Genomic DNA, 56,262 nt, shown 5'->3' with positions numbered 1-56,262 from the left:
GATGCGGCAATCGCTTTCATTGATCTCGATGTTGATCGAGTCGTCGACCACGGGATAAACCCAGATCGACGAGAAGGAGGTGTGGCGACGTGCATTGCTGTCATAGGGCGAGATGCGCACGAGGCGGTGAACGCCCGACTCGGTCTTCAGCCAACCATAAGCGTTGTGACCCTTCACCAGCAGCGTCGCGGACTTGATGCCCGCTTCTTCGCCGTCGTGGACTTCGAGAAGCTCGACCTTGAACTTCGAACGCTCGGCCCAGCGCGTGTACATGCGCAGAAGCATGTTGGCCCAGTCCTGGCTTTCCGTGCCGCCTGCGCCGGAGTGAACTTCCAGATAGCTGTCGTTGCTGTCGGCTTCGCCCGAAAGCATCGCTTCGACCTGACGCCGGGCAGCCTCGGCCTTCAATCCCTTGAGGGCATCTTCGGCGTCCTTGACGACGCTTTCGTCACCCTCTTCCTCGCCCATTTCGATGAGCTCGATATTGTCGGTCAGCTCCTGCTCGAGCTGCTTCACGCCATTGATGCCGTCGTCCAGCTGCTGGCGTTCGCGCATCAGCTTCTGTGCTTCCTGCGCATCGTTCCAGAGGGTCGGATCCTCTGCCTTGTTGTTCAACCAGTCCAGTCGCCTTACCGCCTGGTCCCAGTCAAAGATGCCTCCTCAGCAGGGTGATAGCCTGCTTGGTTTCATCGACCACGTTCTGGATTTCCGCTCGCATTTTCCTGCTTCTTTGCGTTGCTACGAAGATTGCCCGTCAGATAATTGTGGCGGCTGCGGATGTAAAGAGCCGCAGCCGCCACAAGAGTTCGGGGAAGACTTAGTAAAGGCCGCCGGCGCCGGACTGAACTGCCTGATTGGCCTGGGGAGAGGTCCGCAGAATCTCCTCAGGTGCCATAGCGTTGTCCATCCCGATGACCGACAGACTGTCGGCAGGACCGGTGCCGGGCTTGAAGGCTTCGATAATCGTGTTCGGATCACCCTGCGCGGCTGCCATACCGGTCTTGCGGTCGATCGGGATGAGGTTCATCCCGGCAGGAATAACGAATTTCGACTCGGGCATGTCCTTGACGGCCGTCTGCATGAATTCATTGAAGATCGGCGCCGACAGCGAGCCGCCGGTGCCGCCACGGCCAAGGGTCGAGGGCGAGTCGAACCCGATGTAGAGACCGGCGACGAGGTCCGGCGTGAACCCGACGAACCACGCATCCTTCTCGTCGTTGGTCGTCCCGGTCTTGCCCGCGACATCACGACCGCCGAGATCAATCTTGCCGGCTGCAGTGCCACGCTGGATGACGCCCTGCAGCATCGAGGTGATCTGGTACGAGGTCATCGGATCGAGAACGGTTTCGCGATTGTCGACGACGTTCGGTTCGTCCTGGTTTTGCCAGTCGCTGGCGTTGCAGCCCTCGCAAACGCGCTCTTCGTGCTTAAAGATCGTGCGTCCGTAGCGGTCCTGGATGCGGTCAACCAGTGTCGGCTTGATCTGCTTGCCGCCATTGGCGATGACGGAATAGGCCGACACCATGCGCAACACCGTCGTCTCGCCGGAACCCAAGGACATGGCGAGAACCGGCATCATGTGATCGTAGATGCCAAAGCGCTCGGCATATTCAGCAACGACATTCATGCCGAGGTCGTTGGCGAGGCGAACGGTCATGCGGTTGCGCGAGTGCTCGATAGCGAAGCGAAGCGTGTTGGCGCCACCACCCTCGCCTTCGTAGTTATCTGGCGCCCAAACCTGGCCATTGCCCGTCTGGATCGAGAGCGGATCGTCGCTAACGACCGAGGCCGGTGTGTAGCCGTTGTCCATGGCCGCCGCGTATACGAACGGCTTGAAGGACGATCCCGGCTGGCGCATCGCCTGGGTGGCACGGTTGAATTCCGATTGCGCATAGGAGAAGCCGCCGACCATGGCAAGCACGCGACCCGTTTTCGGATCCATCGCCACCAGGCCGCCCTCGACCTTTGGCGGCTGGCGAAGCCGGTAAGAATTGGAGCCCTCAGCACCCAGCCGCTCTACATAGACGACGTCACCGGCGGAGAGGACCCCTTCGGGCGACTTCGCCGTCTTCCGGCCAGTAGCGGAGCGATATGCCCACTGCAGGTTCTTGGCCTCGATGATCCCGCGCTCGCGCTCGGACGGAATCTTGCCCGCGCCGTCCTTGGGCGGCTGCAGGCCGATGTCGACGCTGTCGTCCGAGACAGCCAGCACAACAGCCAATTGCCATTCGGGGACATCCGTCAGTGCCGGAATATCGGCAAGCGCCTTGCCCCAATCGGCCGCAGTGTCGATCTGCTTGATCGGACCATGGAAGCCACGGCGCTCGTCATAATTCGTCAGACCATCCTGAAGGGCTTTGCGGGCGAAGACCTGTAGCTCGGGATCAAACGACGTGCGGACTGACAGACCGCCTTCGTACAGCATCTTCTCGCCGTACTGCTCGATCAGCTGGCGACGGACTGCCTCGGCAAAATAGCCGGATGCGAAGAGCGAGGGACCGCTGCTGCGACCGGTCACGCCAAGGGGCTGCTTCTTGGCTTCGGCGCCATCGGACTGGCTGACATAGCCATTCTCGACCATGCGATCGATGACCCAGTTGCGGCGGGTGACCGCTGCTTCGGGATGACGGAAGGGATGATAATTGGCCGGCCCCTTTGGCAGCGACGCAAGATAGGCCGCATCAGCGATCGTCAGTTCGTTCACCGACTTATTGAAATAGGTGAGCGACGCGCTGGCGATGCCGTAGGAGTTCAGACCGAAGAAGATCTCGTTCAGGTACAGCTCGAGGATCTTGTCCTTGCTGTAGGCCTGCTCGATACGGAAGGAGAGGATCGCTTCCTTCGCCTTGCGCTCCATCGTCTGCTCGCTGGAAAGCAGAAAGTTCTTGGCGACCTGTTGGGTGATGGTCGAGCCGCCCTGGGTCGGGCCGCCGGTCAGATAGGCGACCACTGCGCGAGCGAAGCCAGTCACGTCGATGCCGGGATGCTGATAGAAATTCTTGTCTTCAGCAGACAGGAAGGCAGCCTTGACGCGATCCGGGACTGCCTGGATCGGCAGGAACAGTCTGCGCTCCTTGGCATACTCCGCCATCAGCGCGCCGTTGCCTGCATGGACGCGGGTCGTTACCGGTGGCTCGTAGCTACTCAGCACTGCGTAGTCCGGAAGATCCTTCGTGACGGTTGCCAAATAAACGGCAACAATAGCCGCTACGCCCAGGAACAGGACGCAAGCCACTCCGAAGAAATATCCAAGAAGTCTAATCATATTTAAGCTACCGGTATCTCAATCATCGATCGGCGCGAGCGTAACAATCGCAGGGATCGGGCATCTTGCACGTTGGGCGACTTACTCCATGAGCGTTTTCGCCACAAGCCAATTCAGTTTCATCGATGGAAACACAAGGCTGAGTAACGGCGTGAATGTGAGTAAAATAGGGCCTTGAAGCGCTATTCCCACATTGAAATCGCGTTACCCCAGCAAGTGTCACATCTGCGCCACGGCCGCAATCAGCCACCATTTGCAACCATCGCCGTGCGGTAGTGTTTGACTGCCTCCGTCAGCAGATCTGCCATCCTTCCCCGCCATGCATCATCAAGCAGGAGCTTTTCGTCGTCCTTGTTCGAAAGGAAGCCCAATTCCAACAGGATAGACGGGACATCCGGCGCCTGCAGAACGCGGAAACCGGCATGGCGATGAGGATTGTTGATTGTCCCCACCTGATCCTTGAACGACGTGAGTACACTCTCCGCCAAGGAAATCGAAAAAGCCTGCGTTTCGCGGCGCGTCAGATCCAGCAGAATATCCGCGACCTCAGGAGGTTCGGCCACGGTCTCCTTGCCGGCAATCTGGTCTGAAAGATTTTCGCGGTCGGCGAGATCGGCTGCGAGCTTGTCCGAGGCCTTGTCGGAAATCGTGTAGACCGTCGCGCCGCGAATGTCCTTCTGCTTCAAGGTATCAGCGTGCATCGAAATGAATAGCCCTGCGTGGTTTTGGCGGGCAATCTCCACGCGCTCGGATAGCGACAGGAACGAGTCGTCACTTCTGGTCAGAAACGCCTTGATGCCAGTCTCCCGATTCAGTCTATCGGCCAGTGCCTTGGCAAAAGCGAGCGTTACGTCCTTCTCTTGCGTCTTGGTATCGACGCCAATTGCGCCGGTATCGATCCCTCCGTGGCCGGCATCGACAGCGATAATGAAATCGCCGTTGACCGGCTTCTCAGGCGCCGGAATTGCCCCGGTGGTCGGCTGGGGTGAAGGATCGCTCCATGATTGAGCCTTGACGAGGTCGGCGAACTTATCCTTGTCGGTCATCGCGGCGTCGAGGACTAGGCGATGACCCTTGCCGTCGTCATCCGCCTGAACCTTGGCCACTTCCAGCTTCACCGGTTTTTTGGCGGTCAGCACGATGCGGGCGCTGTCCTCATCCATCTTTCCGTAACGGATGTCCTTGAAAAGGCCCCTCGCCTCGAGATCGCCCGCCGGGAAGCCGAAAGCTGTCGCCGGAAGATCGATCACCACGCGTTCGGGATTGGCGATGTAATGAATCGAAAAATCCGGGGCGCGATCGAAGTCGATAACGATGCGAGTCCGGGCGTCATCGCCGATGATGCGGGCGCCATAGGCGAGCAGCGGATCGACCTTTGTCATCTCGTTTGCTCGTGCCGGTGGAGGAAACGCAAAGGCCATTGCGGCCGCAGCAACGGCCACCGCGCCGGCAAAACTCGTTTTCCGCCATCCGGATATCACCGACGCGGGTCGTACCCTCTTAAACAATCGACCGCCACACCTTAAATATCATTCCGATCAAGTTCTCCCGGTAAACGCGAATTCGCCGGTACCGGCGCCGTTCGCGGCCATGGAGCCGAATCGGCGCCCTTAATCCCCGATTTTGTATGCCTTCCAAAATCCATCAATATTATGGCACATTTGGCTTTTCCCTTGCTATTGTGACAGAGAAAACATACAAGGATTTTTAGGGTAGAAGTGCTGACGGGATAGAGTCGCCTGCACGGCAGCCAAACCGCAAGGGAACTGGCGCCACAACCGGCAATCGTCCGCCGTCTTATGTGTTTCCACTCGAAATTGGATCCTGAATTTTCCTGCGTATGCGGGAACTTCATCGGTGGGATAGCCACCAACCGCTCTTTACAGAGAGAGCAAACTCATCGGACCTGAACAAGGTCTTAGTTTTGTTGATCTCGCTTGGTCTTTGATGGTGTCGCAGCAGGTTTTATCTGAAGTCTACAGGCCCCGGGAGAACGTCTCCCCCGCTGCTGTCTGGCTGCTGCTTTCCACACCGCACCAATCGCGACTTTCATTATCCGGCGCCGCATTGACGAGCCGCACCCCTCCTGTCTCATCGACCCGAGGGGATGCCGACGTTCGACCGCGCCGAGGAGCACACCTTACATGGCAGACAAGATGCTTATCGACGCGTCTCACGAGGAAGAGACGCGCGTTGTTGTCGTTCGCGGAAACCGCATAGAAGAATTTGACTTCGAGTCACAGCACAAGAAGCAGATCCGCGGCAACATCTATCTCGCAAAGGTAACGAGGGTCGAACCCTCGTTGCAGGCAGCCTTCGTTGATTACGGCGGCAACCGGCACGGCTTCCTGGCCTTTGCCGAAATCCACCCCGACTACTACCAAATCCCGCTTGCCGATCGTCAGGCCCTGCTTCGCGCCGAAGCCGAAGAGCATCGCCGCGACGACGACGTAGAACACGTCGAGACGGCGCCGGTCGATCTCTCCACTCAGGAACAGCCTGACGTTGGCGTCGCAGCGGCGGTCGCCGAAGCGCCGGCAGCCGAAGCAGCTCCTGAAGTAGACCCTGCCGCAGCAACCGAGACGGTCGAGGCCGTTGCGGAAGTTGCCGAGGAAGCGCCAGCCAAGAAGGCAAAGCCCCGCCGCAGCCGCAAGAAGGCAGCGCCTGCTGTTGAAGCGCCTGCAAGCGACGAGCCTGCCAGCGAAGCGGCCGCCGACAACGACGACGAAGGCTCCTCTGGTAGCCAGATGGCCGCGATGGTCGAAACCGACTCGATCTCCGAAGAGGTCGACGCCCGCCGTCGCAGCGACGATGACGATGACGACGATCACGACCATGAAGAGGAAGTGATCGAATCCGTCGGCGCCGAAGACGCGATGGAAGAAGTTCCCGATCGCGTCCAGCGCAAGCCGCGCAAGCAGTATCGCATCCAGGAAGTCATCAAGCGCCGCCAAATCCTGCTAGTACAGGTGGCAAAGGAAGAGCGTGGCAACAAGGGTGCCGCCCTGACGACCTATCTTTCGCTGGCCGGCCGTTACTCCGTCCTCATGCCGAATACGGCGCGTGGCGGCGGCATCTCCCGCAAGATCACCAATCCGCAGGATCGCAAGCGCCTGAAGGAAATCGCTCGGATGCTCGAAGTGCCGCAGGGCATGGGCGTCATCCTGCGCACCGCAGGTGCAAACCGCACCAAGGTCGAGGTCAAGCGCGACTTCGAATATCTGATGCGTCTGTGGGAAAACGTCCGCACGCTGACGCTGCAGTCGACCGCTCCCTGCCTCGTCTACGAGGAAGGATCGCTCATCAAGCGTTCGATCCGCGATCTCTACAACAAGGATATCAGCGAGATCATCGTTGCCGGCGAAGAAGGTTATCGTGAAGCGAAAGACTTCATGAAGATGCTGATGCCGAGCCACGCCAAGGTGGTTCAGCCGTACCGCGACATCCATCCGATCTTCTCGCGCTCCGGCATCGAGGCGCAGCTCGATCGCATGCTGCAGCCACAGGTGACGCTGAAGTCGGGCGGCTATCTGATCATGAACCAGACAGAAGCGCTGGTTTCGATCGACGTCAACTCCGGCCGTTCGACGCGCGAGCACTCGATCGAAGATACCGCGCTGCAGACGAACCTCGAAGCGGCGGAAGAAATCGCCCGTCAACTTCGCCTGCGCGACCTTGCCGGTCTGATCGTCATCGACTTCATCGACATGGAAGAAAAGCGCAACAACCGCGCCGTCGAGAAGAAGCTGAAGGAATGCCTGAAGAACGATCGCGCCCGCATTCAGGTCGGTCGCATCTCTCACTTCGGCCTTCTGGAAATGTCGCGCCAGCGCATCCGCGCTTCCGTTCTCGAATCAACGACGCAGGTCTGCTCGCATTGCGGCGGTACCGGCCACGTGCGTTCGCAGTCTTCCGTTGCCCTGCATGTCCTGCGCGGTATCGAGGAATACCTGCTGAAGAACACCACGCATGACATCACGGTTCGCACGACGCCTGATATCGCGCTCTATTTGCTCAACCATAAGCGCCAGACGATCGTTGACTACGAAGCCCGCTTCGGTGTCGCGATCATCGTCGATGCAGACGGCTCGGTTGGGTCGCAGCACTTTGCAATCGACCGTGGCGAGCCGGTCGAGAACCCGGTCAAGATCGAGAGCCTGTTCAACTTTGCCGCCATCCCCGATGACGAGGACGACGATATAGTTGTCGAAGTCGACGAGGAGGAAGAAGAAGAACTGGAAGCAAAGCCGGCTGCTGCGGAACGTCCGGCACAGCGCACCGAAGGCGATGGCGAAGGCCGCAAGCGCAAGCGTCGGCGTCGGCGTCGGGGCCGCAACGGCAATGGCGAAGCGGTAGCCGCTGACAACACGTCGGCCGACGCTGAGGAAGAAGGCGACCTGACCGACGGTGATGACGAGGATGAAGGCGACGAGAGCATTGCTGCCACCTCTGAGGCGCGTGAAGAAGGTGATGAGACCCAGCGCCGCAAGCGCCGTCGTCGTGGCAAGCGCGGCGGTCGCCGCAACCGCGAGGAAGGCGGCGAGCAGGCGGGCTCTGAGGCCGAGCTGGCAAGTGATGATGCTGGAGAGGGCGAGACAGAAGTGACCGCTGCCGAAGTCATCGAGGTTACCGCCGAAGAAGCCGTCGAGGCTCAGCCGGCGATGGCCGCCGTCGAGACGGGCGCGTCGGTTACCGAGGACGTGAAGCCGAAGCGCGCACGTCGAAGCCGCAAGGCATCGCCGGTCGAAGAGCCTGTTGTGGAAGTTGCAGAGGAGACGACACCGGCTGTCGAGGCTGATGTTGAAGTCGAGGCCGCGGCCGCAGACCTCGCAACGCCGGCCGCAGAGGAAGCAAAGCCTGTCCGCGCCAACAGAGAGTCGAACATCTCCTCGTCCGAACCGACGGTTAAGTCGACCCGCGGCGATGCTGCGGAGGGCGAAGGCGACAAGCCGAAGAAAGCTGGCTGGTGGCAGCGCCGCGGTTTTTTCTAAGATGGATATTCGGTGATAAGTAATACAGTCCGGCTGCGGCGACGCAGCCGGATTTTTTATGTCAACCGCGCGCTCGATGCATTGCTTGCGTTATCGCGAGGAGCATCGCGAGATGCGACATGGCCTTTTGACGGCACAGTTGCGCCCAAGTGTCCGTTCTTTTTGTCGGCAACTGCTGCTTTCGTCCGCATGCGGAGCGGCTTCCCATCCACATGATCTATGTCGAATGAATTCGTCTTCTTGACCAGATCGCTTAGCTTCCGGAAGCCATATGTCCGCGGATCGAAGTCCGACGCCAGATTTGCGAGTTGCGCTCCGACTGCACTGAGCGATACCCATCCATCTTCACTCTCCATCTGCGCAATGACCTTCTTGATAACGGGCGTCGCTGCACTCGGCTGGCGGAGCGAGGGCGCTTGCGTCGCCTCAGTGCCGTTTGATGATGCCGTGGGCACTAGGTTCTCAGTATAGATAAATCTACGGCAAGCCTGACGGAAACTCTCAGGGGCCTTCTGCGCACCAAACCCGAAAACATCGAGGCCTTGCTCACGGATCCGCAAGGCTAATCGGGTGAAATCGCTGTCCGAGGAAACAAGACAAAACCCATCGAAGCGGCCGGTATGCAGGAGATCCATGGCGTCAATGACAAGCGCAATATCGGAAGCGTTCTTGCCCGTGGTGTATGCGAATTGCTGTTGAGGGATTATCGCGTGTCGCACCAGCACGTCGTTCCACGCTTTTGAGCAGGAACTGGCGAAGTCGCCATAGATGCGGCGCACGCTTGCCTCGCCAAGCTTAGCGATCGCTTCGAACAAGCCGGCGGCGATTTTTGCAGAAGTGTTATCAGCATCAATAAGCACGGCAAGTCGCGGCGTACGGCGCTCGGGCATTCATAGCTCCAGTCTCTCGTGATAGACCGGCGCCCAGCATCAACCAGCCAACTACTGCCCGCAACTATTAGTAATAAAGTTAGTAAATGACACGTCGACCGCCTGTCTCTTCCTCACGAGGCAGGCGGCACGTCCATCCCGCTTCCAGCGTTAGGGTGAGGTCGTCGCAGATCCTGGCAGCGCGTTTCACTCGCGCTCGGAAATCATGGTCTCTCGCGGATACTCTCCGCAGAAACCCCGCCAGTTGGCGATCGTGAAACCAAAAACCACAAGCGCTCCTGCTTGATGCAGCAGCCCCCAATGAAGCGGGACCTCCAGCAACAAGGTAGCGATTCCAATCGCCGCCTGTATCGTCACCAGTGCAAACAGGACGACGGCGCGCCGAGCATGGGTCGTGGACGGCGCAGCGGTCAGAGCAATGATCATGTTGACAAGCGTCAGCGCGAAAAGGGTATAGGCCCCCAGTCGATGAACGAACTGCACCGTCTTTGGGTTCTCGAAGAAATTGATCCAGGCCGGTTGCTGTATCAACAGGTCGGAGGGCACGAGGGCACCATCCATCAACGGCCAAGTATTGTAGGTAAAGCCGGCATCGAGGCCCGCTACGAGTGCGCCGAGGTAGATCTGGAATAGCGCAAACGCCGCAATTGCGCCCGCCCAGACATACGAGCTCCGCGTAGGCGCCGGGTCGTCGGAGTGCGGTGCGAGACCCCGCATGATCCACATGCAGGAGGCGAAGATCAGACAGGCCATCACAAGGTGCGTGGCCAGCCTGTATTGGCTGACGTCGGTTCGGACCGAAAGCCCCGACGATACCATCCACCAGCCGATCGCGCCCTGCAGACCGCCCAGCATCAGGATCCCGAAAAGAGGCCAGCGCAGCCGTCTCTCCACCCTACCCGTGATCCAGAAATACAATAACGGCAGTGCGAAGATGACACCAATGCCGCGCGCGAGCAGCCGGTGTGCCCACTCCCACCAAAAGATGCCCTTGAATTCGTCAACGGTCATGCCGCTGTTCATCTGCTGATACTCGGGAATGCGCTGGTAGAGCTTGAATTCCTCTTCCCATTCGGCGGCGTTCAGAGGCGGAATGACGCCGTGGATGGGCTTCCACTCGGTGATCGACAGGCCCGAATTCGTTAGCCTAGTGGCACCCCCGACGATTACCAGACAGAACAATGCCAGGAGCACGAAGCCCAGCCAGATGCGGACAGCGCGGCGATTGCCGTCCTGCCGGCGGATCTCGCGCAGGATCTGCTGTTCAGTGCTCAAGTTCGCGATGGCCATGGCTGCTCCTTACTTCCGGCAGTTGATTTGCCTGAGCAGCTCATGCAAAACAAGCCCTGAACCTTTGCGGCATGCCGTCGCGGCAATCCGAACACCACTGCGAAAGATATTTGATGCCAGTCCGCCTCCGCAAATTCATCGGTACGATCCTGATTGTCGTGCTCGTACTCGCCTATGCGGTGCTCGCAAACACGATTGCCGTTGCAACGCTCGGCAACGCGCCATGGTGGGGGCAACTCCTCTACTTTTTCCTGACCGGCCTGTTATGGGTGCTCCCCGCCATGGTCATCATCAAATGGATGGCCGGACCGAAGCAGCAGTGAGCCGTTAACGCCGGGATAACCCTGATCGATGGAAAGGACGGTGCCACGTCTCTCATAAACGAATTGGATGCCCCGCCGCCCTATTCTCCGCTCCGGCAAGTCAGACCGGAGAGAGACCGTGCAGGCGCAAACGCTTCCTGTTCCAGATAGACCGCATCATTCAGCAGAGTCCGACGGTTGCGAACTCGAAATCACCGTCTTGGACAGTCTGGCACCACTGGAAGTGCGTTGGCGGGAGCTTGATCGCGACAATCTGAATTCGCTGCATCAGGGCATCGACTGGTGCATGTCCTGGGCCAAAGCCCATGTGAACCCGTTGTCAATTGTCTGGGGCAGGCTTGGCGCGGAAACAGCATTCATTCTGCCAGTGGAAATCAACAGGTTTCATGGGTTCCGCACCGCGAGATTCATCGCTGCCGATCACAGCAATATCAACACTGGTCTCTTCACAACGCGCTTCATCGAACTGGCCAAGGATCTCGAGCCGGAAAAGTTCGCAGGGCTGCTGCGTCGGGCGCTGATTGGGCGTGCCGACCTTCTCTTGCTGCAGAACATCCCGTTGGAATGGCGGGGCCGCCGTAATCCCTTGGCGTTGTTGCCGATGGTGCAAAACCAGAACCATGCCTACCAGCTTCCCCTTTTCGAGAACATGGAAGCAACAGTCCAACAGTTGAATGCGAAGGGACGGCGCAAGAAGTTCCGAACCCAACTGAGACGCCTGGAGGCGCTCGGCGGATTCGACTATGTCGCCGGCGGCACGGCGGATGAACAACATAAGTTGCTCGATCGTTTCTTCACACAGAAGAGCGAGCGGTTTCAGGCACTCGGCCTGCCGGACGTGTTTGCAGATCAGGCAACGAAAACCTTCCTGCATGGCGCAATCGACATCCGCGAACGCGAGAACTCCATGGTGGGATTGGAGATGCACGCGATCCGCTTGAAGGGCGAGCATGATGGCCATATCGCCGCGATCGCCGGTATTTCGCGCAAGGGAGACCACGTCATCTGCCAGCTCAGCGCGATCGATGAGAGTGTGGCGGCAGAGGCAAGCCCCGGCGAGTTCCTATTCTGGCAGATGATCGCCGGTCAGCACGGCAAGGGTGTCAGCCTGTTCGACTTCGGCCTTGGCGACCAGGGCTACAAGCGCTCCTGGGCGCCTGTGGAGACCGAGCACTATGACCTCGTTCTGCCGCTTTCCCTAAGGGGTAGTGTCGGTGGTGTGGTGCATCGCGCGATCACGAGAGGCAAAGCCTTCATCAAGTCTCGCGCGAAGATTTACCGCGTTGCGCAACGCATACGCCGGGCAATCCGTGTTTGATCAGGCGGCACGCTGCGACAGCGCACTTTCGATAGGCTCGCTGCCATCGGACATCAGCACCACACGTTCGTAGCCTGCCGCTTCGAACTCGGTCATGGCCGTGACGAACTCCTGTTCGACGATCTCGGGCATCGACAGGATGATTTCGACGTCCTTGCTTTGCGTCAGGCGCGAAACGCCGGCGACATCAGCGGCGCCGCATTCCACGATCACCAAATCGTAGGCCGAGACCAGAGCGTCCAGCAGAAGCGAGAGACGAGCGGCGCCGCGCATTGCCCGATGCGGATCGCTAATCCCCTGCGGAATGAAGTGTGCGTCCGAGCGACTATCGCCGTGGATTGTGTCCCCAAAGGCCGCATCCCCGCATAGCAAGTCGGTTATGCCAAGCATGCTGCGATCTTCGGCCATTAGGTCGGTCGGCAGGCCAGAGCCTGTCATGTCGACCAGAATGACACGCGAGCCATCCTCCGCCAACTTGCGGGCAAGTGATACGGTCGCCGCGGATCCGTCGTCACCGGTCGGTGAAATGGCAATTGCCAGAGGCGCCCTGCTGCCGCGAAGGTAGTCGGACACGGATGCGATCGAGAACTCGCTCGCCTCGACAACCGGTTCATCCTCTTGCGTTTCGGCCGGCGGCTCATCGTCTGCGGGCGTTGCCAGCAGGCTCGGCGTAGCGATCCGCTTCGGGAGAACACTCGTCGCTGTCGGTTCGTCGGCTTCCTCGCGCGCGTCCTCCTCAGGAGACCCTACCGGACGGAGTGCCCGTCCGCTGAAGAGTTCGGCGAGCATGACCGTGATCGAGGTCATGATAAGAGTTGCCAAGGCAGCGACAATGACGATCGGCACAAGTTTGGGGAAATAAGGGTCGACAGGTTGGATGGCCTTCGACACAACGCGAGCGTCGGCCGGGCTCGAATTCTTGTCGGCACGCGAAGCCGCCTCGCGATAGCGAGACAGGTAGGTCTCCAAAAGCTGGCGCTGAGCCGCGGCTTCCCGCGTCAAGGCGTTCAGACCGACTTCGTCTTCGCCGGCCTGCGCGCTGTTGGCCTTGAGCTTGTCGGCCTGCTGTTCCAGTTCCTTTTGGCGGACAGCGGAGACCTTCGCTTCGTTCTCAATACTCGCCAGGATTTTCTGCGTCTCCTGCCGGATCTGCGCCTTGATATCCGAAAGCTGGGCGCGAAGGCTCTTCAGACGCGGGTGGTTGTTGAGCAACGATGTCTGCAGGTCTGAGATCTGGGACTGCAGTCCTGACTCCGTGCTCTTCAACCGCTGCATGGACTGAGACGACATGATGTCCTGCAACGTATCGGATGCCTCGCCGGCCGAGAGAGCATTGCGCACCGACTGGGCGCGCGCCTCGGCATTGGCACGATCTCCGCGGACGCGAGTCAGCTCCGCCGAAATATCGTTCAATTGTTGCGTTGGAAAATTCGCCCCACCGTTGGTCGGCAACAGGCCGTGCTCGGCACGATATTCGGCGACCTTTTGCTCGGCGTCATTTACCTTCTGGCGGAGGTTTTGGATCTCTGGTTCCAGCCAGCGTGTCGCCTCGGAGTTCGAGGCTAGTTTCGCGCCGCTCTGGGTAGCAAGATAGACCGCCGCCATCGCGTTCGGGATCACTGCCGCAAGCTTCGGATCCTTCGAGGTGAAGGTGATGCCGATTACACGCGACCCCGGAACCTGATAGACCTGCAGCCTCTCCGTGAACGCGTCGATCACGCGCTCTTCGGGGGGATTTTCATAGGGATTTTTCTTGAGGTGGAGAGCCACCAGAATATCTGTCAGCGCCGAGCCGTTCGCGGCCGCATCGAATTCCGGCAGATCATATAGCTTCTGGCTATTGATAACCTGCTTGATGAGGTCCGCCGACTGGAGTAGCTGCACCTGGCTCGCAATGTTGAGTTCGTCCAGCAATGGACCGGCGTTGGCATCGGCTGCTTGGGCATTGGCGAAGGCCGGTGCGCGCGGCTCGATCAGGATGCGCGTTTCGCTTCGGTACTTCGGCGAGATCATCTTTGCGCCCGTGAAGGCGACCCCTGCCCCCAACGCGGTGATTGCCAGAACCTTCAGCCGGCGTGCCCAAACGGCGCGGACTAATTGCCCGAGATCGATGTCCACATCCTGATTACCCGATACGCCGGACATGCTTGTACTCCAAGAACAAACGTGGCCGCGAGGGTAAATGACTATAGTAACCCAACGGTTAATGCTTGCTCCCGCATTCCGGCGACACGTCGCACTCGTCGATGCTAAAAAAGATCGCCGGTTTTTACCGACCATTAACCCTAACGGATTGATAACGGCTGAGACCGAATTCGTTTTTCTACGAGCAGACGCGATGCCTTTCGCACAGCCCAAGTTCCTGATGGCTCTGAGCCTCGCCGCCATGACCGCGGTCCTGAGCGGCTGCAACAGCTACAAGCCGGCGCCTCAGGCTTTCAACCAGGCGACGATCCAGCCCTATTCGCTGGACAGCGGCGACCGGCTGCGCATTACCGTGTTCGATCAACCGAGCATGACCAACACCTACACGATCGACCAGGCTGGTTACATCGCCTTCCCGCTTGTTGGCCAGGTTCCGGCCCGCGGGCGGACGCTGCAGCAGCTTTCGGGCCAGATTGCCCAGAAACTCCGGCAAGGCTACCTGCGTGATCCCGATGTCACGATCGATGTCGACCGCTACCGCTCGATCTTCGTTATGGGGGAAGTCGGCCAGTCCGGCCAATATGCCTACGTCCCCGGGATGACGGTGCAGAACGCCGTCGCCGTTGCCGGCGGCTTCAGCTCGCGTGCCAATCAAGGCGCCGTCGACGTGACCCGCAAGATTAACGGGCAGGTACTCACCGGTCGCGTCAACATCTCGTCGGCGATCATCGCCGGTGACACGATCTACGTTCGTGAACGACTGTTCTGATCCTCAATGACCGAACAGCGCCCTCTCCGCATCCTCCATTGCTTCAGGTCACCGGTCGGCGGAATTTTCCGGCATGTCCGCGACCTCGTACTGGAGCACAGCAAAGCGGGACACGAGGTTGGAATCCTTTGCGACAGCTCGACGGGCGGCGAGCACGAAGATCGCCTGTTCGATGACATTCGTCCCTTTCTTTCGATGGGATTGACGCGCATGCCCATGCGGCGGCACGTCAGCTTCTCCGACATCGGGGTGATCTGGGATACGTACAAGAACATCAAAAGTTTGCGGCCGGATGTGCTGCACGGTCACGGCGCCAAAGGCGGTGTGCTCGCGCGGCTTGCCGGCTCAGCCCTGCGGGTGAACAGGTATCGCGTAGCCCGCCTCTATACTGCGCATGGCGGGAGCCTGCATTATTCCCGCAGATCGTTCGTCGGGCAATTCGTGCTCCGCATGGAGCGCTTGCAGGAGTATTTCACCGACGCCCTCGTCTTCATCTGCGAATACGAGCGTGATTCCTACACGAAGAAGGTCGGGCGACCGCGAACAGAAACCCGACTGATCTACAATGGGATCGCCGAGCGGGACTTCGAACTCATCCCGACCCGTTCGGATGCTGTCCACTACATCTATGTCGGCATGCTTCGGGACCTTAAGGGTCCCGATCTCTTTGTGGAAGCCTTCGCGAAAGCCGAGCGCATCCTCGGTCGTCCGCTGTCGGCCGTAATGATCGGCGACGGACCGGATCGCGACAGGTACCGCGATATGATGATCGAGCGTGGCTTGGGCAAGCGGATCAGCATGCTGCCGGCAATGCGCGTTCAACAGGCTTTCGCCATGTCCCAAAATCTCGTTGTTCCGTCTCGGGCGGAAGCCATGCCCTACATCGTCCTCGAGGGCTTGGGTGCCGGCAAGACGATCATTGCCACGCGCGTCGGCGGTATTCCTGAGGCTTTGGGAAGAGACAGCCTCGCCCTCGTCAACCCCGAGGATGCCGACGACCTTGCACGCGTCATGGCTGATGCAATTCGCATCCCCGGCTGGCACGATGCGGCCATGCCCTCGACGGAACGAGTCAAATCGGTCTTTTCGGCCTCCGTTATGGCCAACGATGTCCTGAAACTGTACCACGACCTCCTCGATTCCGAATCCAAGCAAGCTGTTGCGGTTGCTTCGTAAAAGTTTCTTAGGGGCTTTCTGCTAATGCCGTTTTGATAACCAGCGGCGGTAGCCTCATGAACAAGGCAGAGAAGAGCGATCAGTTTGATCTGGAGGCGCTGCGCAAGCAGGTTTCTGACATCAATCGGCGCGGCGAAGACGCGGATGAGAAGGTTCGGCCGGAGCCGATCAATACCTATGCGCGTCAGATCGCCGAGCAATTCAGCGCCGGAAACCGCTCGCCGGCCATCATCATCGGTCAGTTCCGACTGTTCGAATTTGTGTCGCAGTTTCTGATCGGCTTGCTTGTCTATCTTCTCTGGCCCGGGAGCGGCGCGGAGACCCTTTCAGCGCGAGCCACCGCCGCCGCTGCTATTGCGGCTTTACTTGTCTTTGGACTCCAGACGGCCGATACCTATTCCATCCCGGCGCTACGCACCCGTATGCGACTGCTCCCCCGCGTCTTTGGTGTGTGGACGTTGGTCTTCATGATCGGCACGGCGGCCAGTGTGCTCTTTGGAAATGTCGGATGGCCACAGGTGCAGGCTTACATCGCCTGGTTCATTGCCGGTGCAATCTTCCTGCTTGCCGCTCGCTTCCTGATTGCCTACGGCATCCGCAACTGGTCGCGCAACGGCGTCATGGAGCGCCGGGCGGTGATCGTCGGTGGCGGAGAACCGGCAAAAGAGTTGATCCGCGTCCTCGAACAGCAAGCCGACAACGACATCCGAATCTGCGGCATCTTCGACGACCGCGGTGAGAAACGGTCACCGATCATGGTCGCCGGCTATCCGAAGCTTGGAACGGTCGCGGAACTCGTCGAGTTCGTCCGCATCACTCGCATCGACATGCTGATCATTTCCCTTCCGCTGAGCGCGGAGGCCCGTATCCTGCAACTGTTGAAAAAGCTCTGGGTGCTACCCGTCGATATCCGGCTGGCCGCCCACGCCAATCGACTGCGTTTCCGTCCCCGCGCCTATTCACGCATCGGCTCCGTCCCGATGCTCGACATCTTCAACAAACCGATCCGCGACTGGGACTCGGTCGCCAAGCGCTGTTTCGACATTTTCTTTGCACTGCTCGCGTTGGCGTTTCTCTGGCCAATCATGCTGGCAACCGCAATTGCCATCAAGCTGACGTCCAAGGGGCCTGTCTTTTTCAGACAGAAGCGCCACGGCTTCAACAACGAGATCATCAACGTCTTCAAATTCCGGTCGATGTACGCCGACAAGGGCGATCCCACCGGCCGCGCCGCCGTCACCAAAGGCGATCCGCGCGTCACGCCAGTCGGACGCTTCATCCGCAAGAGTTCGATCGACGAGCTGCCCCAGCTTTTCAATGTGCTGACGGGCGATCTGTCGCTTGTCGGGCCGCGTCCGCATGCCGTGCTTGCCCAGGCGAAGGATCGTCCTTTCGGTGAGGTCGTGGAGGGCTACTTCGCCCGCCATCGCGTGAAGCCAGGCGTCACCGGCTGGGCGCAGATCAATGGCTGGCGGGGAGAGGTCGACCATGACGACAAGATCAAGTTCCGCACGGCCTATGACCTCTACTACATCGAGAACTGGTCGCTGTGGTTCGACCTGAAGATCCTCCTTCTCACGCCTTTCCGGCTGTTCAACACGGAAAACGCCTATTGAGCGCGGTCGAGGCGACACATTCGCGCGTTGCTCAGCCACAGCGGGCGACCCTGCGCCTCATTGGTTCCGCAATGGTCGCCTTCGGGGTCTTTCTCTCAGGTTTCGTTATCAACGAGCCGGCGCCTTACGAACTTTGGATGGCTGCGCTTCTCGGCATATGGTTCATCCTTGGTCTCAGAATTTCGCGATTCACAGCGCCGCTTCTGGCTCTGCTACTTGCTTTCAACGTCGGTGGCATGCTGTCGTTGACGCAGATGAAGGATCTGGGGACCGGACCGATGTATGTCGCGGTCTCGAGTTTCCTCGCACTGACGGCTATCTTTTATGCGGCAATTGTCGAGGAAAGCCATCGGCGTCTGCCGCTGATCTTCAATGCCTGGGCATTCGCCGCCGTTTTCACGTCACTCCTTGGAATTCTCGGCTACTTTCACGCCTTTCCAGGGGCGGAGGTTTTCACGCTCTACGATCGCGCCAAGGGCGCCTTCCAGGATCCGAACGTCTTTGGTCCGTTCTTGGTCCCACCGTCGCTCTATCTCGTCCACGGCATTCTTGCTGGCAAGTTGAGAACGGCACCGATCAAGGCCTTCGCGCTGCTGATCCTTGCGCTTGGTGTGTTTCTGTCTTTCTCGCGCGCGGCTTGGGGCCTCTTCCTTCTCGGCATTGTCATTCTAGTCTTCTGTATGCTGCTCAAGGAGCGCAGCGGAGCGTTCCGCCTGCGCATCCTGATCCTGTCTCTCGCTGCAATCATGTTGCTGGTAGCGTCGCTGGTCGTTGCTTTGCAGTTCCCGAAGGTCAATGCGCTCTTCTCGTCGCGAGCCCAGCTGGTACAGCAATATGATGGTGAGCACCTCGGCCGCTTCGATCGTCACCGCATCGGCTTTACGATGATGATGGAGCGTCCCCTCGGCATCGGGCCGCTGGTCTTCGGTACGATGTTTCCGGAGGACGAACATAACATCTGGCTGAAGTCGCTAACGAGCTATGGCTGGCTCGGATTTGTCAGCTATGTCGCCATGCTCTGCTGCACGATCTATCTCGGATTCAAAAACCTTCTCAGGGATCGTCCCTGGCAGCCGTATTTGATGATCGCCTGGATCGGGGTGCTTGGCCATGCCGCGATCGGTAACGTCATCGACATTGACCACTGGCGGCATGTCTACCTGCTTTTCGGCATCGTGTGGGGTTGCGCGGCGCTGGAGGAGCGCCATAAGCGCAATCCTGCGGGTGCGCGCCGCATATCGGGCTTGCGAACAAGCGACGGCGCGCTAGTCTCTCATCTATGATAACAGCGACTCAAATGCGCGGCGCCCGCGCCATGACCGGAATGAGCATCGAGGAACTGGCAGCCGCATCCGGTCTGCCTGTTGCTACAGTCGAAACGATGGAGCGCGACGAGCAGGGCGGCGAGCCGCATGCGCTGCTCGCGATCAAGCAAGCGCTGGAGGCAGCAGGCATCATCTTCATTGCCAGTGGCAATCATGACGAAGGTGGACCGGGCGTCAGGCTGAGAGCGCGAACCGGAGTCGATGAGGGTATCCGCCCGGAAAACCTCAACGCTGCAAACGACGACTAGCTCGTCGGTAGTTCAAAGCTCCAAATTACAAATAGGCCTTGGCGAGCGCCGCAAGCTTGCGTTGATCCTTGACCCCCTGCCGGTAGAGTTGGATCAGAAGCGCACCGATGGCCTCGGCAGCCGAGGTATTTCGCTCGAGCCTCCGGTCTTTGCAGACATCGTCAAGCACCCCGGACAGAAGATCGAGATCGTCCGAGAAAAGCGGCAGGTCACGTGGAAGAACTGGGGATTTAAGCATGAAGCCACGGGTCCCGTCAGGGGCTGTCGATACCAGGAACGTTGTCGTCGGGCGCCCATCCATAGCCGACGATGCGGTCACTATGCGCGCCGACCGGCGATTTATCAACCGAACATTTCGGCTTGAAACATATATGTGATGACGCGAACCAACGCGCTTGTCCCAAAAGCTGCAGCCTCAGTTTTTCAGCCGCTCTGAGGCAAGCTCTGACTGGATCGAGCCCTCAATGATGACCCTGGCGGTGACTTTGAAGACATAGGCTTCGGCCAAATCGCTCAGTGCCAGCGCAACTTCGTGCTCTGGCCAGCCCGAGGATGTAGCCTTCTCGACAAGTGTCGCAAAGGGCTCAGACAGGGTTTCCCTGCATGTTTCGCTCGTCTCGCGGTTGGCCATCCGTCACCCACCAATGTTTTTGCCGGATGTATATTATCGAAAACTAATATTTTTTCGAGCTACCAAGACAAATTTCTGACAGCAATAGGTCTGGCAAAGATTGGTAGGCAGTCAGAAGAGCACGGTTGTGCCGCTCGACGCATCATTCTTCTACAAGACTAGTCATGAGTTGGAGAGATACCTTCCGGCTTCTGGGGGTGCCGAAGGTTAGTGTAAATGGTCGGGGCGACTGGACTCGAACCAGCGACCCCTTGACCCCCAGTCAAGTGCGCTACCGGGCTGCGCTACGCCCCGACCTGCCGAAACGGCCTGATCCTGTTAGTCTTTTGGGATTTCTGGTGCAAGGGAAAAATCGATCGTCAGGAAATATTACGGGAAGAGCGGTGTGGAAAAAAGGCGGGCATGCTTGACGCCATTCGTTTCTGATCGCTGTGAAATCGATTTGGGCGGGCCGGAGGTTTGATGCGGCGTCCGATGAAAACAAACAAACTAGCGGAGAGCGTTGTTGCTCGCTCTCCGCTTTCCGTCCTTCGATCATGCGAACCGGATGCCCCAGCCCTCCAGTTCTCCAGCAGCAGAAAAACTGACGCCAGTGGGGAGAAATATAGATTCTAATAAGCGGACGAACATCGGACCTTCGTCTCACGATGTTTCAGACCTCAGGTACCGTAGAGGTGGCTTGGGATTCGAGCAGCAATCCCGCGATCGAGGCGGTTCCTTCGTAGATGAATGGCTTTCGGGATGAGGACTTCGCTGAGGGAACCACGAATTCCGATGACGCAACAGCGTCTGGAATTCCAGCTGAGACACAATCTCTATACATCGAAATCATGGCTTGCCTTAGCAATTACTTAATAGAATCCTCCATGAGCGAAACCACTAAATTTCCGCGATTCACTTGGGGGACGACATGAGGAAGATCGTGATGGCTGGGGTACTGCTGCTTAGTTCTTGCGCGGCGGTCACTCCGCGCGACCAACCAATCCCCTACACGCTCTCAGAGGGTGAGACGGCCGCCGTTCAGGACGGAACTCGAAAGTTTCTTAAAGATCCCACCACTGCGACGTTCGCCAGCATAATGGCAACGCAGACACAGCCGGGGGTCGTCTCCGTTTGCGGTGTAGTAAACTCCAAAAACAAGGCTGGCGCCTTTACCGGCGGGGAGCCCTTCGCTGGCGTTTTGAGAAACACCAGCCCGGCGGGGAGAGCCGGCTTCTCGTTTACTCTCACCGCCCAAGGCAACGCAAAGACAAACTTCAACGATTTGTGCCGACAGAACGGCGTCATCATCTGAAGCTCATCCTTCGAATACCTCCGACGGCATTCGATCTCGGCCAGCTGCCTGCATATGTCCGATCGAATTCCATTGCGTGACCTAATTCGTTGTTGCGGGTTGCCAGGATCGCTCTCGTTGTGTCTCCTTTGCAGCGGCTCGCCAAAGGCGAGTCGTTGCCACCAGGAGAAATCCGACCATGAAAATGCTACAGGCATTAGCAGTTGCGCTTCTAAGTTTGGCATGCCTAGGTGCGGCGCAGCCGCCGTCTGCTACAGGCGATTTCGGTGCTCAGACACTGGCTTTGATCAATTCCTACAGGACGAGCCGTGGCCTATCTCCCTTGGCTGCGAATGGCACGTTGAAAGCCTTGGCGCGGCAGCACAGCCAGTATCAGGCAACGCGGCGACACATCAGCCACGACGGCTTTCGACAGCGATCGGCGCAAGCCAGGGCCGCTGGGCTCAGCATCGTATGTTCAGAGAACGTCGGTCATGGATATCTGACCCCGCAGCAGCTGTTTTCCGGATGGAGGCGTTCGCCGGGCCACAACACAAACCTGCTTCGACCCAACCTGCGATATGCGGGGGTGTCGGTTGTCGCAGGCTACTCGACCTTCTTCGCTTGCCAGTAGCGTTACATCGACCTTGACCGGTCCACGAAGGCGAGAAGCTGCAAGTGTGAGCAGTCGGTCGAAAAGGCTTGCTCGAATAAGCAGGCCCGAATAAGAGACCTGCAAAACGCGAGACTCTGGACGAAAACATGCAGATTGAGATCCCCTGCCCGAAGTGCAGGAACACCCGAATGAAATTCGAACGACCCGAGCCGGTCGACACCGACGTCCTTGTCTGCTTCACTTGCGGGCACGAACTCGGGACACTGGGTTCGGTGAAGGCAAAGATGCTTGCCGCCTACGAGCGCATGGTAAAGCAGGCGCCGCAGCGCAAGCAGTAGCAGCGTCTATTCGAGCAGTGCAACGCGGCCGTCGGGACCGACGTCCACACGCCAGCCGCGGTAGTCCGGGATTGAAAAGTGTGGGGTTGCAAACGGCGTCGTGTGCGTTTCGGTAATGACAGTCACGTCGGCTCCGGCTGCTTCGCCGGCGAGAATTCCGGCAACGGCATCTTCGAACACCAGGCACTTTGTCGGATCAACGCCGAGGCGCTTGGCGCCCAGCAAATAGCATTCGGGGCTCGGCTTTCCGGCTGCCACTTCTTCCCCGCTCACCATTACCACCGGCGTCGGAATGCCAGCCGCCGTCATGCGGCGCTTCGCGAGTTCGATCGGCGCTGAGGTTACGATCGCCCACTTCGACGGCGGAATGCTGTTCAGGAAATCGACGGCACCTGGGATCGCGACGATGCCTCCGACATCGTCCATTTCCTCTTTCAGCAATTGGCTTGCCTCATATTCCGGATCGACGCCTGGTAGCGCCAACTGGCGGATGACGTCGGATGCCCGAATGCCGTGGATCGTCTTGAGAAAAACCTCCGGCTCGAAGCCGTGCCGCACGGCCCACTCACTCCAGACACGTTCGACTACGGCAATAGAGTTCAGGAGGGTGCCATCCATATCGAACAGGAAGGCGTCATAGTACTTGCCGGGAACTGAATGAGACGCGGTCACGAGAGATTTTCCTTGAGGCTGACTGAATATCGAACGAGGCGCTGCGGTTCCGATACGGGACTGCTCGCGAAAGAATGGGCTGCGAACCCATGTAGGGTGGCTGACGCGTAGCGGCGAATCGATCAGCGAACCTGATCCAACAGGCGCTTGCATTCTAGAAGATCGTAGAGTGCCTCCTGCAGCAAAGCACGGTCCTCCTTGCCGACGCTCGACTTGCCGATCGAAACTTCGGGCGAATCCTCATCGCCAGCGCCGAAATTGAAGAAGCGACGTGTGATCGGCGGCTTCGCGCGACCGACAACCTGATCCTCATCCGACATTCCAACCCGTGGCTCGCCAGAATCGCCACCGTCCTGCTGACCGCCTGTCAGCGCCTGAACGCTTGCAAGGTCTCCATGGCCGATCGCAATGACGAACTTGTTGCCATTGGTCTTCAGAAGCTTCTGCACGCCCTTGATGGTGTAGCCATGATCATAGAGCAAGTGGCGGATGCCCTTCAGGAGATCGATATCCTCGGGCCTGTAGTAGCGTCGACCGCCACCACGCTTCATTGGCTTGATCTGCGGAAACCGCGTTTCCCAGAAGCGCAGGACATGCTGTGGAAGGTCTAGGTCGTCCGCCACCTCGCTGATGGTGCGGAAAGCATCGGGGCTCTTATCCAACATCCTTACTCCCTACGCGGTCTTGGGGCGCCGCGCGTCCGTTCGGCTGATAAGCGCAGCTGATGTCTCACGAACGTCAGAACCGAGCCGCGACTCATCATATTTCAACGGTTTGACGCCACGAATTCAAGTCACGTCTTGAATACCGCACAGATCGTTCAGGAAATATTGGAACTCGTCGCCGCTTAACGAGAGGAGTGCCCCCGTGCTGCGCTCGATCAAGAAGCCGGATTGGCAGCTTTCTGCTTGGTCTTGCGCAGCGTATGCGCCTTCAGAATCCGCGTCTTCAAGACATTGGACGCCTTGAAGGTCATGACGCGGCGGGGAGAGATCGGTACTTCCTCGCCGGTCTTCGGATTACGGCCGATGCGCTCGTTCTTGTCGCGCACCTGGAAAGTTGCAAAGGACGAGAGCTTGACGGTTTCGCCGCGGACGATCGCGTTACAAATCTCGTCAATGACAGTTTCCACGAGCTCAGCAGATTCGGTTCTCGAAAGACCGACCTTACGAAAAACTGATTCCGCCAGGTCTGCTCGCGTCACTGTCTTTCCGGTCATGGTTTCCCCGCCCATTTGCCAATTATATTATGAAAGCGAACAAAGAGTATTTGTCTTGCGCCTCACGGTCAAGCTCTTGTTCGTCGGTAGTTTTTTGGATTTTTGGCTTACCAGCGCAGGAGTGCTGCGCCCCAGGTGAAGCCGCCGCCCATCGCTTCCAGCATGACCAGATCGCCTTCCTTGATCCGGCCATCCCCAGCAGCCGTTGCCAGCGCGAGCGGAATTGACGCGGCAGAGGTGTTGCCGTGAAGATCAACCGTAATGACTACCTTCTCGGGGGCGATATGCAACTTCTTGGCGGAGCCGTCGATAATACGGCGGTTGGCCTGGTGCGGCACCAGCCAGTCGAGATCGTCGGCAGTCGTGCCCGTAGCCTCAAACGCGGCCTCAATGACGTCTGTGATCATGCCGACCGCATACTTGAAGACCTCCCGGCCCTCCATGCGAAGCTTGCCGACCGTGCCCGTCGTCGAAGGGCCGCCATCCACGTAGAGTTTCTCCTTGTGGGAGCCATCGGAACGCAGGTGCGCCGTCAGCACGCCGCGATCGGCTGTAGTTCCCTCGCCTTCCGCCGCCTCGAGGACGATCGCGCCAGCGCCGTCGCCGAACAGGACGCAGGTGGTTCGGTCGTTCCAGTCGAGAATGCGCGAGAAGGTCTCGGCACCGATCACCAACACGCGCTTGGCAAGGCCACCGCGGATGTAGGCATCAGCCGTCGTCACGGCATAGACGAAGCCCGTGCAAACGGCCTGCACGTCGAACGCAAAGCCATGGTGCATGCCCAGCCGGTTCTGAATGTTGACGGCGGTCGCCGGGAACGTGTTGTCTGGCGTCGAGGTGGCACAGATGATGACATCGATGTCGGCTGGTGTCAGACCGGCTCTATCGAGCGCCGCGCGCGCAGCAGCTTCGCCGAGCGACGATGTTGTTTCGCCCTCACCGGCTATGTAACGCTGGCGGATGCCCGTGCGCTGGACAATCCATTCGTCTGATGTGTCCACGACATCTTCCATGTCGCGATTGGTCATAACGCGTTTCGGAAGTGCGGCTCCGAACCCGCGAACAACTGAACGGATCATAATGCTTAAACCCCGTCGCTCATGCGGCTTCCGGCCCGATCGGGGGCAGCCGCTTGGCATGATACTTTTGAAGATCGTTTTCTATTTTCTGATTGAGGCCATTCTTGGCCATGTCGTAGCCGACTTCGATGGCGGCTGCGATGCCTTCGGCGTTGGCGCCGCCGTGACTCTTGATGACCACGCCGTTGAGGCCCAGGAAGACGCCGCCATTCACGCGACTCGGATCCATCTTCTCGCGAAGCATATCGAAGGCGCCTTTGGCGAAGAAGTAGCCGATCTTGGCGAGCAGCGTGCGCGACATGGCAGAGCGCAGATATTCAGCGATTTGTCGTGCCGTTCCCTCGGCCGCCTTCAACGCGATGTTGCCCGAAAAGCCTTCGGTCACGACGACGTCGACGGTTCCCTTGCCAAGGTCGTTTCCTTCGACAAAGCCATAATACTCGAGCGAGTCGATGTTCGCCTCGCGCAGCAAGCGCCCGGCTTCCTTGACTTCTTCCTGCCCCTTGATCTCTTCGACGCCGACATTCAGCAAGCCGACCGTCGGGCGTTCGATCTCGAACAACGCACGGGCCATTGCCCCACCCATCAGGGCGAAATCCATCAATTGCTGCGAATCCGCGCCGATGGTCGCGCCGACGTCGAGAACGATGCTCTCTCCCTTCAGCGTCGGCCAGATGGCGGCGATCGCCGGGCGCTCGATATTGGCCATCGTACGCAGACAGAACTTGGCCATTGCCATGAGGGCGCCGGTATTGCCGGCCGAGACGGCAACGTCCGCTTCCTTCGTCTTCACCGCTTCGATCGTCCGCCACATGGTGGAGACATAGCGACCGCGGCGAAGCGCCTGGCTCGGCTTCTCATCCATGCGGACTGCCAGCTCGCAGTCGTGGAAAACGGTCGTTTCCTTGAGCTTCGGAAACCTGTCGAGAACCGGCTCGCACTGTTCCTTCAAACCATACATCACGAATGAAATATCGGGATGTCTTTCCAGTGCCTTAGCGGCGCCGGGGATGACAACCTGGGGACCAAAGTCGCCACCCATGAGGTCGATAGAAATTCTGATCACGCGTCCCTGATCCTTATTTTTCGCCTCCGGCGGGCGAAATTTCGGCCAAAATACCGGTTTTCCCGTCGCTTACAACTGAATTGTGTCAAATAGCCAACGGGGTTCAGTCCTTTTTCCAATCCTTGAGCACGGCGAAAGCAGAGGGCTTTTTGTCGTTTTCGCCGGTGTCTTCGATGTGACCCGAGAACTCAACGCCGGGTTTGCGCGGATAAGGATTAATCGCAAGGGCGGCGAATTCCGTCACCACCTCACCTGCATCGATTGTATCGCCGGTAAAGCTCTCGGGAAGGTCCGGACCATCGGGGTCAAGCACCATCTCACCGGCATCATTGGCCGGGCGACGCGCAAGCTTCGAATTCTCGGGCACGAAGATCTGCTCGAACGTCTCGTCGATTGCGGATGGCACAGGATCAAGGGTGACGACGCAGGATTGGACAATGTTCGCCTGAACCCTGCCCTTGATGCGGATTCCGTCGCGCTTCCACCGCGCGATCTGGAGCTCGGCCTTGAAACTGTCGACTGAAAGCACATTCCAGCTCTTGGCAATATCCTCCAATTCCCGCTTGTCCGCTTCCAGGCGCACCTCGACGGGATTGGTTGATATGTGGCCGACATTTACCAGGTAGGAGAACGGCACATCATCTCTTTTGCTTCTCATCATCTCCTCCTTCACGCAACCTTCGGAAGCGTCGCCGAACCTGTCGCAATGACATCCTCCGACTGGGACAAAAGATAGTCCTCGGCGGCAAACATCCAATCTGCGAGGCCGCGCATATCAACCGCCTCCTTGGCCTTGGGATGGATGTTCCGAACAAGCGCCGTCGCAAGTCCTTCGGCATCTCTGCTGTCCATCGCCTGGGCGTAGGACTCCAGCCGGCCATAGAACATACCGGCCAGTTTCTTCATGCGCTTGGGAACGCTGTTGTCACCAATTCCCAACTCTCGGATGGAGTAATCGATATCTTGGAAGAAGGCGTCGACGATTTCCTGGGCAATCTCCTGACCGCTGGTTCCGGACGCTCGTGTGCGCCGGAAGAAGAGGATCATCACCGCCGAGAGCATTTCGAAACGCCCCATGACCGTATCCGGGACATTCAGGCGCTCGTAGAGTTCCGGCATGCGGGCGGCGGATGTCAGTGCCTGATATTGCCGATCTACGATTGCCTGGTTGCTGTTTTTCTTGCCAAAGAGCCCGAAGATCATCGTTTTTTCCGGAAAGGCCTCATTCTGGACGCCAAGCGGCGTCCGGCCTTGTTGCATGATTTTGAAAGCTGGTTTACCGAAGCAGGCGCGAATTGCAATGCCGAAGGTGGCCACTTTCGGGACAGCACCCCATCTGTCCGCACGAGCCAACGGGATGTCTCACCCCGGAATGGCCACAATGGTTTTGCATCAGCGATCTGAGGCCTGTGGCTGCCATTCATAATTTTAGGAGTAGATGTCGTTGACGAAACGGTATTTCAAGTCTGACAAAAAATTCCTCAGCAGTGCCGCCATTGCCATCATGATTGCCTCCACCGGACTTTCAGGCTGCCAGACAGGAACTGTCCTCAATGGCGGATATGTGGCCGACGAACAGTCGTTGAATCTTGTCCCGGAAGGATCGAGCCGCGAGCAGGTTCTCCTGTCCCTGGGTACACCATCGACAACAGCAACGTTCGATGGCGAAGTTTTCTACTACATCTCGCAGCGCCGCGAACGTTCCATGGCGTTCCAAAAGCTGAAGGTCGTCGACCAGAGCGTTCTGGCGATCTATTTCGACAAGGACGGCATCGTTACGCGTCGCGCGAACTACACGCTCAAGGATGGCAAGGTCTTTGATACGATCACGCGTGTCACCCCGACTGGCGGCAAGGACTTCACCTTCCTGCAGCAGCTTTTGTCCGGCGGCAGTGCCGCGAACGCTGCCAAGGGCCTCTTCGGTGGCGGCACGTCGCAGCCGGCTTCGCCTCAGAACCCGGCCAGCTTGCGCTAGAGCGAGCGAATGCTCAAAGAAAAACCCGCCGGATCGCTCCGGCGGGTTTTTTAGTGATCTCGGTTAGCCTCAGGCCAGAACGGCAAGAAGGAGCAGCGCGACGATGTTGGTGATCTTGATCGCCGGGTTGACGGCCGGACCGGCCGTGTCCTTGTAGGGGTCACCGACCGTGTCGCCGGTCACAGAGGCCTTGTGGGCATCGGAGCCTTTCATGTGACGCACCCCGTCCTTGTCGACGAAGCCGTCCTCGAAGCTCTTCTTGGCGTTGTCCCATGCGCCGCCGCCTGAGGTCATCGAGATCGCAACGAACAAGCCGTTGATGATCACGCCAAGCAACGAAGCACCCAGCGCCGCAAAGGCCGAAGCCTTCGAACCGGAAATGAGCAGCACGCCGAAATAGACGACGATCGGCGCCAGTACCGGCAGCAGCGACGGGATAATCATTTCACGGATCGCCGCCTTGGTCAGTAGATCAACGGCACGGCCGTAATCCGGCTTCTCCGTTCCTTGCATGATGCCGGGCTTCTGCTTGAACTGGAGGCGAACCTCCTCGACGATAGCGCCGGCCGCGCGACCGACGGCTGTCATTGCGATGCCGCCGAAGAGGTAGGGAATGAGGCCGCCGAAGATCAATCCGGCGACGACATAAGGATTGGAAAGGTCGAATGAGATATCGCCGATGCCTGCAAAATATGGATACTTGTCGCCATTGGCGGCAAAGTACTTGAGGTCGTAGGAATAGGCGGCAAACAGAACCAGGGCGCCGAGACCCGCCGAGCCGATCGCATACCCCTTGGTGACAGCCTTCGTCGTGTTGCCGACAGCGTCGAGCGCGTCGGTCGACTTGCGCACCTCAGGCGGCAGATGGGACATTTCCGCAATGCCACCCGCGTTGTCCGTCACCGGACCGAAGGCATCGAGGGCGACGATCATGCCGGCAATGCCGAGCATGGCGGTAACAGCAATGCCAGTGCCGAAAAGTCCGCCGAGCTGATAGGTCGCCAGGATGCCGCCAACGATGACGATCGCCGGTAGAGCCGTCGATTCAAGCGAAACGGCAAGCCCCTGGATGACGTTGGTGCCGTGGCCGGTCACCGACGCCTGAGCGATGGAATTGACCGGGCGCTTGTTGGTGCCGGTGTAGTATTCGGTGATGACTACGATTAGCGCCGTCACAATCAGACCGACCAGACCGCAGACAAAGAGGTGCGTGCCGGTGATTTCCGCACCGTTGACGGTGCCAACGGGACCCCAGCCAATCGTCAGCGACGTCGCGGCGCCAAGACCGATGATCGACAGCAGACCTGTTACGATGAGGCCCTTGTAGAGAGCACCCATGATAGAGCCGTTGCTGCCGAGCTTGACGAAGAAGGTGCCGACGATCGAGGTGATGATACAAGCGCCGCAGATCGCGAGCGGATACAGCATCGCCGATTGCAGGAGGGGCGCTCCGGCAAAGAAGATCGCGGCGAGAACCATGGTCGCGACGACGGATACGGCATAGGTTTCGAAAAGGTCGGCCGCCATGCCGGCGCAATCGCCGACGTTGTCGCCGACGTTGTCAGCAATCGTTGCGGGATTGCGCGGATCATCTTCCGGAATACCTGCTTCGACCTTGCCGACGAGGTCGCCGCCGACGTCAGCGCCCTTGGTGAAGATACCGCCGCCGAGACGGGCGAAGATCGAAATCAGCGACGCGCCGAAGCCAAGCGCGACAAGGGAATCGATCACTTCGCGGGAGCTGCCATCGTGTCCAAGCACGACGGTCAGCACATAGTAGTAGATCGACACGCCAAGAAGCGCCAGACCAGCCACCAGAAGCCCGGTGATAGCGCCCGACTTGAAAGCAATCTCAAGTCCGGCAGACAGGCTCTGGGATGCTGCCTGCGCGGTGCGGACGTTGGCGCGAACCGAGACGTGCATGCCGATGAAACCAGCGGCGCCGGACAGAACCGCGCCGATGAGGAAACCAATTGCAGCCGTGCCGGAGAGCAGCAGCCAGGCTGCAATGAAAACGACGATGCCGACGATTGCGATAGTCTTGTATTGGCGCGTCAAATAAGCCTGCGCGCCTTCACGAATATAGCCTGCAATTTCCTGCATGCGCTTGTTACCCTGATCGGCGGCGAGCACCGACCGGGTTGCCCAGATGGCATAGACCACCGAGAGCAGACCGCACGCTATTACCCCTAAAAGAATGCTCATTTCGCTCTTTCCTCCAAAAGAGCCGGAGCTCACTCCCTCTCCGGCTGCGAATACGCCGACTCGATTTCCTCCCACAGAAATGCTGCAACGCCGCGCGGAGATTGCGTGGAGGAAAACGGCGCGTCAAGCCCCGCAAACGCCAAAAGCCCTTGCAGCACAATGGGAACCGGGAGTTTTTGGAGGTCGGGGCAACAGCCCCGCCAGAACGCTATTTCTTGGCTTCGCCGCGAACCTGTTTGGCGATCCGGTCAAGCACAGCGTTGACCAATTTTGGCTCGTCGTCGCTGAAGAAGGCCTGGGCGATCTCGACGTATTCCGTCACGATGACTGCGACCGGAACGTCCTTGCGATCCAGGATCTCGAACACGCCGGCACGCAGGATCGCGCGGACGGTGCTATCGAGACGCGACAGCGCCCAGTCGTCCTGCAGCGCGGACGCGATCAGCGGGTCCAGACGACGCTGCTCTCGCACGACGCCTGAGACGATGGAGCGGAACCAGGAGGGGTCGGCCTTCAGGTAGGTCTCGCCGTCGAGTTCCTGGCCGAGGCGATGCGCCTCGTATTCGGCCACGATCTCCAGCACGCCGGTGCCGCCAATATCCATCTGGTAGAGCGCCTGAACGGCAGCAAGGCGCGCAGCACCTCGCTGGTTCGCAGTCTTGACGGGACGCTCCGAGTTTTCGTTGTTCATTCGTTATGCACCCAATTTCTTCTTCAGCTCGATCATCGTGAGAGCTGCACGGGCGGCAAATCCGCCCTTGTCCTTGTCCGAACGGCGGGCACGAGCCCAAGCCTGATCGTCATTCTCAACAGTCAGAATACCGTTGCCTATGGCAAGGGATTCGCTCACGGCCAGATCCATCAGGGCGCGAGAAGATTCGTTCGACACGATGTCGAAATGATAGGTCTCGCCGCGGATGACCATGCCAAGAGCGACATATCCATCGTACTGCGTGCCTTCATTATCTGCTCCGTCGAGCGCCATGGCAATTGCCGCTGGAATCTCGAGAGCACCCGGGACGGTAACCACCTCATAGGTTGCCCCGGCCTCTTTCAAGGCGAAAGTCGCGCCTTCGAGCAGCGCATCGGCCATGTCGTCGTAGAAGCGTGCTTCAACGATCAAAATGTGGGGAGCGGTTTCTCGCGCCATGCTTCACCTTCGGAGCTAGAGGACTTCACTGTTTGGCAGGCCGCGGTCAAAACACGCCGCGACCGGAATGGCAAGCAAATTCGGATCACGGGTCCGATGCGAAATCCGGAATCGCGACAAGCACATGATGGACACTGCACACATCGGCCCGAGGCCACCGTTGTGCGGCGCCTCGAAAGTGGCGAATGAAGGGCAACCCGCATGAACAATTTGTAACCAAATTCCAGATAGTTATTGGTTGAAGGCGGACAATCCAGCTACCAATTTCAGCTGTGTAACGCTGACGATCCATTGCCGACGGCCGATCGTCAGAGCAGATGAAAGGATAGTTCCATGAATCGCGTTGCCGCCATCGCCTCCGCAGTCGTTACTCTTGCCTTCGCAGACGCCAGCCGTGCGGAAAGTCTCGACATGAACGCCCCATCAGGCATCGAGCGCACCCTCCGAACCTTCAGCGGCGCAAATCTCGACGTTCGGCAGGTTTACGATCACGGCGGATCAGGAAATATCGGTGACCCGAAATCCTTTGCCACACGCAGCGTCAATGACCTCCAAATGATCCGCGCCGCCATTGCTGTTAACAAGCCGCTCCTGCATCAACTCAACGCCAAAGGCGTGCTGCTCGGAAACATCGTCAACGTTGATCAGGCTGTAGATGGGGGTCTCACCGTCTACTATCGATAAACGCGAGGGCGGCGGCACAAGCTGTCGCCCGGCATGATGCTTTGCGGTTGTATTTTCTCGCAGGATGGTGCCTTTTCTCTGGAAACAGGAGGGAGACAATGTCCAGCGTATCGAGGCCCGTGATCAACATCGCCGATTTGAAGCTTGAGCACTGGAAGCAAGGAGACTTGTACGAGGGCACGGACGCCTCGTTCGGCTCGCTTCTCGGTCTCGCCGGCCTCGGCATCAGCTACAACGAGGTGCCGCCCGGCAAATCCAGCTGTCCGTTCCACAATCATCATGTAGAGGACGAGCTGTTCTTCGTTATCGAGGGCACCGGCGAGTATCGCTTCGGCCCCAATCGCTACGCTATCCGGAAGGGCGACACGCTCGGCGCTCCGTCCGGAGGACAAGAGACCGCGCATCAGATCATCAACACTGGTTCGACGCCTCTCATTTACCTCGGTATCTCGACCAAGGCGAAGACCGAGATCGTCGAGTATCCCGATTCAGGAAAATTTCTCGCCAAGACCAATCGCGACGAAGCGAACCGTTTTCGTTTCATGGGCAGAGGCAGCGGTAATCTGAACTATTGGGACGGCGAACCCGGCGCATGACGTCCATTCGAGAGAGCGTCTTCATGATGACCAGCATTCCGACCATCGAGACGAAGCGGCTGCTGCTGCGGGCACATACCGTCGACGATTTTGAGGCCTACCAGACGATGTGGAGCGACGAGGCCGTCGTCCGCTTTATCGGAGGCGTGCCGTCTACCCGTGAGCAAGCCTGGGCCCGGCTGCTGCGCGTTGCAGGCATGTGGCATCACATGGGCTTTGGATTTCTTGCGATCGAGGAAAAGCGGACCCGGCGTTTTGTCGGTGAAGCGGGCTTCCTCGACATGAAGCGGGACATGCAGCCGGTTTCCACCGAAGGCACGTTGGAAACTGGCTGGGGGCTTATGCCATTCGCGCAAGGCCGGGGCTACGCCAGCGAGGCGCTGACCGCCCTGATCGCCTGGGCAGAAGAACGGTTTCCCTCCAAGCCGATGACATGCATCATCGATCCGGGGAACGAGCCCTCGCTGCGCCTCGCGCGAAAGCTCGGCTTTCGCGAGGTCCAACGATGCAACTACAATGGAGAAGTCATTCTGCTTTCGCGGTCGGGAACTCGGCCAGCCTAGCAGCATAGCGGGCCATGGTGTCGACTTCGAAATTGACGAAGTCGCCGGCCTTGCGCTCACCCCATGTCGTGACCTCAAGCGTGTGACGGATCAGCAGAACATCGAAATCGGTACCGTCGACCGCGTTGACGGTGAGCGACGTGCCATCCAGGGCGATCGAGCCCTTGGGCGCAACGAACTTGGCAAGATGCTGCGGCGCGCGCAGACGAAAACGTGTGGCATCGCCCTCTTCGGTGACGGAGAGGATCTCTGCCTTGCCGTCAACGTGACCGGAAACGATGTGGCCACCGAGTTCGTCGCCGATCTTCAGCGAGCGCTCGAGGTTGATATGGCTGCCTTCCTTCCACGTCCCGATGGTCGTCAGGCGCAGGGCCTCTTCCCAGGCTTCGACCTCGAACCAGCGGCCGTTGCTACCATCACCAGGCAAGCCGGTCACCGTCAGGCAGATACCGGAATGCGAGATCGAGGCGCCCATGTCGATCGTCGCCGGATCATAGGCGGTGGCGACGCGCAGCTTGATGCCTTCCTTCAACGCGGAAACGGATTCGATCGTGCCGACGTCGGTGACAATTCCGGTAAACATCAAAGCTCTCTTTCGTATTCGTCCAGGCGGTCGTCGCCAAATATGAAGGTCCCCCTGTGCAGGAGGTCCGATGGCATATCGGTCTTCGTTACCGGGGATTCAATACCATCCTGCCCGATCACCTCGGGGCCCTGATAGAGGAGGATGCGATCGACATAGCCGGCATCGAGGAAAAGCTTCGCCGTCCGCGCGCCGCCTTCAACGACAAGCGAGGAAATGCCGCGCGACGCGAGCGCCGGCAGCAGCTCGTCCAGACGGTTGGGATTGCATTGGACCACCTCGACGCCCGCCTGATCCAGCGCGTCGCGGCGCGCAAGAAAGGCCTTGTCCTCGCTGTTATCGAAGCGCGGTGGCTCAGTCGCGACAACGATCAACGGCACTTGCCTGGCAGTTGCAACCAGCTTGCTGTCCAGCGGCAAAGAGAGATGTTCATCGAGCACGACGCGAACCGGCGAGCGCGTCTCAAGGCCAGGCGTGCGAACCGTGAGCAAAGGATCATCGGCGACCGCAGTACCGATCCCGACCAGAATCGCGTCGGCTTCAGCACGCAGCTTCTGGACTTCGGCCCGTGCGGCCGGACCGGTGATTGCAACCTGCCCCTCACCCCTCTTGCCGATCATACCGTCGGCAGAAACAGCAAGTTTGAGAGTCACATAGGGCCGGTTCTTCGTCTGGCGCGTGAGGTACGCGGCGAGCGAACGCCTGCCTTCCTCTTCGAGAATTCCGGACTCGACTTCAATCCCGGCGTCGCGCAGCATGGAGATCCCCTTGCCCGAAACGCGCGGATCCGGATCCGTCACGCTGATAACGACACGACCAACACCATAGGCAATCAGCGCCTCCGCGCAGGGCGGCGTCTTGCCGTAATGCGAGCAGGGTTCGAGCGTGACATAGGCGGTGGCGCCGCGTGCCCGTTCGCCGGCTTCGGCCAGGGCTTGCGGTTCGGCATGGGGACGCCCGCCGACCGCCGTCACCGCACGGCCGACGATCTGACCGTCACGCACGATCACGCAGCCGACTGAAGGATTGGTAGATGTCTGGCCGAGATGCAGGAGACCCAGGCGGATCGCCTCTTGCATGAAACGCGCGTCGTCTTCCGAAGCGCTCATGAGCTAGTTGTCCAGGGGATCGCGGGCGATCTTGGCGTTGATCTCGGAAATGACCTTCTCGAAATCCTCGGCGTGCGAGAAATCCCGATAGACCGAGGCATAGCGAACGAAGCCGACGTCATCCAGACTCTTCAACGCTTCCAACACCTGAAGGCCGATCTGCTCGGAGCTGATCTCGACCTCGCCCGAGCTTTCAAGCCGTCGAACGATACCGGAGACCGCGCGCTCGATGCGGTCGCGGTCGACCGGACGCTTGCGCAGTGCGATCTCGAAAGATCGCACCAGCTTGTCGCGGTCGAACGGCACCTTGCGACCGGTCTTCTTCGACACCATCAGCTCGCGCAGTTGCACGCGCTCGAAGGTCGTGAAGCGACCGCCGCAATCAGGACAAATGCGCCTGCGGCGGATGGACGTATTGTCCTCCGCCGGGCGTGAATCCTTGACTTGTGTGTCTTCCGATCCGCAGAATGGGCAGCGCATGCGCTATCCTTAGCCGATGTAATCGTACATTGGGAAGCGGTTGGTCAGGTCGACCACCTTGCCGCGAACGGCTGCTTCCACGGCTGCGTTCCCCTCGTCGGAATTGGCGACCTTCAGGCCGTCGAGAACCTCAACGATGAGATTGCCGATTTCCTTGAATTCCGCTTCCTTGAAGCCGCGCGTCGTGCCGGCCGGTGCGCCGAGGCGCACACCCGACGTGACGAAAGGCTTTTCAGGGTCAAACGGGATGCCGTTCTTGTTGCAGGTGACGTAGGCGCGCCCGAGCGCTGCTTCGGCACGCTTGCCGGTCGCGTTCTTCTTGCGAAGGTCAACCAGCATCAAGTGGTTGTCGGTGCCGCCGGAAACGACGTCGAGGCCGCCTGCGATCAGGGTTTCGGCAAGCGCCTTGGCGTTCTTGACGATCTGGGCCGCGTAGTCCTTGAACTCGGGCTGCAGCGCCTCGCCGAAGGCAACGGCCTTGGCAGCGATGATGTGCATCAACGGACCTCCCTGCAGACCCGGGAATACGGCCGAATTGAACTTCTTCGCCAGATCTTCATCGTTGGTCAGGATGACACCACCGCGCGGGCCGCGCAGCGACTTGTGGGTCGTGGTAGTCGCGACATGGCAGTGCGGGAACGGCGACGGATGCTGGCCACCGGCAACGAGACCGGCGATGTGGGCCATGTCGACCATCAGGTAGGCGCCAACCGAGTCAGCGATCTCGCGGAAACGCTTCCAGTCCCAGATGCGGGAGTAAGCGGTGCCGCCGGCGATGATCAGCTTCGGCTTGTGCTCTTCGGCCTTGCGAGCAACTTCGTCCATGTCGAGCAGATTGTCGCCTTCGCGCACGCCGTAGGACACAACGTTGAACCACTTGCCCGACATGTTGACCGGCGAACCGTGTGTCAGGTGACCGCCCGAGTTGAGATCAAGGCCCATGAAGGTGTCGCCCGGCTGCAGCAGCGCCAGGAACACAGCCTGGTTCATCTGCGAACCGGAGTTCGGCTGAACGTTGGCGAAGTTGACGCCGAAGAGCTTCTTGGCGCGCTCGATCGCGAGTTCTTCCGCGATATCGACGAATTGGCAGCCGCCATAGTAGCGCTTGCCCGGATAGCCTTCAGCGTACTTGTTGGTCATGATGGAGCCCTGGGCTTCCAGAACCGCGCGGGAAACAATGTTTTCCGAAGCGATCAGCTCGATCTCATGACGCTGGCGACCGAGTTCCTTTTGGATCGAGCCGAAGATTTCCGGATCGGTATCGGCAAGCGAGCGATTGAAGAAGGTCTGGGTGGAAGCATTGGTCATGGGCGGGCTCCTCAACTGGAATGCGCGAAGGTATTAGCGCCCTGCCCTGCCAAGGGCAATACGGAGAACGACATTTGCTAGGCAATCTACGCGCCGCGGGTTCCAGGCTCGATAGGACAACAAAAAACCGCGCCAGAGGGGCGCGGTTTCGAGAAAATCAAACGCGATCCAACTGACTCATTGAACCGGCTGCTCCGTGGTGGCGGTCGTGTCGAGCGCAAGCTCGGCATTGCCGTCGAGCTGGTAGATATCGTCGCGGAACTGCACGACGCCATCCGGCATGCCCCAAGCGGAAATGTAGACGAAGTAAACGGGCACTTCTTCGGCAAGCTTGATCGGTGTGTTGACGCGGGTCGTGATGACCTGCTCCATTTGCTGACGTGACCACGGCGGGGTCTCGCGCAGCAGCCAGGTCGTCAGGTCCCGAACGTTCTGGACGCGGACACAGCCAGAGGACTCAAAGCGCATCAGCTTGTTGAAGAGACCCTGCTGCGGCGTGTCGTGCATGTACTCGCCGTTCTTGTTGTAGAAGTTGATCTTCGTGGACGCCATGGCGTTGATCTTGCCCGGATCCTGGCGGAACATGAAATTCGGCGCCTTCTCCGCATTCCAGTCGACCGTTTCCGGCGCCACCTCGTTGCCCTTGCCATCGATCAGGCGAATGGCATTCTTCTCGAGGTAGGTCGGGTCCTTGCGCATCAGCGGCACGATGTCTTTTTCGACGATCGAGCGCGGTGCCGTCCAATAAGGATTGAGAATAACTTCGTAGATCTTCGAGTTAACGAGATGCGTCGGACGGCTAAGCCGGCCAACAACCGCGGCGTGGCGCGTCGCAACGCTGCCGTCTTCCACCGCCTCGACGTAAGCCGCCGGAATGTTGACCATCACATGGCGGCGTCCCAGCTCTTCCGGGAAGGTCTGAATCCGGATGAGGTTGGTGTTCAGTTGCTGCAGGCGAACATCGGCCGGAACGTTCATCGCCTTCAAGGTGAACTCGCCGATAACACCGTCAGCCGGAAGGCCGTGACGCGCCTGGAAGCGCTTGACGGCGCCGTCGACATAGGAATCGAACGCCGAAGACATGCCCGCCTCGCGCGGCAGGTCGCCGGTAATGGCCAAACGCTGGCGAAGCCCCTGGACGGCCGGGTCCGTCACGCCGATCTGCAGGCGCTGCTGGCTTGGGCTCACTTGAGGCCAACCGCCCGCGGAGGCGATCTGCTGATACTGCATGATCGCCTGCTGGATACTGGGCACCGACTGCGGTCCGAGAATCGGCGTGTTCGAAACGACGGCCGTCGCCGTACGGGATGCCGCCTTTGCATCGAATTGGTCATCCCAATCGCCGCGCTGCGGAGCATTAATGAGCGAATCGATCGCCGACTGCGCGAGTGCGGGGGTAGCCAATGCGCCCGCTCCCACCATTGCCGCAGACGTCAGAAACGCCCGACGAGAAAGAGCTTCAGTTCCGATTTTCTTCGACATTCATCCCAACCACTAAATTGCCGCTGCTTGAGAGACCGACGACCTTCGCTATCCCTGCGAGAGCGCAAATCCCTACCAACCCGTCGCCACGGCGCATTACACAATCTCTCTGCCGGCAATCACAGGATTGCGAGCAGGGAGCACGAGGTTATCGGACCTCAATTGGGGAAGCGCCATTTTGCCGTGCATTTCCGCTGACATGCTAATATGGCCAATTCGTGTCGCCTCGCACCACACTCAACCGTCGGTCGCAGACAACGCGGAAAAACCATATCGATCCACAGAATGTGGCGGTTAATAGCGGCTAAAAAACGGCTTGAATACAGGCGATTATGCTTGCCTGCCATGCGTTGCAAAGATGTCACGACAGCGTTGACGGAAGGTGCCTACTCGCGCCAGTGGTCGGCCACCCAAGGCGTTGGTCGGATGTAGTGGCGCAGATAACGAAACAGCGGCCTGTTGCGTCTTCGTTCGGGGTCGAACATGTGTCGGATATGATCCAGCGGCGGCGCCGCGCGGCCCTTCAACCCGAACCGTCCTTCGACCGCGAACTGCGGATGGAAGTCGCGTGGAAACAGGATCACCCGCGCATCACCCGGCAGGCGTGGCGTCAGGAAATAATTGAGCGGGAATGGCCAGCGGCAATCCTGCCTGAAATGGAGCACCCACCGACGCGGAAAGAACTTCGCGCCGCCGGGCGCATTTCTCGTCACAAAGCGCTGCTCGAATTCATATTCGTCAGCAACCCCTTGGGGATCGGCACGGAATTTTTCTTGCAAGGAAACCAGCTTGCCGACAGGAAAGCGGAAGAGAGATGTCTGTCCGAGGCGTTCAAACGGCGTCGTCTGGTTGCGCGACAGGATGACGTCGTCAGGACCGCCGACCTCGAAGAATGAGTCGAGGGAACCGACGATGACCAGATCGAGGTCGAGGAACAGCACTGGACCACTCAAACTTCCAAGCTTCGGCCCCCAAAGTCGCCCCTTGGGCCAAATACCCTTCGTTCTCACCGGCATGTTTTCGACATCCAGCGGCGGCAGGTCCTCGCAAAGGATCTCAGGATTTAGATCGCTGCGATTGTCGGTGAAGCAAGTGAAGGTGAAGGGAGGCGTGATATTGCGCTTCACCATGGCATAAAGACGGTTGATGAAGGGGGCACCATATTTCGTCCCCCAACTGATGCAGATGACCTGCTTCACCCCACCGCTCGCCGCCAAGACAGCTGACACCATGACCTGCAACTCCTGATTCACGCTAGAACCCCCAAAGGTTCGTGCGAAGTCATTAGCAAGTTGTCGGCCGAATATGTAGTCCCCCGCAACGGAGCGAGGAAACGCGAAAAGGGCGCTACGGAATACCGTTGCGCCCTTTCGTGCCTTGGAGGTCTGATAAGCCAGCAGGGAAGTTGGCTTACGAGATTACAGGCGGTAGAGGATCTGGTCGTTCCAGAAGCGGTCCAGACGGGTCAGCAGCTTGTTCATCTGCGTGAATTCGTCGGTACCGATGCCGCCGACCTTGTCGATCGAGCCTACGTGGCGCTCGTAGAGCTTGGCGACGGTTTCCGCGATGTCCTGGCCGGTTTCCGTCAGGCTGATGCGGACCGAGCGACGGTCGATGCGCGAGCGCTGGTGGTTGATGAAGCCGAGGTCGACGAGCTTCTTGACGTTGTAGGAAACGTTGGAGCCCAGGTAGTAACCGCGAGAGCGAAGTTCGCCGGCGGTCAGCTCGGAGTTGCCGATGTTGAAGAGGAGAAGTGCCTGGACAGCGTTCACATCGCTGCGACCCTGACGGTCGAACTCATCCTTGATGACGTCGAGCAGACGGCGGTGAAGACGTTCAACAAGATGAAGGGATTCCATGTAAAGATCACGGATGCCCTGTTCCTGCTGGTCACGGAAGTTCGATACTGCCTGCGGCTTGATTTTCGTGTTCATGATGACTGCCTCACTGTTTGTTTGGCGGTGTTGGTTTTCTTCCCGCCTTGAGACAGACCCTATCGAATACAAATAAAATTCTACTTAAACCGCAGGCTTAACAGTGCCTTACCGAATCTCCTAGATGTATCAGGGTAAATCAACGCTTACCTGCTGGCGCCGCTTTCGCTTCTCGTACCAGAGCACGGCGCGGAATCCCACGTAGACCAGAGCGACCGCAATATGCAGGAGAACGATCAGCCGGTTGGACCCGAAAACGTCCGGCATGAAGCCGTGCATGATGACCTGTCCGCCTGCCGCTAGCACCCAGATTACCGGGCCCCAGGAGACGGCCAGCCAAAGGCCGAGGGACGCAACAGGAAAGAGAACGGCAAGGCAGGTGCTTGCGACCTTCCAGGGAAGGCTGAGCAGGTCGAAGCGCCCTGCCCCCACCAGCGAGTAGCCGACAAGCATCGCCCAATACTGCAATCCAAACCAGAAGCAGGACATCGCGACCAGGCGCAAGAACAGGATGAACAGAACGCTGGTTAGCGTCGGCTTCGGTATCGTCGGAGAATCAGCGTCCATATCTAAAACAATAGGGTTGCAGTTGGGACTTCGCCAGCGGCTCGATTATTGCGGCCAATCGTCCGGTTTGGTTTTCGGCCGTGCCATGATAATGAGCGCATCGACAATTGGAATGGCAGAAAGCTGGAACGACCATGCAGGACAAGACGCATCTCGTCGACGACATCACCGGCCATCGGCGCATGCGCCGCAACCGCAAGGCCGACTGGACGCGGCGCCTGGTACAGGAAAACCGGCTGACGGTGGACGATCTGATCTGGCCGGTTTTCGTCGTTCCCGGCTCCGGCATCATCGAACCGATACCGGCAATGCCCGGCGTCAACCGGATGAGTGTGGATAAGCTCGTCGAAGCCACCAGGGAGGCGGCCGATCTCGGCATCCCGGCGATCGCGACCTTTCCGAACATCGAGATGGAACTCCGCGACGAAACCGGATCGAACAGTCTTGAGGCCAACAACCTGATCAACCAGGCGACGATCGCTATCAAGAAGGCAGTGCCCAATATCGGGGTCATCACGGATGTGGCGCTCGATCCTTTCACCAGCCATGGCCACGACGGGATCCTGCGACATGGCGAGATCGTCAACGACCAGACGGTCGATCAGGTTGCGCGCGCGGCCGTCATGCAGGCCAATGCCGGCTCTGACATCATTTCGCCGTCGGAGATGATGGACGGTAGAATCGGCGCCATCCGCCGCGCCCTTGACGCTGCCGGGCACCAGAATGTTGGTATCATGAGCTACGCCACCAAATTCGCCTCGGCATTCTATGGCCCCTACCGCGAGGCGATCTCGACCGGCGGGCTGCTCAAGGGCGACAAGAAGACCTATTACATCGATCCGGCAAACGGGACCGAAGCGATCCGGGACGCGGCGCTCGACGTCGAGGAAGGCGCCGACATGCTGATGGTCAAGCCGGGACTGCCCTATCTCGACATCTGTTGGCGCATGAAGGAGGCTTTCGGACTACCCACCTTCGCCTACCAAGTTTCGGGCGAATACACACAGATCAAGGCGGCCGCGATGAACGGCTGGATCGACGGTGAACGGGCGATGCTGGAAACCCTGCTTTCATTCAAGCGCGCCGGGTGTGATGGCGTCCTCACCTATTTTGCGGTCGAGGTGGCCAGGATTTTAGCCAAGCGCTGACTGCGCGCAAATATTGCATTTGCGGGAAGCGATACCATATCAGCGGCATCACTTTCTCGAAAGGAGACCGCAACAATGACGCTCACTCCCAACCCGCTTTATGCCGCACCGGACGAGTGGCGCGCCTACAGCGGCACGCTGAGCCGTCGTGTCTTCGCATTCATCCTCGATTACGTGATCGTTCTGCTGCTTTGCATCCCGGCAGCCGTCGTGCTTTTCTTCCTGTCGATCGTCACACTGGGGCTCGGATTCTTTCTCTATCCGGCCTTGTTCGTGATCGTTGCCGGCCTCTATTTCGGCTTCACCGTTGGCGGTTCCAGTCAGGCCTCGCTTGGGATGCGCGCAATGGGAATCGCAATCATCCGAGTCGACGGGCAGCGGATGGATTTTCTGACCGCCATCGTTCACCTGGCGCTTTTCTGGATCTTGAACTCCGTTCTGACGCCGCTGATTCTGCTGGTCGGCCTGTTTACCGAGCGCAGCCGGCTTATCCACGATTTTCTGGTCGGCACGGTCACCGTACGCACCGCCTAGATCGGGTCCTTACACGCTAAAATAAACGCGGCTGCTGGCCTTTGCTGGCAGCCTTTGGGCGCCATATCCAAAAGTATAACGGGCAACATCGGACAACAGAATGGCCGCGCTGTTGACGTTTTTTATTCTTAAGTCATCCTGTAGATAAGCAGCGAACCGAAGGAAATCTCCGGAACAGATGAATACGCAGACGACGCCCTCACCGCAGTTTTACCTGACTGCTCCGGCTGCGTGCCCTTATCTGGCCCACGAGATGGAACGCAAGGTCTTCACACATCTCGTCGGGCCGCGTGCAGCGGAGATGAACGATATCCTGACACAGGGCGGCTTTCGCCGATCGCAGAACATTGCCTATCGGCCAGCGTGCGAAGCCTGCCGTGCCTGCATCTCGGTGCGCATCCTCCCGCAGGAGTTCTTGCCGACAAAGTCGATGAAACGGGTTCTGGCGACAAACGACGATATCATCTCCACGGAGTTTCCTGCCCAGCCCTCCAGCGAGCAGTATTCGCTGTTCCGACGCTATCTTGATTTTCGCCACCAACAGGGCGGAATGTCCGACATGACTGTGCTCGACTACGCCATCATGGTCGAGGATACGCATGTGAACACCAAGATCATCGAGTATCGGCTTCGAAAGGAAGGGGCCGGGATCGAAGAGCGGCCGACGGGCGAACTGGTGGCAGCCGCCCTCACCGATACCATGAGCGACGGCTTGTCGATGGTCTATTCCTACTTCAACCCTGATATGGATCGGCGCTCGCTCGGGACCTTCATGATCCTTGATCACATCAGGCGGACAAAGGCTTTGGGTCTTCCGCACGTTTACTTGGGCTACTGGGTTCAAGGATCGCGGAAAATGGACTACAAGACTCGCTTCCAGCCGCAGGAGCACCTGACTTCGCGCGGTTGGGAACGTTTCGATCCCTCCGCATTGCCCGAAAGTACACGCTACTAAATGCTCCTCCCCTCCCTTTCCGATCATCGGAAGGGTCTGCTGCTGACAGCAATCGGCGGCCTGGCTCTTTCCATGGACATTCCCCTCGTGCGCCTTGCTCATGGAGACATGTGGTCGATCCTCGGCGCACGCAGCATCACGACCGTCGCCGTGACCGTGGTCCTGATCTGCCTCATCCGATACGTCAAGGGAACATGGCCAGTGCTTGTGCCCGGCAAACATGGCCTTGCAACGGGATTGCTCTACGGCTGCTCGACGCTGACCTTCCTGCTCGCCGTCTTCAATACGGCAACGGCGAATGTGGTCTTCATCGTCGCGTTCAATCCGATGTTCGGGGCCCTCCTCTCCTGGATATTCCTCAAGGAGCGCCCTTCGCTCTCCACGCTCGTTACCATGGCCGTCATGGTGTTCGGTGTTGGCTTGATCGTCCGTGACGGATTGGCCGGCGGCCATGTCTTCGGCGATGCCATGGCGCTGCTCAGCGCTTTCATCCTCGCGTCGGCGATCACAGTCGGTCGTGCATCGCGCCGAGACATGGGCTTCGTGCCGTTGCTTGCGGCCGCCATGCCTGCCATCCTCGGTTTTGCCAACGCTTTGCCGGCTGGACTCGTCATAGAGCATCCGGCGTGGATCGTCCTCAACGGCGCGCTGCTGATGCCGGTTGCGTTTTGGTGCCTTGCCACGGGGCCGCGTTACCTGTCGGCGCCGGAAGTCGGCATGTTCTACCTGCTCGAAACCATCCTGGCTCCGATCTGGATCTGGTTAATTTTCGCAGAAGCGCCGCCGACGATGACTCTCATCGGCGGCACGATCCTGGTCTGCGCGATTATGGCGCACTCGCTTTGGATGGTTCGGCGGAAACCTTCGCGACAATCTCTGGCACATTGACCACCTGCATGGCATCGAGTTCGCGCTCGAGCCCTTGCATGACGTGAACCCAACCCTGCCGCGTCTGCTCCTCGAACTGCCCCCATTCAGAGCACATTTCGTGTGAGAGCGTCAGCCGTGTGCCTTCTGCAAGGGGTTCGATGTCTATCTGGATTCGGTCCGCATTGTGATCATGCTCGGCTGCAGAGAAGCAGAAGACCATCCGTCGCGGACGACGCAGTTCCAGAAACACGCCGTAATGAACCGCATCACCAGTCGGACGCCGATCGATGACGAGAAAATGCCCGCCAACCTTCGGATCGATATCGGCGCGGATCACGCGGCCTTCATCGCTCGCGAAGAGAAAGCGTTTTGCAATCTGAGGGTTCAGCCATGCGTCATAGACAGCGCAGGGCGAGGCATTGAAAGTATGCGCAACATTCAAGGTGATGGTATTGCAAGCACTCATCAACATTCCTCCGTGATCGACATGATGCTCCCGAAAGCGCCACATTCGATCATTCCGTCCGCCTACGGAATGATGTCTGTCCATGTTGTGATTACAGGACAGAATTAGAGGAATTGCACCGCTCGCCAAGAGCGGCGCGCGGATTTATTTTTGCCTCAACCTGCGAACTTGCCGCTGCGCGGAAAACCCTTCGGAACGGTGCGACCGGCGGTCGCGCGATCGGCGAGCCATTCGGCCAGCTCGTCCTTGTTTTTCGTAAAGGTGCGGCCGGCACTATCTTCCCAGACGAGGCCGTCGGCAATGGCGAAGCAGCGCACATCGGAAATGCCGCCGTCCTTGTAGCGCTGCAGGCGGACGCCCTTGCCGCGCCCCATTTCAGGCACCTGCGCCAGCGGGAAGGCGAGCAGCTTGCGGTTCTCGCCAACGACAGCGACATGATCGCCGCTGACCGGAACAATCAGCTTCGTCTCCTCGGGCATGGAGACGTTCATGATCTGCTTGCCCTTGCGGGTATTGGCGACCATGTCGGTCTCGGCGACAACGAAACCGTTGCCCGCCGTCGAGACGATCAATTGCTTACGGGCCGGATCGTGCACGAACGCCGTCAGCACGTCCTGATCATTTTCCATGTCGATCATGATACGCAGAGGCTCGCCATGACCTCGACCGCCGGGCAGCTTGTCGCCACCAAGCGTGTAGGCCTTGCCACCCGTGGTGATGATCAGGATCTTGTCGGTCGTCTGTGCCGGGAAGGCAACCTTCAACGCGTCGCCTTCCTTGAAGGTCAGGGTCGCGGTGTCGGAGATGTGTCCCTTCAGCGCGCGGATCCAGCCTTTTTCTGAGACGACGACGGTGATCGGCTCCTTCTCGATCATCGCCTGCTGGATTGCCTGCTCATCAGCTTCAGGCGCGTCGGCAAACTGTGTGCGGCGGCGGCCGAGCTCGGTCGCCTTCGCGAACTTCTTCTTCACCTCGCCGATTTCCCAGGCGACCGTCTGCCACTGCTTGTCCTCGGATGCCAGCAGCGCCTCGATCTCGCCCTTCTCCTTGGTGAGCGCGTCGAATTCAGTGCGGATCTCGAATTCCTCAAGCTTGCGCAACGACCGCAGGCGCATATTGAGGATCGCTTCGACTTGGTTGTCGGTCAGCGACCAGCGCGCGATCATCACGGGCTTCGGCTCATCCTCTTCGCGGATGATGCGAATGACCTCGTCGATATTGAGGTAGGCGATCAGCAAGCCGCCGAGGATTTCCAAGCGACGATCGATAGCGGCGAGACGGAAGCGCGAGCGGCGCTGCAGCACTTCACGACGGTGGTCGAGCCACTCCTTCAGGACCTCGTTCAACGCCATGACGCGCGGGATGCGCCCCATGGAGAGAACGTTCATGTTCAGCGGGAAGCGACTTTCCAGTTCCGTCAGCTTGAACATCGATTCCATAAGGATCGTCGGATCGACTGTCCGGTTCTTCGGTACCAGCACGACGCGGACGTCTTCGGCGGATTCGTCGCGGATGTCCTCGAGCAAGGGCAGTTTTCGCGCCAACAGGAGTTCGGCGATCTTTTCGATCAATCGGGACTTCTGGACCTGGAACGGGATTTCGGTAACGACGATCTGATAACCGCCACGACCGAGGTCCTCGGTCTCCCACTTGGCGCGTGTGCGAAATCCGCCGCGGCCGGTCTTGTAAGCCTCGATGATGCTTTCGCGGCTGTCGATGATGATGCCGCCCGTCGGGAAATCCGGGCCGGGGATGAACTCCACCAGCTTTTCGACCGAAGCATCGGGATGCTTGATGAGGTGAAGTGCGGCGTCGCAGAGCTCGTGGACGTTATGCGACGGAATGGAGGTCGCCATACCGACGGCAATACCAGACGAGCCATTCGCCAGTAGGTTCGGAAAGGCGCCCGGCAGGACGACCGGCTCTTCGTCTTCCTCGTTGTAGGTCGGGCGGAAATCAACTGCATCCTGTTCGATGCCATCGAGCAGGAGACCGGCGACCTCGGTCATGCGGGCTTCGGTGTATCGATAGGCAGCAGCACTGTCGCCGTCGATGTTGCCGAAGTTGCCCTGCCCGTCGACGACAGGGTAGCGTTGCGAGAAATCCTGCGCCAGACGCACCAGCGCATCATAGACCGACTGATCGCCATGCGGGTGAAACTTACCGATGACATCGCCGACGATACGGGCACATTTCTTGAAGGCGGAATTGGGCCGGATGCCCATCTCGCTCATGGCGTGAATGATACGGCGGTGCACCGGCTTCAAGCCGTCGCGCACGTCGGGCAGCGCGCGGTGCATGATAGTCGATAGCGCATAGGCGAGATAGCGCTCTTCAAGCGCCGCCTTCAGATCGACCGGAAGGATACTGTCGTCGTCTCCGCCGGAGGGCGGCAAAATCTGTTGTCCCATATGTCCTGACTAGCCGAGATGTCCTATTTGAGCAAGGAATCCAAGCATTCGGGCTGTGGATGAAGTCTTGGAACGATGAGAAAAGAATGACAGTAGCTGCTTTGCCCGAATTTGGTCGTTCTTTCGTTTTCCCTTCAACACAAATTTAGAAATACACAAATATAAACCGCGATCGAACCGCAGTAGATCGGCTACGAACAGAGCCACCGCTACGCACCGCCACTAAGGGACCCAAGATGACTTTTTACCGGACGACACGGCTGATGCTTTCGGGCGCCGCTTTTCTTTCTCTCGCCGGCTCGGCCTTTGCCCTCGATGGCCAGGCTCTGCTGACGAAGATCAACGCCGCTTACAGCCAGCAGGGAGGCACGATCGTTGCCGATGGCGTCGATGTCGACGGCACGACGGTGACGCTGAAGCAGGCGAGCTTCAAGGCCAACAGCGGCGAAGCGGTGCAGATTGGCGACATCACGATGAAAGGCGTCGAGGAAGACGAAGACGGCGGCTACTATGTCGAGGAAGCATCCTTCCCGAACATCAGCGCTACGAACGAGGGCTCCACTTTCACAGCAACCGACCTGACGCTGAGCGGTATTTCGATCCCTGCCGATCCGAAGGGTGAAGGGCTCGACTCGATGCTGCTCTACGAGAGCGCCCACAGCGGTCCGGTGAAGGTTGTCCAGAACGGGGCAGAGCTGTTCTCGCTCGCTGAAAGCGACATGAACCTGACGCTTCGCGAAGACGAATCCGGCTTCGATTTTGATGGCGCTTTCAAGGGTCTCAAGGCCGATCTCAGCAAGACAACCGACGCGCAGAGCAAGGAAGCGATCGACAAGCTCGCGCTCCAGCACGTCCAGGGCGACATCACGATGAAGGGCGCCTGGGAGCTGACACCCGGCACGATCGACGTCTCCGAATTCGCCTTCGACTTCAACAACATCGGCAAGCTGAACCTCGCCTTTAAGATCTCCGGCTACACGATGCCTTTCATAAAGTCGCTGCAGGAGGCGGCCAAGCAGGCGGAAGCAAACCAGAACAAGGAAGAGGCGCAGCAGGCCCTCGGTCTGTCGATGCTCGGGCTGATGCAGCAGCTGTCGTTCGAAAGCGCCCAGATCCGCTTCGATGACGCTTCCATCACCAAACGCGCCCTCGACTACGCCGGCAGCCAGCAGAACATCTCCGGCCAACAGATGGCGGATTCGTTGAAGGCGATGACGCCGATCATGCTGGCGCAACTCAACATCCCGGAGCTGCAGAACGCCATATCGGCGGCTGTCAGCACCTTCCTCGACAATCCGAAGAACCTGACGCTCGCTGCCGCTCCGGCAAAGCCCGTTCCGTTCCCAATGATCATGGGTGCCGCGATGGGCGCACCGAATACACTGCCGCAAGTCCTCGGCGTGAAGGTGACCGCAAACGATTGATCTGAGCCTCTGGAACCCGGCGACCCGCTCTGCCGCTGGGTTCCTTTCTGTTTGGGCAACGGTCACGCAATGTAGCGGCGCAACTCATGGATTGCGTGGCTGGTCATTTCAGCCAGTTCTGAGGCCGTGGCGCCGTCACGTGCCTGGACCGACATGCCCTGGACGATCGCCCCCATAAAGCGGGCAAGCGATCGGGCGTTCGCGTCCTTGCTTATATCCCCCTCCTTGATGCCGCGTTCGATGCGCGCCACGAAAATGTCGAGCGTCTGCGTCCGCAGCGAGGAGACATATTCGGCAATGTCCTCATTCTCGGCCGCGCAATTCAACACAGCCGTCGAAATCATACAGCCCTTCGGATGGTCTGGCGCGGTGAAAATGGCGGCCGAGTTGTTCAGGAACCGCTCGAAGGCAGTGACGGTGTCGATCTCTGCCTGGAAAGGATTGCCGGGTTCGGGGCGCGGCATGCGGCGATATTGCGCGAGCGCCTCGCGATAAAGCTCCGCCTTGGAGCGGAAGGCCGCGTAGAGGCTCTGGGGCGTAATCCCCATCGAGGCAGTAAGATCGGCGATCGAGCTGCCGTCATAGCCGTGCTGCCAGAAGACGTCGCGTGCGGCGGAAAGCACCGTCTCGCGATCGAAGGCCGGCGGGCGGCCGCGCTTCTTCTGACCGCTATTTTTCCCGTCGTCGTTATTTTTCATAGTGATCACTCTAGAAATATCATTCGATCCAGTTTATTCAGGAACGATCATTGTGATTATAGGAGGCTTGATCCAATGAGTCTTCCCCTCGAAACCCAGCACACACAGCAGACTGCGGACCTCGCAAGGGCACTCGACACGGTGATCGATCGCACGATCGCAGCAAAACGTCTCGTCGGCGCGGTGGTCCTCGTTGCCCGCGAAGGCGTCGTCGTCTATCGTCGTGCAGCAGGCCTTGCCGATCGCGAAAAAGGACGGGCCATGGCCGAGGACACGATTTTCCGGCTCGCCTCGATCACAAAGCCGATCGTGACGATCGCAGCGATGCGGCTCGTCGAACAGAGCCGCATCAACCTCGACGATCCCGTGACCAAATGGCTGCCGGATTTCCGCCCGCGACTTGCGGACGGGACGGAGCCGGTCATCGCTATCCGCCATCTGCTCACTCATACCTCCGGACTCAGCTATGGCTTTGCCGAAGAGGATGGTCCTTATGCCAAAGCAGGCATTTCCGACGGCCTCGATCAACCTGGCCTGCCGCTGGCCGAAAACCTGAAGCGGCTGGCGAGCGTCCCTCTCCTCTTCGCACCTGGCTCACAATGGCAATATTCGCTCGCAATGGACGTGATCGGTGGCGTCATCGAAAAGGAGACAGGTGCCCCGCTCGGCGAAGCCGTGGCAAAGCTGGTGACGGAGCCACTCGGCCTTGCTGACATCGCCTTTGCCGTGCGTGATCACAGTCGGCTCGCTGCCGCCTATATGAACACCGCACCGGAGCCCGCGCTGATGGGCAAAGAAGCCTCCGTGCGGGCTCTGAACGGCTCTGTGCGCTTCACGCCGGACCGCATCTTCGATCCGGCCTCCTATCATTCCGGCGGCGCCGGCATGGCGGGAACAGCGGGCAACGTGCTGGCGATCCTGGAGACGATCCGCAAGGGCGGCTCGCCGCTTCTCTCTTCCGAAACAGTTAAGACCATGACGGCAGATCAGGCGAACGGCGTGCGCCAGCTTCTTGATCCGGGCGTCGGCTTCGGTTTCGGCTGGGCGGTGGTGACCGACCCGGTCTCCGCGCAGGTGCCGTGGTCGAAGGGGACGTTTCGCTGGGGCGGCGCCTACGGCCATAGCTGGTTTGTCGATCCCGCAAAGAAACTGACCGCCGTGGCGCTGACGAATACGGCGCTGGAGGGGATGTGGGGGCAATTCACGGTGGATCTGCGCGACGCGCTCTACTCGGCGATTTGAGTGCCAAGAAAAAGCCCGGCTCAGGCCGGGCTTTCTATGCCAGCTTTCTCAGTCCTTCTTGACCGGCGGGATCGGACGGATCGACAGTTCGCGCAGCTGCGTCGGCGTTGCCGGGGTCGGTGCGCCCATCAGCAGATCCTGCGCCTGCTGGTTCATCGGGAACAGCGAGATCTCGCGCAGGTTCTTGGCGCCGACGAGCAGCATGACGATGCGGTCGATGCCGAAGGCCATGCCGCCATGCGGCGGCGCACCGTACTGGAATGCGCGGTAGAGGCCGCCGAACTGCTCCTCGACCTCGGCCTGCGACTTGCCGGTCAATTCAAAAGCCTTGACCATGACTTCCGGCAGCTGGTTACGGATCGAGCCCGAGGCGATCTCGAAGCCGTTGCAAACCATGTCGTATTGGAAGGCCTTGATCGACAGCGGATCGCTGCCATTGAGCGCCTCGAGGCCTCCCTGCGGCATCGAGAACGGGTTGTGGGCGAAGTCGATCTTCTTCTCGTCTTCCAGCCATTCGAAGAACGGGAAGTCGACGATCCAGCAGAATTCGAAGCGATCACGGTCTACGAGGTTCAACTCCTCGCCGGCCCTCGTGCGGGCTTCGCCGGCAAACTTGTAGAACTTCGACGGATCACCGGCGACGAAGAAGCAGGCATCGCCATCATCGAGGCCGAGTTGGGTACGGATCGCGTCGGTGCGCTCCTCGCCGATGTTCTTGGCGAGCGGGCCGGCGCCTTCGAGCTTCTCGCCCTCCTTGCGCCAGAAGATATAGCCGAGGCCCGGCTGCCCCTGGCTCTGCGCCCAGGCGTTCATGCGGTCGCAGAACGCACGGCTACCGCCAGTCCTGGCGGGAATAGCCCAGACCTCGACCTTCGGGTTCGAGGCGATCATGTTCGCGAAAACCTTGAAACCGGAGCCGGCAAAATGCTCGGTGACGGCCTGCATCTCGATCGGGTTGCGCAGGTCGGGCTTATCGGAGCCGTACTTACGGATCGCCGTCTCATACGGAATGCGCGGGAACTTCTCGGTCACCGGCTTGCCTTCGGCAAACTCGACGTAGATGTCGCGAATGACCGGCTCCATCGTGTTCCAGACGTCTTCCTGGGTGACGAAGCTCATTTCGAGGTCGAGCTGGTAGAATTCGCCCGGCAGACGGTCGGCGCGCGGGTCTTCGTCGCGGAAACACGGCGCGATCTGGAAGTAGCGGTCGAAACCGGCAACCATCAACAGCTGCTTGTATTGCTGCGGCGCCTGCGGCAGCGCGTAGAAGGTGCCGGGGTGGATGCGTGACGGCACGAGGAAGTCGCGCGCGCCTTCCGGCGAGGAGGCCGTCAGAATCGGCGTCGTGTATTCGGTGAAGCCGACATTGCCCATTTCGCGACGCATGGCGGAGATAACCTGCGTGCGCTTGACGATGTTCTTGTGCAGGGTCTCGCGGCGCAGATCGAGGAAGCGATACTTCAGGCGAACGTCTTCCGGATAATCAGGCTCGCCGAAGACCGGCAGCGGCAATTCCTTGGCAGCGGAGAGAACTTCGATCTCCTGCGCGTAGAGTTCGATCTCGCCGGTCGCCATGTTCTTGTTGACGGTGTCTTCCGTGCGCGCCTTGACGAGGCCGTCAATGCGGATCACCCACTCGCCGCGGACCAGTTCAGCCTGCTTGAACGCGGGCGAATCCGGATCGGCAACGACCTGGGTGATGCCGTAATGGTCACGGAGGTCGATGAACAAAACGCCGCCATGGTCACGAACACGGTGGACCCAGCCGGAAATCCGGACATTGGCGCCGACATCCGACTTGCGGAGGGCTGCACATGTGTGGCTGCGATAGCGATGCATAATCTCAATTCCCGGTATCTGGCTTAAGACGGCGGCAAGGGGCTCTGATGGCTCTCCCGCACCGACAAGAAAATCGGGCGGAAAAGCGCATGGACGGTCTGATTTGTCAAGGGTTGGCACGCTAAGCATGCGCTTTGCGCCAGCTTTATGACAGGCCCGCAACCATGCGACCGCGAATACCCATGCGGCAGTTTGGCAACTCCCTACCATATTGCTGAAGCTCGCAGTCAACTTTAAAGAAGAGCAATATCCTCGCGCGGAGCCTCTACATGCCCCTTTTCACTCGCCGCAACCTGCTGAAAGCCTCGGCCGTTGCGGGTGCTTATGGCGTCGGTGTCGGAATAGCGGGGAAATTCGGGTTGGCGGAAGCGGCGCCGGAGCCGCAAGTGCTGAAAGCGTTAAAGACGACGGCCAGCCTCGCCGACTCCGGCATGACGAAAGACATCATGACTTGGGGCGACGCCGGCATGCCTCCGGTATTGCGAATGACGAAGGGCAAACCTTTTGCGGCAAGGCTGACGAACACGCTCGACGAGCCGACGACGATCCACTGGCACGGCCTGAGAATAGCGAACAAGATGGACGGCGTGCCGTTCATGACGCAGCCCTATGTCTATACCGGTGACAGCTTCGACTATGCCTTCACGCCGCCGGATGCCGGCACTTTCTGGTATCACCCACATTGCAACACGCTGACACAGATGGGTCACGGCATGACTGGCGTTCTCGTGGTGGAGGATCCAGACGATCCGGTATTCGACGCCGAGGTCGTGCTCAATCTGCGCGACTGGCGGCTCGGTGGCGACGGGCAGTTCATCGCGGCCTTCCGTCCGCGTGATGCGGCAAAGACCGGCACCTACGGAACAGTCAGGACGGCCAACTGGAACCAGGAGCCGCAATATGATGCGCCGGCCGGCGGCCTCATCCGGCTCCGCATTGCGGTGACTGACGTCACCCGCATCTTTTCCCTGAAGATGGAGGGCGCCGAGGCGACCGTCATCGCGCTCGACGGCAATCCTGTCTCGAAACGCTTTCCGCTCGATCTGCTGTTGATCGGGCCCGGTCAGCGCCTCGATCTCGCCGTCAGGATGCCAGACAGCGAGGGTGCCGTCGCCACACTCGAAGACATCAGGGGCACAATGCCGAAGACGATCGCCAAGCTTCGCGCCGTCGGAACCTCGTTGAAGCGCAATGTCGGCGATCTCACGGCGCTTGGCGAGAACCCGGTCGCTAAGCCCGATCTGTCTGCGGCACAGAAGATCCCGCTCATTCTCAGCGCTACGGCCGAGAGTGCGCCTGTCGACAGCATCTGTGGTACGCTGGGCTACAGCTTCTGGGCCATCAACAAGGTACCGTGGCCCGGCGACACGCCGGATCCGACCGCGCCGCTGGCGGAATTGAAGCTGGGTAAGAGCTACATCCTGCAGCTCGAGAACGTGACGCCGCACACGCATCCGATCCACCTGCACGGCATGAGCTTTACCGTGCTCTCGTCCTCGACACGGAAGGTCGAGCCGCTCGTTAGCGACACCTATCTCGTCCAACCCGATGAGAAAGTGCAACTCGCCTTTGTGGCCGACAATCCCGGCGATTGGTTGCTGCATTGCCACATCATCGAGCATCAAAAGACCGGCATGACCAGTTATGTTAGAGTTGTTTGACGGCTCTTTGCGGGTTCTAGTTGACATATCCGGCCGAAAGGAGAAGGAAGGTTCAACTATGTCTATCCTGCGAATGAATTGAGATGATCGAAACAACCGCCGATTTGGAGGCGGCCTGCAAAGAGCTGGCCAAGTCAGAATTCATTACCATCGACACCGAGTTTCTCCGAGAGACGACGTTCTGGCCGGAACTCTGCTTAATACAGATGGCAAGCCCAACGACGGAAGTGCTGGTCGATCCGTTGGCGAAGGGCCTCGACCTCAAGCCGTTTTTCGAGCTGATGGCCAATCCTGCCGTGCTCAAGGTCTTCCACGCCGCCCGCCAAGACATCGAAATCATTTACAACCGCGGCGGGCTCATTCCGCATCCGATTTTCGACACTCAGGTTGCCGCGATGGTGTGCGGATTCGGGGACTCGGTCTCCTACGACCAGCTCGTCAGCCGCACCAAGGGCGTCCAAATCGACAAGTCGTCGCGCTTCACGGACTGGAGCCGCCGGCCGCTCTCGGAAAAGCAGCTCGACTACGCGCTGGCCGATGTCACGCACCTCCGTGACGTCTACCTCTACCTCAAGGCCGAACTCGAACGCGAAGGCCGCTCCTCCTGGCTGCGGGAGGAGATGGATATCCTTGAGGCCCGCGAGACCTACGACCTGCATCCGGACGATGCATGGCAGCGGTTGAAAATGCGCCTGCGCAAGCCGCAGGAACTCGCCATCCTCAAATATGTCGCCGCCTGGCGCGAGCGTGAGGCCCGAAGCCGCAACGTGCCGCGCTCGCGCGTGCTGAAGGACGACGCGATCTATGAGATCGCCCAGCAGCAGCCGAAGGACGCCGAAGCGCTTGGCCGCTTGCGCACGATCCCCAAGGGTTGGGAACGGTCGGCCGCCGGCGCTGCCGTGGTCGAAGCCGTCAATGCCGCGCTTGCCTTGCCGAAGACCGAAATGCCGCACGCCCCACGGCAGGCACAGCCACCAGAGGGCGCCGCCGCCGCCGCCGAATTGCTGAAGGTCCTGTTGAAGCTGATCTCGGAAAAGCACGGCGTCGCACCAAAGGTGATCGCCAACAGCGAAGATCTCGACAAGATCGCATCTGAGGGCGAGAAGGCCGAGGTCGCTGCGCTTCACGGCTGGCGGCGGGAGCTCTTCGGCGAGCCTGCGCTGCAGCTTATCCAGGGCCAGGTCGCCCTTCGCTTCGTCGGTAAGAAGGTCGAGACGGTGGCGCTCTAGCGCCATCAAGCGGACGTTTTTGCGCGTATAGTCATTTCGAGATTGTATTGATCGCGGAACGAACCTGGCGTGTCTTTTGGAGGCACCCGATGCTTCCTATATGCCTTGGGTATCCCGGCGACGCGTCACCGCGAAAAGGACTCCATGAGGGAAATATCACCAGTCCAGAACTGGCTATTGATCGCACTTGTCATCGCCGCGAGCGGCGTGCTTTACGATATGCGGTTTTATGGGGGGCATCCCTTCCTCGGTGCGACGTTCGCGCTCGCCATCGGCCTGCCGATCATTGCGTTCGAGCGCAAAGTCATCTTGCGCTCCCTCTACCGTCGCATGCAGGCGCTTCCGACGCTGACGTTCTTCCTCGCGGAGATCTTCGTCTACGAAATACTGATGAGCGCCGGATTTGCAGTTGCCGGCCTATCCATGTGGTGGCTCGGCTTCTTTCATCCGGAATCGTGGGTCGATGCCGTCGTCCTGCCGTTCAACGCATTTCTCTATGCGCTCGCGGTGTGCGCGCTGATCATCTTCGTGCTTCGGATACGTGAACTACTGGGGCGGGATATCTTCCTGAACATGCTGTTCAGCCGCTACCGCAAACCGATCAGCGAGGAACGCGTCTTCCTGTTTATCGATCTGGTGGACTCGACCTCTTTTGCCGAGAAACACGGCGATCTCAAAGCGCAGCAGATGCTGAGTTCCCTGTTCGCCTCGTTCGCCGAGCCGGTGAGAAAGTACAAGGGTACCATCGATGACTATGTGGGCGATGCCGCGATCATCAGCTGGCCATTGGAACGCGGGATCAAGTTCGCCCGATGCGTGAACTGCATATTCGATATCGTCGGCGCGATCGAGGCGGACGCCGAGCACTGGCTGACGGCATTTGGTCAGGTCCCTCGCCT

Annotated in this window: 54 protein-coding genes and 1 tRNA gene (2 of these 55 only partly in view); 24 read left to right on the top strand and 31 right to left on the bottom strand. The window is 59.3% G+C overall.

The genetic code is table 11. From position 1 onward, the window contains the following. The 3 genes from prfB to FHX16_RS15150 all read right to left on the bottom strand — a co-directional run. Positions 1–718 (bottom strand): peptide chain release factor 2 gene (gene prfB / locus FHX16_RS15160; protein ID WP_141652299.1). Its coding sequence is split into 2 segments (ribosomal slippage): positions 1–648 and positions 650–718, totalling 1,131 coding nucleotides; it reaches 414 nt to the left of the window's first position; the frame shifts between segments, so codons are not numbered across the junction. A gap of 99 nt (positions 719–817) precedes the next feature. Further along, positions 818–3,265, bottom strand: a complete 2,448-nt coding sequence (locus FHX16_RS15155; RefSeq protein ID WP_114712272.1) for a penicillin-binding protein 1A — start codon at positions 3,263–3,265, stop codon at positions 818–820. Positions 3,266–3,507: 242 nt separating this feature from the next. Further along, on the bottom strand, positions 3,508–4,773 hold the full coding sequence (locus FHX16_RS15150) for an N-acetylmuramoyl-L-alanine amidase (RefSeq protein ID WP_183859283.1): 1,266 nt from the start codon (positions 4,771–4,773) through the stop codon (positions 3,508–3,510). Between the two features lie 636 nt (positions 4,774–5,409). Here FHX16_RS15150 and FHX16_RS15145 point away from each other — a divergent pair. Then, on the top strand, positions 5,410–8,256 hold the full coding sequence (locus tag FHX16_RS15145; RefSeq protein WP_183859285.1) for a ribonuclease E/G: 2,847 nt from the start codon (positions 5,410–5,412) through the stop codon (positions 8,254–8,256). Between the two features lie 56 nt (positions 8,257–8,312). On the opposite strand, the gene FHX16_RS15140 is transcribed toward FHX16_RS15145, so the two are convergent. Together FHX16_RS15140 and FHX16_RS15135 are read right to left on the bottom strand one after the other, a co-directional pair. After that, a complete protein-coding gene (locus FHX16_RS15140; protein ID WP_183859287.1) occupies positions 8,313–9,146 on the bottom strand; it encodes an NYN domain-containing protein in 834 nt (277 codons plus the stop codon). 186 nt (positions 9,147–9,332) lie between these two features. Beyond that, complete coding sequence (locus FHX16_RS15135) at positions 9,333–10,436, bottom strand: COX15/CtaA family protein (protein ID WP_183859289.1); 1,104 nt, start codon at positions 10,434–10,436, stop codon at positions 9,333–9,335. 113 nt (positions 10,437–10,549) lie between these two features. Between FHX16_RS15135 and FHX16_RS15130 the strand changes: the two genes are divergently transcribed. Both FHX16_RS15130 and FHX16_RS15125 read left to right on the top strand, forming a co-directional pair. Further along, positions 10,550–10,759: a DUF2842 domain-containing protein gene (locus tag FHX16_RS15130; protein ID WP_007801121.1), complete on the top strand. Its 210-nt coding sequence runs from the start codon at positions 10,550–10,552 to the stop codon at positions 10,757–10,759. A 118-nt stretch (positions 10,760–10,877) separates the two neighbouring features. Next, complete coding sequence (locus tag FHX16_RS15125; RefSeq protein WP_259129370.1) at positions 10,878–12,077, top strand: GNAT family N-acetyltransferase; 1,200 nt, start codon at positions 10,878–10,880, stop codon at positions 12,075–12,077. On the opposite strand, the gene FHX16_RS15120 is transcribed toward FHX16_RS15125, so the two are convergent. Further along, positions 12,078–14,222 carry a GumC family protein gene (locus FHX16_RS15120; protein WP_183859293.1) on the bottom strand — a complete coding sequence of 715 codons (2,145 nt, stop codon included), beginning with the start codon at positions 14,220–14,222 and terminating at the stop codon, positions 12,078–12,080. Positions 14,223–14,415: 193 nt separating this feature from the next. Between FHX16_RS15120 and FHX16_RS15115 the strand changes: the two genes are divergently transcribed. Genes FHX16_RS15115 through FHX16_RS15095 form a run of 5 tightly spaced genes read left to right on the top strand, consistent with a single transcriptional unit; the run spans position 14,416 to position 19,356 of the window. Beyond that, on the top strand, positions 14,416–14,991 hold the full coding sequence (locus FHX16_RS15115) for a polysaccharide biosynthesis/export family protein (RefSeq protein WP_183859295.1): 576 nt from the start codon (positions 14,416–14,418) through the stop codon (positions 14,989–14,991). A gap of 6 nt (positions 14,992–14,997) precedes the next feature. Then, positions 14,998–16,167 (top strand): glycosyltransferase family 4 protein, encoded by a 1,170-nt coding sequence (locus tag FHX16_RS15110; protein ID WP_183859296.1) that lies wholly within the window; start codon positions 14,998–15,000, stop codon positions 16,165–16,167. Between the two features lie 56 nt (positions 16,168–16,223). Then, positions 16,224–17,783 carry an undecaprenyl-phosphate glucose phosphotransferase gene (locus FHX16_RS15105; protein ID WP_259129368.1) on the top strand — a complete coding sequence of 520 codons (1,560 nt, stop codon included), beginning with the start codon at positions 16,224–16,226 and terminating at the stop codon, positions 17,781–17,783. Next, a complete protein-coding gene (locus tag FHX16_RS15100; protein ID WP_183859300.1) occupies positions 17,780–19,066 on the top strand; it encodes an O-antigen ligase in 1,287 nt (428 codons plus the stop codon). The genes FHX16_RS15105 and FHX16_RS15100 overlap by 4 nt, the downstream gene beginning before the upstream one ends. Beyond that, entirely contained in the window at positions 19,063–19,356 is a 294-nt protein-coding gene (locus FHX16_RS15095; RefSeq protein WP_183859302.1) for a helix-turn-helix transcriptional regulator, read from the top strand. The genes FHX16_RS15100 and FHX16_RS15095 overlap by 4 nt, the downstream gene beginning before the upstream one ends. A gap of 25 nt (positions 19,357–19,381) precedes the next feature. Here the strand turns inward: FHX16_RS15095 and FHX16_RS15090 are convergent, their stop codons facing one another. The 3 genes from FHX16_RS15090 to FHX16_RS15080 form a co-directional block, all read right to left on the bottom strand. Next, positions 19,382–19,594: a hypothetical protein gene (locus FHX16_RS15090; RefSeq protein ID WP_183751423.1), complete on the bottom strand. Its 213-nt coding sequence runs from the start codon at positions 19,592–19,594 to the stop codon at positions 19,382–19,384. A gap of 177 nt (positions 19,595–19,771) precedes the next feature. Next, positions 19,772–19,987, bottom strand: coding sequence for a hypothetical protein (locus FHX16_RS15085; protein WP_183751425.1), 216 nt, complete (start codon positions 19,985–19,987; stop codon positions 19,772–19,774). A gap of 217 nt (positions 19,988–20,204) precedes the next feature. Further along, positions 20,205–20,281 (bottom strand) — tRNA-Pro (locus FHX16_RS15080). 616 nt (positions 20,282–20,897) lie between these two features. On the opposite strand from FHX16_RS15080, the gene FHX16_RS15075 reads away from it, so the two are divergent. The 3 genes from FHX16_RS15075 (at position 20,898) to FHX16_RS15065 (ending at position 22,214) form a co-directional block, all read left to right on the top strand. After that, positions 20,898–21,281 carry a hypothetical protein gene (locus FHX16_RS15075; protein ID WP_246712543.1) on the top strand — a complete coding sequence of 128 codons (384 nt, stop codon included), beginning with the start codon at positions 20,898–20,900 and terminating at the stop codon, positions 21,279–21,281. Between the two features lie 178 nt (positions 21,282–21,459). Next, a complete protein-coding gene (locus FHX16_RS15070) occupies positions 21,460–21,894 on the top strand; it encodes a CAP domain-containing protein (RefSeq protein WP_183859304.1) in 435 nt (144 codons plus the stop codon). A 170-nt stretch (positions 21,895–22,064) separates the two neighbouring features. Further along, entirely contained in the window at positions 22,065–22,214 is a 150-nt protein-coding gene (locus FHX16_RS15065; RefSeq protein WP_183751429.1) for a hypothetical protein, read from the top strand. Positions 22,215–22,220: 6 nt separating this feature from the next. Here the strand turns inward: FHX16_RS15065 and FHX16_RS15060 are convergent, their stop codons facing one another. The 7 genes from FHX16_RS15060 to FHX16_RS15030 all read right to left on the bottom strand — a co-directional run bounded on the left by FHX16_RS15060 (position 22,221) and on the right by FHX16_RS15030 (position 27,510). After that, positions 22,221–22,886 carry an HAD family hydrolase gene (locus tag FHX16_RS15060; RefSeq protein WP_348649612.1) on the bottom strand — a complete coding sequence of 222 codons (666 nt, stop codon included), beginning with the start codon at positions 22,884–22,886 and terminating at the stop codon, positions 22,221–22,223. Positions 22,887–23,008: 122 nt separating this feature from the next. After that, positions 23,009–23,551 (bottom strand): MerR family transcriptional regulator, encoded by a 543-nt coding sequence (locus tag FHX16_RS15055; RefSeq protein ID WP_183859305.1) that lies wholly within the window; start codon positions 23,549–23,551, stop codon positions 23,009–23,011. 215 nt (positions 23,552–23,766) lie between these two features. Then, on the bottom strand, positions 23,767–24,105 hold the full coding sequence (locus tag FHX16_RS15050; RefSeq protein WP_007531489.1) for an integration host factor subunit alpha: 339 nt from the start codon (positions 24,103–24,105) through the stop codon (positions 23,767–23,769). Between the two features lie 107 nt (positions 24,106–24,212). After that, entirely contained in the window at positions 24,213–25,184 is a 972-nt protein-coding gene (locus tag FHX16_RS15045; protein ID WP_016553512.1) for a beta-ketoacyl-ACP synthase III, read from the bottom strand. Between the two features lie 19 nt (positions 25,185–25,203). Beyond that, positions 25,204–26,250, bottom strand: a complete 1,047-nt coding sequence (gene plsX / locus FHX16_RS15040; RefSeq protein WP_259129367.1) for a phosphate acyltransferase PlsX — start codon at positions 26,248–26,250, stop codon at positions 25,204–25,206. A gap of 103 nt (positions 26,251–26,353) precedes the next feature. Next, the gene (locus FHX16_RS15035) at positions 26,354–26,908 is read right to left on the bottom strand and encodes a DUF177 domain-containing protein (protein ID WP_259129366.1); all 555 of its coding nucleotides are present in this window, start codon (positions 26,906–26,908) and stop codon (positions 26,354–26,356) included. An 11-nt stretch (positions 26,909–26,919) separates the two neighbouring features. Beyond that, positions 26,920–27,510, bottom strand: a complete 591-nt coding sequence (locus tag FHX16_RS15030) for a ubiquinol-cytochrome C chaperone family protein (RefSeq protein WP_183751433.1) — start codon at positions 27,508–27,510, stop codon at positions 26,920–26,922. Positions 27,511–27,688: 178 nt separating this feature from the next. Here FHX16_RS15030 and FHX16_RS15025 point away from each other — a divergent pair, with 178 nt between their 5' ends. Continuing rightward, positions 27,689–28,225, top strand: coding sequence for an outer membrane protein assembly factor BamE (locus FHX16_RS15025; protein WP_114712253.1), 537 nt, complete (start codon positions 27,689–27,691; stop codon positions 28,223–28,225). Positions 28,226–28,294: 69 nt separating this feature from the next. Here the strand turns inward: FHX16_RS15025 and FHX16_RS15020 are convergent, their stop codons facing one another. From FHX16_RS15020 to FHX16_RS15010, 3 genes are all read right to left on the bottom strand, one after another. After that, positions 28,295–30,430: a sodium-translocating pyrophosphatase gene (locus FHX16_RS15020; protein ID WP_183859309.1), complete on the bottom strand. Its 2,136-nt coding sequence runs from the start codon at positions 30,428–30,430 to the stop codon at positions 28,295–28,297. Between the two features lie 208 nt (positions 30,431–30,638). Continuing rightward, positions 30,639–31,121, bottom strand: coding sequence for a transcription antitermination factor NusB (nusB, locus tag FHX16_RS15015; RefSeq protein WP_183751440.1), 483 nt, complete (start codon positions 31,119–31,121; stop codon positions 30,639–30,641). 3 nt (positions 31,122–31,124) lie between these two features. Beyond that, the gene (locus tag FHX16_RS15010; protein ID WP_016553506.1) at positions 31,125–31,580 is read right to left on the bottom strand and encodes a 6,7-dimethyl-8-ribityllumazine synthase; all 456 of its coding nucleotides are present in this window, start codon (positions 31,578–31,580) and stop codon (positions 31,125–31,127) included. A 333-nt stretch (positions 31,581–31,913) separates the two neighbouring features. On the opposite strand from FHX16_RS15010, the gene FHX16_RS15005 reads away from it, so the two are divergent. The 3 genes from FHX16_RS15005 to FHX16_RS14995 all read left to right on the top strand — a co-directional run bounded on the left by FHX16_RS15005 (position 31,914) and on the right by FHX16_RS14995 (position 33,423). Further along, positions 31,914–32,264 carry a hypothetical protein gene (locus FHX16_RS15005; protein ID WP_259129364.1) on the top strand — a complete coding sequence of 117 codons (351 nt, stop codon included), beginning with the start codon at positions 31,914–31,916 and terminating at the stop codon, positions 32,262–32,264. A 98-nt stretch (positions 32,265–32,362) separates the two neighbouring features. Continuing rightward, a complete protein-coding gene (locus tag FHX16_RS15000) occupies positions 32,363–32,860 on the top strand; it encodes a cupin domain-containing protein (protein ID WP_259129361.1) in 498 nt (165 codons plus the stop codon). A 26-nt stretch (positions 32,861–32,886) separates the two neighbouring features. Beyond that, positions 32,887–33,423, top strand: coding sequence for a GNAT family N-acetyltransferase (locus tag FHX16_RS14995; protein WP_259129421.1), 537 nt, complete (start codon positions 32,887–32,889; stop codon positions 33,421–33,423). Here the strand turns inward: FHX16_RS14995 and FHX16_RS14990 are convergent. The 8 genes from FHX16_RS14990 to FHX16_RS14955 form a co-directional block, all read right to left on the bottom strand. Continuing rightward, positions 33,386–34,006: a riboflavin synthase gene (locus FHX16_RS14990; protein ID WP_183751446.1), complete on the bottom strand. Its 621-nt coding sequence runs from the start codon at positions 34,004–34,006 to the stop codon at positions 33,386–33,388. The genes FHX16_RS14995 and FHX16_RS14990 overlap by 38 nt on opposite strands. Continuing rightward, positions 34,006–35,115, bottom strand: a complete 1,110-nt coding sequence (gene ribD, locus FHX16_RS14985) for a bifunctional diaminohydroxyphosphoribosylaminopyrimidine deaminase/5-amino-6-(5-phosphoribosylamino)uracil reductase RibD (protein WP_183859317.1) — start codon at positions 35,113–35,115, stop codon at positions 34,006–34,008. The genes FHX16_RS14990 and ribD overlap by 1 nt, the downstream gene beginning before the upstream one ends. A gap of 3 nt (positions 35,116–35,118) precedes the next feature. Beyond that, positions 35,119–35,595: a transcriptional regulator NrdR gene (gene nrdR, locus FHX16_RS14980; protein ID WP_007531462.1), complete on the bottom strand. Its 477-nt coding sequence runs from the start codon at positions 35,593–35,595 to the stop codon at positions 35,119–35,121. A 9-nt stretch (positions 35,596–35,604) separates the two neighbouring features. Beyond that, the gene (gene glyA, locus FHX16_RS14975) at positions 35,605–36,903 is read right to left on the bottom strand and encodes a serine hydroxymethyltransferase (RefSeq protein ID WP_183751450.1); all 1,299 of its coding nucleotides are present in this window, start codon (positions 36,901–36,903) and stop codon (positions 35,605–35,607) included. 177 nt (positions 36,904–37,080) lie between these two features. Further along, entirely contained in the window at positions 37,081–38,385 is a 1,305-nt protein-coding gene (locus FHX16_RS14970; protein ID WP_114712245.1) for a murein L,D-transpeptidase, read from the bottom strand. 386 nt (positions 38,386–38,771) lie between these two features. Continuing rightward, a complete protein-coding gene (locus tag FHX16_RS14965) occupies positions 38,772–39,617 on the bottom strand; it encodes a glycosyl transferase (protein WP_183859319.1) in 846 nt (281 codons plus the stop codon). 186 nt (positions 39,618–39,803) lie between these two features. Continuing rightward, the gene (ldtR, locus tag FHX16_RS14960) at positions 39,804–40,319 is read right to left on the bottom strand and encodes a transcriptional regulator LdtR (protein ID WP_183751452.1); all 516 of its coding nucleotides are present in this window, start codon (positions 40,317–40,319) and stop codon (positions 39,804–39,806) included. Between the two features lie 129 nt (positions 40,320–40,448). After that, complete coding sequence (locus FHX16_RS14955; RefSeq protein ID WP_183751454.1) at positions 40,449–40,886, bottom strand: DUF6163 family protein; 438 nt, start codon at positions 40,884–40,886, stop codon at positions 40,449–40,451. 134 nt (positions 40,887–41,020) lie between these two features. On the opposite strand from FHX16_RS14955, the gene hemB reads away from it, so the two are divergent. From hemB to FHX16_RS14935, 4 genes are all read left to right on the top strand, one after another. Continuing rightward, a complete protein-coding gene (gene hemB / locus FHX16_RS14950) occupies positions 41,021–42,034 on the top strand; it encodes a porphobilinogen synthase (protein WP_183859321.1) in 1,014 nt (337 codons plus the stop codon). A gap of 75 nt (positions 42,035–42,109) precedes the next feature. Further along, on the top strand, positions 42,110–42,568 hold the full coding sequence (locus FHX16_RS14945) for an RDD family protein (protein WP_183859323.1): 459 nt from the start codon (positions 42,110–42,112) through the stop codon (positions 42,566–42,568). 178 nt (positions 42,569–42,746) lie between these two features. Beyond that, on the top strand, positions 42,747–43,523 hold the full coding sequence (locus tag FHX16_RS14940; RefSeq protein ID WP_183751474.1) for an arginyltransferase: 777 nt from the start codon (positions 42,747–42,749) through the stop codon (positions 43,521–43,523). Continuing rightward, positions 43,524–44,411: a DMT family transporter gene (locus tag FHX16_RS14935; RefSeq protein ID WP_183751476.1), complete on the top strand. Its 888-nt coding sequence runs from the start codon at positions 43,524–43,526 to the stop codon at positions 44,409–44,411. It begins immediately after the preceding gene. Here the strand turns inward: FHX16_RS14935 and FHX16_RS14930 are convergent. Continuing rightward, positions 44,350–44,859: an SRPBCC domain-containing protein gene (locus FHX16_RS14930; protein ID WP_183751478.1), complete on the bottom strand. Its 510-nt coding sequence runs from the start codon at positions 44,857–44,859 to the stop codon at positions 44,350–44,352. The two genes, FHX16_RS14935 and FHX16_RS14930, sit on opposite strands and share 62 nt — an antisense overlap. Before the next feature lie 155 nt (positions 44,860–45,014). Then, positions 45,015–47,270, bottom strand: a complete 2,256-nt coding sequence (parC, locus tag FHX16_RS14925) for a DNA topoisomerase IV subunit A (RefSeq protein WP_183751480.1) — start codon at positions 47,268–47,270, stop codon at positions 45,015–45,017. A 236-nt stretch (positions 47,271–47,506) separates the two neighbouring features. Between parC and FHX16_RS14920 the strand changes: the two genes are divergently transcribed. After that, positions 47,507–48,694 carry a hypothetical protein gene (locus FHX16_RS14920; protein WP_183859325.1) on the top strand — a complete coding sequence of 396 codons (1,188 nt, stop codon included), beginning with the start codon at positions 47,507–47,509 and terminating at the stop codon, positions 48,692–48,694. A 62-nt stretch (positions 48,695–48,756) separates the two neighbouring features. Here FHX16_RS14920 and FHX16_RS14915 read toward each other — a convergent pair whose 3' ends face one another. After that, positions 48,757–49,401, bottom strand: a complete 645-nt coding sequence (locus FHX16_RS14915; RefSeq protein WP_183859327.1) for a TetR/AcrR family transcriptional regulator — start codon at positions 49,399–49,401, stop codon at positions 48,757–48,759. A 66-nt stretch (positions 49,402–49,467) separates the two neighbouring features. On the opposite strand from FHX16_RS14915, the gene FHX16_RS14910 reads away from it, so the two are divergent. Then, complete coding sequence (locus tag FHX16_RS14910) at positions 49,468–50,634, top strand: serine hydrolase (RefSeq protein ID WP_259129356.1); 1,167 nt, start codon at positions 49,468–49,470, stop codon at positions 50,632–50,634. Positions 50,635–50,682: 48 nt separating this feature from the next. Here FHX16_RS14910 and aspS read toward each other — a convergent pair whose 3' ends face one another. Next, on the bottom strand, positions 50,683–52,473 hold the full coding sequence (gene aspS / locus FHX16_RS14905; RefSeq protein WP_259129354.1) for an aspartate--tRNA ligase: 1,791 nt from the start codon (positions 52,471–52,473) through the stop codon (positions 50,683–50,685). Positions 52,474–52,742: 269 nt separating this feature from the next. Between aspS and FHX16_RS14900 the strand changes: the two genes are divergently transcribed. The 3 genes from FHX16_RS14900 to FHX16_RS14890 form a co-directional block, all read left to right on the top strand. Continuing rightward, on the top strand, positions 52,743–54,134 hold the full coding sequence (locus FHX16_RS14900; protein WP_259129352.1) for a multicopper oxidase family protein: 1,392 nt from the start codon (positions 52,743–52,745) through the stop codon (positions 54,132–54,134). 83 nt (positions 54,135–54,217) lie between these two features. Continuing rightward, positions 54,218–55,363 carry a ribonuclease D gene (rnd, locus tag FHX16_RS14895; protein ID WP_183859335.1) on the top strand — a complete coding sequence of 382 codons (1,146 nt, stop codon included), beginning with the start codon at positions 54,218–54,220 and terminating at the stop codon, positions 55,361–55,363. 144 nt (positions 55,364–55,507) lie between these two features. Beyond that, a protein-coding gene (locus FHX16_RS14890) for an adenylate/guanylate cyclase domain-containing protein (RefSeq protein ID WP_259129350.1) crosses the window boundary here: on the top strand, positions 55,508–56,262 show its 5' portion. It continues 313 nt past the right edge of the window; 755 of the gene's 1,068 nt are visible here — the first part of the coding sequence; it begins with the start codon at positions 55,508–55,510; its stop codon lies beyond the right edge, outside the window.

This window comes from Rhizobium sp. BK661 (genome assembly GCF_024808825.1).
GTDB lineage: Bacteria > Pseudomonadota > Alphaproteobacteria > Rhizobiales > Rhizobiaceae > Rhizobium.
Note: the sequence above shows the minus strand (reverse complement) of the source record. Positions and strands in the feature narration are given on the sequence as shown.

What these genes read in the sequence shown, in the direction of transcription:
- FHX16_RS15155 (WP_114712272.1), bottom strand. Translation starts at nt 3,265, where the DNA reads ATGATTAGACTTCTTGGATATTTCTTCGGAGTGGCTTGCGTCCTGTTC.
- FHX16_RS15145 (WP_183859285.1), top strand. Translation starts at nt 5,410, where the DNA reads ATGGCAGACAAGATGCTTATCGACGCGTCTCACGAGGAAGAGACGCGC.
- FHX16_RS15140 (WP_183859287.1), bottom strand. Translation starts at nt 9,146, where the DNA reads ATGCCCGAGCGCCGTACGCCGCGACTTGCCGTGCTTATTGATGCTGAT.
- FHX16_RS15135 (WP_183859289.1), bottom strand. Translation starts at nt 10,436, where the DNA reads ATGGCCATCGCGAACTTGAGCACTGAACAGCAGATCCTGCGCGAGATC.
- FHX16_RS15130 (WP_007801121.1), top strand. Translation starts at nt 10,550, where the DNA reads ATGCCAGTCCGCCTCCGCAAATTCATCGGTACGATCCTGATTGTCGTG.
- FHX16_RS15120 (WP_183859293.1), bottom strand. Translation starts at nt 14,222, where the DNA reads ATGTCCGGCGTATCGGGTAATCAGGATGTGGACATCGATCTCGGGCAA.
- FHX16_RS15115 (WP_183859295.1), top strand. Translation starts at nt 14,416, where the DNA reads ATGCCTTTCGCACAGCCCAAGTTCCTGATGGCTCTGAGCCTCGCCGCC.
- FHX16_RS15110 (WP_183859296.1), top strand. Translation starts at nt 14,998, where the DNA reads ATGACCGAACAGCGCCCTCTCCGCATCCTCCATTGCTTCAGGTCACCG.
- FHX16_RS15105 (WP_259129368.1), top strand. Translation starts at nt 16,224, where the DNA reads ATGAACAAGGCAGAGAAGAGCGATCAGTTTGATCTGGAGGCGCTGCGC.
- FHX16_RS15095 (WP_183859302.1), top strand. Translation starts at nt 19,063, where the DNA reads ATGATAACAGCGACTCAAATGCGCGGCGCCCGCGCCATGACCGGAATG.
- FHX16_RS15090 (WP_183751423.1), bottom strand. Translation starts at nt 19,594, where the DNA reads ATGCTTAAATCCCCAGTTCTTCCACGTGACCTGCCGCTTTTCTCGGAC.
- FHX16_RS15085 (WP_183751425.1), bottom strand. Translation starts at nt 19,987, where the DNA reads ATGGCCAACCGCGAGACGAGCGAAACATGCAGGGAAACCCTGTCTGAG.
- FHX16_RS15075 (WP_246712543.1), top strand. Translation starts at nt 20,898, where the DNA reads ATGAGGAAGATCGTGATGGCTGGGGTACTGCTGCTTAGTTCTTGCGCG.
- FHX16_RS15070 (WP_183859304.1), top strand. Translation starts at nt 21,460, where the DNA reads ATGAAAATGCTACAGGCATTAGCAGTTGCGCTTCTAAGTTTGGCATGC.
- FHX16_RS15065 (WP_183751429.1), top strand. Translation starts at nt 22,065, where the DNA reads ATGAAATTCGAACGACCCGAGCCGGTCGACACCGACGTCCTTGTCTGC.
- FHX16_RS15055 (WP_183859305.1), bottom strand. Translation starts at nt 23,551, where the DNA reads ATGTTGGATAAGAGCCCCGATGCTTTCCGCACCATCAGCGAGGTGGCG.
- FHX16_RS15050 (WP_007531489.1), bottom strand. Translation starts at nt 24,105, where the DNA reads ATGACCGGAAAGACAGTGACGCGAGCAGACCTGGCGGAATCAGTTTTT.
- FHX16_RS15045 (WP_016553512.1), bottom strand. Translation starts at nt 25,184, where the DNA reads ATGATCCGTTCAGTTGTTCGCGGGTTCGGAGCCGCACTTCCGAAACGC.
- FHX16_RS15035 (WP_259129366.1), bottom strand. Translation starts at nt 26,908, where the DNA reads ATGAGAAGCAAAAGAGATGATGTGCCGTTCTCCTACCTGGTAAATGTC.
- FHX16_RS15030 (WP_183751433.1), bottom strand. Translation starts at nt 27,510, where the DNA reads ATGCAACAAGGCCGGACGCCGCTTGGCGTCCAGAATGAGGCCTTTCCG.
- FHX16_RS15025 (WP_114712253.1), top strand. Translation starts at nt 27,689, where the DNA reads ATGTCGTTGACGAAACGGTATTTCAAGTCTGACAAAAAATTCCTCAGC.
- FHX16_RS15020 (WP_183859309.1), bottom strand. Translation starts at nt 30,430, where the DNA reads ATGAGCATTCTTTTAGGGGTAATAGCGTGCGGTCTGCTCTCGGTGGTC.
- nusB (WP_183751440.1), bottom strand. Translation starts at nt 31,121, where the DNA reads ATGAACAACGAAAACTCGGAGCGTCCCGTCAAGACTGCGAACCAGCGA.
- FHX16_RS15010 (WP_016553506.1), bottom strand. Translation starts at nt 31,580, where the DNA reads ATGGCGCGAGAAACCGCTCCCCACATTTTGATCGTTGAAGCACGCTTC.
- FHX16_RS15005 (WP_259129364.1), top strand. Translation starts at nt 31,914, where the DNA reads ATGAATCGCGTTGCCGCCATCGCCTCCGCAGTCGTTACTCTTGCCTTC.
- FHX16_RS15000 (WP_259129361.1), top strand. Translation starts at nt 32,363, where the DNA reads ATGTCCAGCGTATCGAGGCCCGTGATCAACATCGCCGATTTGAAGCTT.
- FHX16_RS14995 (WP_259129421.1), top strand. Translation starts at nt 32,887, where the DNA reads ATGACCAGCATTCCGACCATCGAGACGAAGCGGCTGCTGCTGCGGGCA.
- FHX16_RS14990 (WP_183751446.1), bottom strand. Translation starts at nt 34,006, where the DNA reads ATGTTTACCGGAATTGTCACCGACGTCGGCACGATCGAATCCGTTTCC.
- ribD (WP_183859317.1), bottom strand. Translation starts at nt 35,115, where the DNA reads ATGAGCGCTTCGGAAGACGACGCGCGTTTCATGCAAGAGGCGATCCGC.
- nrdR (WP_007531462.1), bottom strand. Translation starts at nt 35,595, where the DNA reads ATGCGCTGCCCATTCTGCGGATCGGAAGACACACAAGTCAAGGATTCA.
- glyA (WP_183751450.1), bottom strand. Translation starts at nt 36,903, where the DNA reads ATGACCAATGCTTCCACCCAGACCTTCTTCAATCGCTCGCTTGCCGAT.
- FHX16_RS14970 (WP_114712245.1), bottom strand. Translation starts at nt 38,385, where the DNA reads ATGTCGAAGAAAATCGGAACTGAAGCTCTTTCTCGTCGGGCGTTTCTG.
- FHX16_RS14965 (WP_183859319.1), bottom strand. Translation starts at nt 39,617, where the DNA reads ATGGTGTCAGCTGTCTTGGCGGCGAGCGGTGGGGTGAAGCAGGTCATC.
- ldtR (WP_183751452.1), bottom strand. Translation starts at nt 40,319, where the DNA reads ATGAACACGAAAATCAAGCCGCAGGCAGTATCGAACTTCCGTGACCAG.
- FHX16_RS14955 (WP_183751454.1), bottom strand. Translation starts at nt 40,886, where the DNA reads ATGGACGCTGATTCTCCGACGATACCGAAGCCGACGCTAACCAGCGTT.
- hemB (WP_183859321.1), top strand. Translation starts at nt 41,021, where the DNA reads ATGCAGGACAAGACGCATCTCGTCGACGACATCACCGGCCATCGGCGC.
- FHX16_RS14945 (WP_183859323.1), top strand. Translation starts at nt 42,110, where the DNA reads ATGACGCTCACTCCCAACCCGCTTTATGCCGCACCGGACGAGTGGCGC.
- FHX16_RS14940 (WP_183751474.1), top strand. Translation starts at nt 42,747, where the DNA reads ATGAATACGCAGACGACGCCCTCACCGCAGTTTTACCTGACTGCTCCG.
- FHX16_RS14935 (WP_183751476.1), top strand. Translation starts at nt 43,524, where the DNA reads ATGCTCCTCCCCTCCCTTTCCGATCATCGGAAGGGTCTGCTGCTGACA.
- FHX16_RS14930 (WP_183751478.1), bottom strand. Translation starts at nt 44,859, where the DNA reads ATGAGTGCTTGCAATACCATCACCTTGAATGTTGCGCATACTTTCAAT.
- parC (WP_183751480.1), bottom strand. Translation starts at nt 47,270, where the DNA reads ATGGGACAACAGATTTTGCCGCCCTCCGGCGGAGACGACGACAGTATC.
- FHX16_RS14920 (WP_183859325.1), top strand. Translation starts at nt 47,507, where the DNA reads ATGACTTTTTACCGGACGACACGGCTGATGCTTTCGGGCGCCGCTTTT.
- FHX16_RS14910 (WP_259129356.1), top strand. Translation starts at nt 49,468, where the DNA reads ATGAGTCTTCCCCTCGAAACCCAGCACACACAGCAGACTGCGGACCTC.
- aspS (WP_259129354.1), bottom strand. Translation starts at nt 52,473, where the DNA reads ATGCATCGCTATCGCAGCCACACATGTGCAGCCCTCCGCAAGTCGGAT.
- FHX16_RS14900 (WP_259129352.1), top strand. Translation starts at nt 52,743, where the DNA reads ATGCCCCTTTTCACTCGCCGCAACCTGCTGAAAGCCTCGGCCGTTGCG.
- rnd (WP_183859335.1), top strand. Translation starts at nt 54,218, where the DNA reads ATGATCGAAACAACCGCCGATTTGGAGGCGGCCTGCAAAGAGCTGGCC.